The organism is Pseudomonas sp. PvP028 (assembly GCF_017832255.1).
Lineage (GTDB): Bacteria > Pseudomonadota > Gammaproteobacteria > Pseudomonadales > Pseudomonadaceae > Aquipseudomonas > Aquipseudomonas syringae.
This window is the reverse complement of the sequence record NZ_JAFIBL010000001.1, coordinates 630,001-685,925: the sequence shown is the minus strand read 5'-3', so window position 1 is coordinate 685,925 and position 55,925 is coordinate 630,001. Positions and strand designations below refer to the sequence as shown.

Below are 55,925 nucleotides of genomic sequence, written 5' to 3'. Positions count from 1 at the left end.
CCAGGTTGTAGCCATCCCAGCCGCCGCTGCTCAATACGCCGGGCCAGGCCAGAATCACCGGGCCCTGCAGCCAGGCTTCGCCGCTGTGCTCGCCATCCCACTCGTGTTCGACGCCGCTGGCATCGCGATGGCGCTGCGGGCTGACGAAGTCGTCGGGGTACAACACGATTTCATGAAAGCCCTGATACCAGTTCAGTTCGCCGAGGTTCAGCAGCGGCAGCTGCGCCTGGGCGGCGAGAAGCAGCCGCTGTTCGTCATCCAGATCAACGCCCGGCAGCGCACTGAGGTGCTTGTCATGCAGGAATAGCACGCAGGCGTCACGCAGTTGCACGCGCTGCCCGCTGCTCAGGCCATCGAGGATCGGCAGACGTGCGCAGACGTTCTGCCATAGTTCTTCAGCAACTGGGTGTCGGGCAAGCGTGCGCTGCCTGCGCCAGTTGCTGAATGACCACATGATTCAGCGCGCGTCGACCGGACGCGAGGTGCGGCTGCGCACTACGCCAATGACCATCGGAACCAGCGACAGCAGGATGATTGCCAGCACCAGAAAGGTCAGGTTGTGCTTGATGAATGGCACGTTGCCGAAGAAGAAGCCCAGTGTCACCAGGCTGCCGACCCACAGCACCGAGCCCAGCACGCTGAAGCCCACGAAGCGCGGATAGGACATCCTGCCGACGCCCGCGACGAAGGGCGCAAAGGTACGGATAATCGGCAGGAAGCGCGCCAGCGTGACGGTCTTGCCGCCGTGGCGTGCGTAGAAGTCCTGGGTGCGCAGCAGGTAGTCGCGGCGGAAGATTCGCGATGACGAGTTGCTGAACAGTTTTTCGCCAACCGTGCGGCCGATTACGTAGTTGGTGCTGTCGCCCAAGATCGCTGCGAGCATCAACAAACCGGCCAGCAGGACCGGGTCCATGCCGCCACCGGCAGCCACGGCGCCGGCGATGAACAGCAGCGAGTCACCCGGCAGGAAGGGCATGATCACCAGTCCGGTCTCGCAGAAAATCACCAGAAACAGGATCGCGTAGACCCATGTGCCGTAGTTGGTCACCAACAGGTCAAGGTAAACGTCGAGATGCAGAATAAGGTCGAGCGGGTTGAATTCCATTAAGGCACCTGAGGCGAGAACCCTGTCCGGGGTCGCATGCGGAAGAAACGACTGCGCGGCATTATAGAAGCAGAATGCGCAGAAGGGGCTTCGGAATAAGCGGCGGGGTTGAATGGGGTGTGAGCGGTACAGCCTTGAGGAGGGAAGAGCAGTCCGCAGTGTTCATCCGGGCTTATGCCGCAAGCCGGGATGATGACGCGAATCTGCCCGGCGCCTGTGAACGGCATAAGCCAGTGTGGAGCCTAGTGTGGCGCGGCAGGGCCGTCCAGCAGGAAGTTGCCGATGGGTTTGTCTGAATGATCGTCAGTGCCGTCTGATTCCAGTGTCTGCAGTTCGGCCTCGTCTTTCAGGTTGACCCCGGAAATCTGCCGTCTGCAGGCCTCGCGCATCAGGTACAGCAGCCGATGGGCGGCCATGCCGTAGCTCAAGCCTTCCAGGCGCACATTGGAAATACAGTTGCGGTGCGCATCGTTCAGCCCGACCTTTGGCGCGTAAGTGAAGTACAGGCCCAGGCTGTCCGGGGAGCTGAGACCGGGGCGCTCGCCGATCAGAATGACCACCATCTTCGCACCGAGCAGTTCGCCGACCTCATCGGCCACGGCGACGCGGCCCTGTTCGACCATGATCACTGGCGACAGCGACCAGCCCTCGGCGCTGGCCTGTTCTTCCAGGCGAATGAGGAAAGGCACCGCATGTCGATGCACCGCTAGGGCGGACAGGCCGTCAGCGACCACTACCGCCAGATCGAGACCGCCCGGATGAGCCTCGGCGTAGTCGCGCAACGTCTGCGCTGATTCATCATTAAGGCGACGGCCCAGGTCCGGGCGCTGCAGGTAGCTGTCCCGGTCGGCGGCGGCGCTGTGCAGCAGCAGGGTTTCACGACCCTTTTCCGTCAGTTGTGCGCTGATCGCGGCATGGTCGAAGGCCAGATGCACCGCGTCGCGTGCCTGCGCATGGGCGGCTTGAAAGTCCAACTGCGCAGAGGTCGGCAGGCTGGTCCCGGTACGCCCCAGCGCAATACGCGCAGGGGTCAGGCGACGCAGCTCCAGCCATGGATTGGCGGGGGCGGCGCTGTCTTGTAGTTCGTTCATCGGCTCGTCACTCATGCTAGATGCGCCAGCGCCTGACGGAAGGCAGGCGGCAGGCTGTCGCCGAAGCGCACACGGCCGTCGGCCTGGGTGAAGATGCCCATTTTTTCCAGCCAGGCTTCGTATTCCGGCGCAGGACGCAGGCCCAGGCTTTGCCTGGCGTACAGCGCGTCGTGGAACGAGGTGGTCTGGTAGTTGAGCATGATGTCGTCGGAGCCGGGGATGCCCATGATGAAGTTGATCCCCGCGACGCCCAGCAGGGTCAGCAGGGTGTCCATGTCGTCCTGATCGGCCTCTGCGTGGTTGGTGTAGCAGATGTCACAGCCCATCGGCACGCCCAGCAGCTTGCCGCAGAAGTGATCCTCCAGACCGGCACGGATGATCTGTTTGCCGTTGTACAGGTACTCGGGGCCGATGAAACCGACCACGGTGTTGACCAGAAACGGATTGAAATGCCGGGCGACGGCGTAGGCGCGGGTCTCGCAGGTCTGCTGGTCGACGCCATGATGCGCGTTGGCCGACAGCGCACTGCCTTGCCCGGTCTCGAAATACATCAGGTTTTGCCCGAGGGTGCCGCGGTTCAGGCTCAGACCCGCCTCATAGCCTTCCTGCAACAGCTTGAGGCTGATGCCGAAGCTGGCGTTGGCGGCTTCAGTGCCGGTGATCGACTGAAACACCAGATCGACCGGCACGCCACGGTTGATCACCTCAATGGACGTGGTGACATGGGTCAGCACGCAGGACTGCGTCGGGATTTCGTAGCGCTGGACAATGGCGTCGAGCATTTCCAACAGAGCGACGATGGACGAGGTGCTGTCGGTGGCCGGGTTGATGCCGATCATGGCATCGCCATTGCCGTACAGCAGACCGTCGAGCACGCTGGCGGCAATGCCGGACGGGTCGTCGGTGGGGTGATTGGGTTGCAGGCGTGTCGACAGCCGGCCGCGCAGGCCCATGGTGTTGCGAAAGCGCGTCACCACGCGGATTTTCTGCGCCACCAGCACCAGATCCTGCACGCGCATGATCTTTGAAACGGCAGCGGCCATTTCCGGGGTCAGGCCGGGTGCCAGCGCGCGCAGACTGGTTTCGTCGGCCTTGTCGCTGAGCAGCCAGTCGCGAAAGCCGCCTACTGTCAGATGACTGACCGGGGCAAACGCCAGTTTGTCGTGGGTGTCGATGATCAGCCGGGTGACTTCGTCCTGTTCGTAAGGGATCAGGGCCTCTTCAAGAAAGTGCTTGAGCGGAATGTTCGCCAGCGCCATCTGCGCAGCGACTCGCTCGCCGTCATTCTGCGCCGCGACTTCGGCCAGATAATCACCGGAGCGCGCAGGACTGGCCTTGGCCATGACTTCTTTGAGGCTGTCGAAGCGGTACGTCTGCGCTCCGACAGAGTGGGAAAAGCTCGCCATACAGATTCTCCATGACGTCGCGCTGCTTGCGTCGGACGTAGTCTTTCGCTGAGCCGGGTACGTCCCGGTTCAAACGACTGTGGGAAGCGATGCAAGCAATTAATACTCCATCCTGACCGGGAGTGCGAGTTTGCAGGCGTAAGCGGATTAGTCCAGGGCAGGATGCATCACGCCGCAGCGTTAAGCCGGGGCGTGATGCACAGGGTTGGTGCGTGATGTGTTTCTTGTTACCGCGCAATAGGGCTCGGTGCTATACACAAGTCCGCTTTTGATTCTGGCCGAAGGCCGTGGGAGCGAACGTGTTCGCGAAAGGGCCAGTAGATTCTCCGGGAAGGTATCATCTGAACTACCGTCTTCGCGGACAAGCGAAGCGTCGTCCGCTCCGCTCCCAGAGGGGGCGTGTTCCAACCTGACCAGGGGACCTAAATACCTAGAAGAAACCCAGCGGGTTGGTGTCGTAGCTCACCAGCAGGTTTTTGGTCTGCTGATAATGCTCAAGCGCGATTTTGTGGGTTTCGCGACCGACGCCGGATTTCTTGTAGCCACCGAACGCGGCGTGTGCCGGGTACAGGTGGTAGCAGTTGGTCCACACGCGTCCGGCCTTGATCGCCCGGCCCACGCGGTAGGCGCGGTTGATGTCGCGGGTCCACAGGCCTGCGCCCAGACCAAATTCGGTATCGTTGGCGATGGCCACGGCTTCGGCTTCGTCCTTGAAGGTCGTGACGCTGACCACCGGGCCGAAGATCTCTTCCTGGAAAACGCGCATTTTGTTGTTGCCTTTGAGCAGCGTCGGCTGGATGTAGTAGCCGGTGGACAGGCTGCCCTCGAGCTTCTCCACTTTGCCGCCGGTCAACAGTTCGGCGCCTTCGCCCTTGGCGATGTCCAGGTACGAAAGAATCTTGTCGAATTGTTGCTCGGATGCCTGGGCGCCGACCATGGTGTCGGTGTCCAGCGGGTCGCCGCGCTTGATCTTCTCGACCTTGCGCAGCACCGCTTCCATAAACTGCGGATAGATCGACTCCTGCACCAGCGCGCGGGACGGGCAGGTGCAGACTTCACCCTGATTGAAGAACGCCAGCACCAGCCCTTCAGCGGCCTTGTCGATGAACTCCGGCTCGGCGCTCATGATGTCTTCGAAGAAGATGTTCGGCGACTTGCCGCCCAGTTCCACGGTGGACGGGATGATGTTGTCCGCCGCCAGTTTCATGATATGCGAGCCGACCGGTGTCGAGCCGGTGAAGGCAATCTTGGCGATGCGTTTGCTGCTGGCCAGCGCTTCACCCGCTTCGCGGCCATAACCCTGCACGATGTTCAGCACGCCGGGAGGCAGCAGGTCGCCGATCAGTTCGATCAGCACGCTGATGCCCAGCGGCGTCTGCTCGGCAGGTTTGAGCACGATGCAATTACCGGCAGCCAGCGCAGGGGCGAGTTTCCAGGCCGCCATCAGGATCGGGAAGTTCCACGGGATGATCTGCCCGACTACGCCCAGCGGCTCATGAATGTGATAGGCCACGGTATTGCCGTCGATTTCGGCGGCGCTGCCTTCCTGCGCACGCAGCACGCCAGCAAAGTAGCGGAAATGGTCGGCGGCCAGCGGGATATCGGCGTTGAGGGTTTCGCGGATTGCCTTGCCGTTGTCCCAGGTTTCGGTGATGGCCAGGACTTCCAGATTGGCTTCGATGCGATCGGCAATCTTCAGCAGAACCAGCGAGCGGGCCTGCACCGAGGTCGAGCCCCAGGCTGCAGCGGCGGCGTGCGCAGCGTCGAGTGCCTTGTCGATGTCTTCGGCAGTGGAGCGCGGAAACTCTGCGATGGCCTTGCCGGTGACCGGCGAGGTGTTGGTGAAATACTGGCCTTTGACCGGCGCGACGAACTCGCCGCCTATGTAGTTACCGTAGCGTTCCTTGAAGTTGACGATGGCGCCTTCGGTACCGGGATGAGCGTAACGCATGGTATGTCTCCTGGTTCTTGTTGTGAGGGAGTCTGAGTCGATTCTGCTTTCGGGTATCTGGCAATGAGCGTTCAAGAATAGGCCATTTGCATTCGGCCGTGGCTAGGACTTTAGGCTTATCTGCCGGGCATTGAAATGGGGCGTGTGCGCAAGACGACGGACAAACTCAGGGTGCCATTTCACCGCCCCTACGTTAACCTGCGCAGATGTTCTGAGAGGTTGGTCATGCATATTCATATCCTTGGTATCTGCGGCACGTTCATGGGGTCTCTGGCGGTGCTTGCCAAAGAGTTGGGGCACCGGGTCACAGGCTCCGACGCCAATGTCTATCCACCGATGAGCACCCAGCTCCAGGCGCAGGGCATCGAGCTGACCCAAGGCTATGATCCCGTGCAACTGATCCCCGCGCCGGACCTGGTGGTAGTCGGCAACGCGCTGTCGCGTGGCAACCCGGCGGTTGAATATGTGCTCAACACAGGTTTGCCGTATGTGTCTGGCCCGCAGTGGCTGGCGGACCATGTGCTGCAAGGTCGCTGGGTACTGGCCGTGGCCGGCACACACGGCAAGACCACCACCAGCAGCATGCTGGCCTGGGTGCTGGAACACGCGGGCATGAGCCCCGGCTTCCTGATCGGAGGCATCCCCCAGAACTTCGCCGTGTCGGCGCGTCTGGGCGAGACCCCGTTCTTTGTGGTCGAGGCCGATGAGTACGACAGCGCCTTCTTCGACAAACGCTCCAAATTCGTCCACTACCGTCCGCGGACTGCGATTCTCAACAATCTTGAGTTTGATCATGCCGACATCTTCCCCGATCTGCCGGCCATCGAACGTCAGTTTCACCATCTGGTGCGAACTATCCCGAGCGAAGGCCTGGTAATCCACCCGACTACCGAGCCGGCGTTGTCGCGGGTCATCGAGATGGGCTGCTGGACGCCGGTACAGACCACGGGCCAGAACGGTCAGTGGCAGGCACGACTGTTGAGCGAAGACGGCTCGCGTTTTGAAGTGCTGTTCGAAGGCGAGCTTCAAGGCACTGTCGAGTGGGACATGACCGGTCAGCACAACGTGGCCAACGCCTTGGCGACGCTGGCGGCCGCTCGCCATGTGGGCGTCGTGCCGTTGCTGGGCGTGCAGGCGCTCAGTGCGTTCAAGAGCGTCAAACGGCGTATGGAAAAGGTCGCCGACGTGCGCGGCATCACTATTTATGATGACTTCGCTCACCACCCCACGGCGATCGCCACCACGCTGGACGGCCTGCGCAAAAAGGTCGGTGATGCATCGATCATTGCGGTCGTCGAGCCGCGCTCTAACTCGATGAAGCTTGGCGCGCATCGCGATGGCTTGCGGGAAAGCGTGAGTCAGGCGGATCGGGTGGTCTGGTACGCCCCGCCCAATCTGGGCTGGGACCTGGCGGCAACAGTCGCGGGAGGCACTGTGCCTGCGTTGGTCTGTGATTCCCTTGAGGCAATCATCGCCCAGGTCAAAAGCCAGGCGCAGCCCGGTACGCACATCGTGATCATGAGCAACGGCGGCTTTGGCGGCCTGCATGGCAAGCTGGCGGAGGCGCTTGAATGAGCGGCCCGGAGCGCGTTACGGTTGCCATGACTGGCGCTTCTGGCGCGCCATATGGACTGCGCCTGCTGGATTGTCTGGTGCGTGAGGACCGGGAAGTACATTTCCTGATCTCCAAGGCGGCGCAATTGGTGATGGCCACCGAGACCGACGTGCGTCTGCCGCCCAAGGCGATGATGATGCAGGCGTTTCTGACGGAGTACACCGGTGCGTCTGCCGGGCAGATTCGCGTCTATGGGCGCGATGACTGGATGTCGCCAGTGGCCTCCGGCTCGGGTGCGCCCAGCGCGATGGTGGTGGTGCCGTGTTCCACCGGTTCGCTGTCGGCGATCGCCACCGGGGCCTGCAACAATCTGATCGAGCGTGCCGCTGACGTGACGCTGAAGGAGCGGCGCCAATTGATTCTGGTGCCGCGCGAAGCGCCGTATTCCAGCATTCATCTGGAACACATGCTCAAGCTGTCGAACATGGGTGCAGTGATTTTGCCGGCGTCTCCTGGCTTTTATCACCAGCCGCAGACCATCGACGACCTGGTGGACTTTGTCGTCGCGCGGATCCTCAATCTGCTGAATATTCCTCAGGACATGCTGCCGCGCTGGGGCGAGCACCATATTGGCAGCGATGAATAAGCTGCTGCTGGTCGCGCTTGCGCTGGCGCTGACCGGCTGCGCAACGGCTCGCACGCTCAATGCGGCCAAACCGGGCGCGCCGGTGGTGTATGCCGGTACGCGGTTGAATATGTATGCGCTGCAGGGCGGCTGCTGTGCCGCCGACCGATTCGGCGCAGAAGCTCCCAGCTACCCGGGCCTTGACCTGCCGGGCAGTGCGCTGCTCGACACCCTGCTGCTGCCACTGTCATTGCTGACGGCAGCGGGGCTAGGGGTTCAGGCTACGGGCGGGCTTTAGGGTTGCCGGAGCGACACCTGAGCTGTCAGGTAAGGCTCCCTTGGTGACGCAGAGCGTCACGAACTGCATTCGCACGCGGAGCGTGGGGACGATCATCGCTGAACCTCGGCGAACCTACTTGCCCAGCTTGCGCAGCTCATCCGATTCGACGATCCGTTCGCCGTTTTGCTCTTCTAGCGCCAGCCGCCACAGGGCGCGGGCCAGGTGGCAGGCTTCGATGGCGCCGTATTTGCCGGGGATCAGTTTGGCGATGGGCGCCGCCAGTTGCTCGACCCAGCGGGTTTCAGGACGGCTGCCCACCAGCAGGGAAGGGCGGGCGATGGTCAGTTGCGGCCAGCCTTGCGCACGAAGCGCCAGTTCCATTTCGCCTTTGACACGGTTGTAGAAGGTGCTGGACGCCGGGTCTGCGCCGACTGCGCTGATCACCAGCAAGTGGCGAGCACCGAGTTCGCGGGCGCGGCTGGCGAACGCTGTGACCATGTCCAGATCAACCGCCTTGAAGGCGTCCTGCGAGCCCGCTTGTTTGATCGTGGTGCCCAGGCAGCAAAATGCGATGTCCACCCGGCCAGACAGCGTTGGCAGCAAGGTCGCCAGCTCGCCGACCGGGTTTTCCAGGTGCGAGTGTTCGGCCAGCGGCTTGCGGGTCGGTGCCAGCACGCGGGTGACGGTCGGCTCGCTGAGCAGCCTGTCCAGCAAATGCTCGCCTGTCAGGCCCGTGGCTCCTGCGAGCAGGATGTGTTGCGGCGTCAGGTACATATCGTTCTCCTTGATACGGCTAAGCCTAGCGGCTACTCGAAGTCTTCGCTTCCGTGCGGTTCAACGCCGTGCTCAACGCGCGTTCGGCCTGGCTCTTGCGCAACTGCAGCCAGCGCGCCAGGACTCCTTTGGGTGCCCATATCTGCGGTTCGGAGGCTTCGAAGTTGTCTTCGGTCTCACGTTGCGCAACATAGGCCTTCGCTTCGTTGAAAGCGTGTTGCAGGTCATCGGTTTCGACCAATGCCCTGGCAAATAGTGCATCGCCAAAATAAGTGAAGTCCGCTTCTTCCGAACAGCCGAACGAGACGCGGTCGGCGCGTGAGGCGGTCATGATCAGTGTGCGCTCATCTTTCAGGTCAGGAATGAATCCGCCGGAATAACAGGCTGAAATCACCACGACCTTGTCACGGTTCTTCAGTGGCGCGAGGGCCGCTGCCAACGCGTCGGCGGGCAGGTCTGCCAGCGACAGGCGCGGCTGGTCGAGCACCAGTTCGTGATCCTGAGTGCCATGGCTGGTCAGGTAGATGAACACCAGGTCTTCAGGCCCGGTGCGCTGGGCGAGTGTCTGCACCGCGCGGGTGATGGTCTCACGCGTCGCCATCGGCCGGTCATCCATGTGATCGCGATGATTGACCAGGCTGACTTGTCCGACGGCACCAAAACGCGACTTGAGCAGATTGCTCACGTAGTCCGCCTCGCGCATGAACACGCTCTGCTTGCCGTCGCCACCCACGACCAGCGTGTACAGCTCGGTTGCCGGTGTCGACGCTGGCACTGCCGCCAGTGCCTTGTCCAGCAGCGAACCCTGGACCAGCAGCCCGGCTTCAAGTGGGTCCGGCAGCAACTTGCCTTTGGCATCACGGATTCGCTCGCCGTTGGCCCAGATGCCGCGCTGCTCCTTGCCATCGGCGGAAATCAGCACGCCGTCGCCATGGTAGGTGTCATCGGCGAACTGGCCGATGTAGCGGCTGCCATCGGCCAGTAGCAACTGGCCCTGACCCATGAAGCGCCAGTTGTCGAAATCACCCTGATAGCGGCTGCCGTCAGAGCCGATCAACTCGCCTTTGCCGGTCAGCGCGCCTTCCTTGAACTCGCCGCTCCAGACGTCGCCGTCGCTGTTTTCGTAACGACCCTTGCCGTCCAGCTGGCTGTTGCGGAAATTGCCGACGTACTGATCGCCGTCGGTGCTGGTAAAGCTGCCGGTGCCCTGCAATTGACCGTCGATGAAATTGCCGCTGTATTGGTTGCCGCTGGCATCACTGCGCGAACCCTCACCATTGGCCTTGCCATTGGCGAACATGCCCTGATGCTGGCTGCCGTCTTCCAGTTCCAGGCGACCGGGGCCGTCGTACACGCCGGCCTTGAACTGGCCACGGTAAAGCACACCCTTGTCTTTCTGGGTGCCTTCGCCGTCACGCATGCCAAGCTTGAAGCTGCCGACATAGCTCGCGCCAGCGCGGGTGGTCAGTCGGCCCTGGCCATTGAACAGACCTTGCTCGAAACCGCCCTTGTAGACGTCGCCGTTGCTGGAGTGCCATTCGCCCTGGCCTTGCCGCAGGCCGTTTTCGAACTGACCTGCGTACCAACTGCCGTTGGGGTAATCGATGCGCCCCTGGCCCTGCAGGACGCCGTTGACCAGATCGCCCCGATAGCGTCCGCCGTCGGGCAGGCGACCGTCGGGTGGCAAAATTGATTCGCCATCACCGCAGCCTGCGATCAAGAGTGTCAAAGCCAATGGAGCGAGCGCGCGCATGTGAGATCCCGGAAGAATGATTCAGGGGCGAGCCCGGCTCCGCTTGAGCAGATGTTATGGGTCACGACCGCAGGGGAGTATGCCGCAGCGAGTCAACGGGATGAAACAGTCTGTTACGACTGTTTCATGTTTTAAACGCTTTACACGAAACACAACGTCAAAGGTTCGGCCACAAATGCGGGTTTTTCCTGACCTTCTATCTCTAGGGTGGCCGTTGCCTTGAGCAACCACTGTCCGGGTTTTTTCTCGCTCACGTCGGTCAGCTGGACCTTGAGGCGCACCCGTGAGTTGACCGTCACCGGTTGAACGAAGCGCACACTGTCTATCCCGTAATTGACCGCCATTTTCAAGCCTTCGGGCAGTACCATGATGCCCTCCATGAGTTGGGGGATCAGCGACAACGACAGAAAGCCGTGTGCAATGGTCGCGCCGAACGGCGTCTGCGCCGCTTTGACAGGGTCGACATGGATGAATTGGAAGTCCCCTGTGGCGTCGGCGAACAGGTTGATACGCTGCTGGTCGATGGTCAGCCAGTCTGAATAGCCTGCGTCCTTGCCGATGTGTTGCTTGAGTTCTGCGACGGGTACAAAAGGCATGCTGCTCTCCTTGTCTGATGAGGGGCTATTGAGCTGCCTGCCCGCATCGGCTCATGCCTGCAGGCGAATGATCAGATCAGCAGAGGGCGGCTGGCCGGTCAAGCAACTGCGGCAATGCGAATACCCACTCATGACCTCTGGCGCAGCGTGTTTATAATGACGCCGATCGTTCGCCGGGTTCGTTTATCTGCTGGAGTCTTCATGCTGTTAAGGGGTTTGACATGGCTGGTGCTGTTCCAATTGCTGGGGACCGCACTCAACCACCTGTTTCTGGCGATTTTGCCGGGGCCGATCATCGGCCTTGTGCTGTTGATGGCCTATCTGATGTGGCGCGGTGAAGTCAGCGAGCCGATCAGCATGGCGGCCAGCAGTCTGCTGCGCTATCTGCCGTTGCTGCTGGTGCCGCCTGCGGTCGGGGTGATGGTGTACGCGTCGGCCATCGCCGAGGACTTCTGGGCGATCTTCGGCACGCTGACCCTGTCGCTGATGATTTCCGTGGTCTTTGTCGGCTGGCTGATGCAGACACTGATCAGGCGTCAGGCCCAGCGCCGGGAGTCGCCATGAATCTTGACTGGCACGGTGCATGGTTGTCGGTGATTCACCACCCGCTTTTCGGCATCGCGATAACCCTGGGCGCCTATCAACTGGCGATGGCGGCCTACGAAAGAACCCGCTGGCTGTTTCTGCAGCCTGTGCTGGTCTCGATGGTGGTGGTGATCGGGGTCGTGCTGTTCTGCGACCTGGAATATACCGAGTACCGCAAAAGCACCGAGATTCTGGTCACGCTGCTGGGGCCTGCAACCGTCGCGCTGGCGGTCCCGCTCTACTTGAATATGCGCCGGATCCGCCAGTTGTTCTGGCCGGTCTTGACTACGCTGGTAGTCGGCGGGGTGTTTGCCACCGGCTTGTGCGTGGGGTTCGGGGTGCTGTTCGGTGCCGACCACATGATTCTGATGACCATGGCACCCAAATCAGTGACATCGCCCATCGCCATGCTGGTCGCCGAGCAGATCGGCGGGGTTGCCGCACTGGCGGCGGTTTTTGTGTTGATTACTGGCGTATTCGGTGCAATTTTCGGCCCCGGTCTGTTGTCACTGATCGGGGTGGATAATCCTGCTGCCCGAGGCATGGCGCTGGGGCTTACCGCGCATGCGGTAGGCACATCCGTGGCATTGCAGGAGGGGGAAGAATCGGGGGCTTTTGCTGCGTTGGCAATGAGTCTGATGGGCGTTGCAACGGCATTGTTCCTGCCGCTGGCAATGTCGCTGGCCATTTAAAAGGAGGCTTTTCTATGACGCTGCCATTGTTTCCGCTGAATGCTGTGCTGTTTCCGGGGTGCGTGCTTGATCTGCAACTGTTTGAAGCCCGCTACCTGGACATGATCGGCCGCTGCATGAAGCAGGGGGAAGGGTTCGGTGTGGTGTGTATCACCGAGGGAAGTGAAGTCGGCTCAGTGCCGGGCGGCTACTCGATGATCGGCTGCGAAGCGCTGGTCACGGATTTTCAGCAGCAGGAAAACGGCTTGCTGGGCATTCGTGTCGTCGGCGGACGTCGCTTCCGGGTTGTCGCTGCTGAGGTTCAGCGCGATCAACTGCTGGTGGCCGAGGTCGAGTGGCTGGAAGAGCCCGTGGAGCGCCCGCTGCAGGAGGAAGACGCCGACCTCGTGGCCCTGCTCGAAGCGCTGGCCGAGCACCCGATGGTGGCTTCCTTGAACATGGGCGTGTCTGCCGGTGGGCAATACGCATTGTCCAACCAGCTTGCCTATCTGCTGCCGTTTACCGAAAAAGACAAAGTGGAGCTGCTGGAAATCGACGATCCCGAAGAGCGCCTCGACGCGATTCAGGAATTGCTCGATGAAATGCAGGGCGATCTGCAGGCCTGAGCCTCGCTCGACCTTTTCATTGCGCAACACGTCAGGCGAGCTTAGCGCGGTGGATACTGCTCCAGGATTTTCGCCACTGTGGTGCGCATGGCCTGATCGCGTTCGGACGGGCTGCCGGCGTTGTCGTTGAGGATGCGCTCGGTGCTGCCACGCCAGACCAGTTTGCCGTCCTTGCCGTCGAACATATCGATCTGCACGGTGCCGACCTTGTAATCGACGCTGCGGGTTTCGGTGTTCATCGGCCCGTTCCAGTAGCCATAACCACCCCAGGGGCTCCAGCCGCCGCCATAGTTGGTGCTGACCGTCTGCTGACGGTTTTCGACAATCAGCCAGGCCTGCACTTTCAAATCCGGCCTGGCACCGGCTGTTGCCATGCGCAATCCACGCTGATCCAGCTGCTCGCCGATCGACTGGCGAAGGCGTTGCTCGGTCAGGTCGCTCTTGAGCCTTGGATCATTGTCGGGCTGATACTGAACGGCGGGCTCTTTCCAGCTCCAGCTGCGATAGCCGCCGAAATCCCGCTGGGCATCGAAGTCGCGATTGATCGAGTTGCTCTGACAGGCCGTCAGCAACAAGGCACAGGTCAGCAGAACGATACGGCGAAACATGGCAGTTCTCCGAAAGGGTTACGAAGGCGGGTAGGCCGCCAGAGCCTGTTGCACGGCCTGACGCAACGCACTGCTGCGGTCGGCCAGATTATTGCTGGCGCGCGCATCGGCGCTGGCGCTCCATACCGGCTGGCCGCTGCGCGCGTCGATCAGGTTGATCTGCACCACCATGACCTTTTCCTGATAGGTGCGCACCACCGGCACACTGGCGTAGCCGCCATAACCGGGCCGGTATCCATCGTAGCGCCCATAGCCCATGCCGCCCCCATAGTAGGGATCGTAATCTTCACGCACCTGACGCAGTCGGGTTTCCTGCCGGGTCGTGGTCGTGACGTACAGGTCTGCCGGCTGATTGCCGCGAGCCGGTCGCAAGCCACGCTGGTCCAGGCCGTTGCTCACGGCTTCGACCACCTGCGCCGAATCCACCCACGCCGTTCCGGGCGGCAGCTGGCCGTTGAGCCAGCCCCAGGATCGATAACGTCCATAGTCACGCGGCGGCGCAGGATAGGCGCTCATGTCCAGCGTCTTTGCCGCCTGCGCAGGAGCGGGAGGCATGGGCAGAGAGCTGGCGACATACGGGTTGTCGCTCTGGCAGGCGCTGATCCCGAGCAGAGCGGTTCCAAGCAGCACGGCAAACAAGGCAGAACGGTGTTTCATGGTGGGCTCCGCAGTGATATCAGACCGGACGGCACATCCAGTGAAGGTATCGACCCAGCCCGGCAAAGGCTGGATGACGCCGGTGCGCCAGTTCCATTTCCAGCAGATCCGTCAGCTCGGCCCGAGCCTGGAATTCAACCGGCATGTAATCGTGAAATACCCGCACCCCGCTACGGGTTTCGACTTGCCACAGTCCTTCAAGTTGCGTCGCCAGCTCCCGAGGGTCGAGCGGTTGCTGAGGCGTCAGGCTCTGTTTTTCCCCGGCCATGTCATTTTTGCGCATCTTGCGGAAGTGGCCCTTCAGCAGGTTGCGATAGATCAAGGCATCGCGGTTGTAAAACGCCAGCGACAACCAGCCATCGTCCTTGGTCAACTGGCGCAGCACCGGGAGGATGCTGTGCGGCTCGGCCAGCCACTCCAGCACCGCGTGGCACAGCACCAGATCATAAGTGTCGCTCAGTAAATCGGGCAGTGCCTGCCACGGAGCCTGAATGAAGGTTGCCGTCTGTCCGGCATCGGCGAAGCGCTGACGTGCGCCTTCGAGCATCGGCTCGGCGGGTTCGGCCAGGGTCACCTGATGACCCTGTTCGGCCAGCCACAGTGACATGTGGCCCAGCCCGGCGCCGATATCCAGTACACGAAGCGGTCGCGCCGGCAGGGTCTCGGTCAGGTCGGCCTGCAGCACCGCCAGACGAATGGCTCCCTTGGCACCGCCATAGATCTTTTCCGCAAAGCGGGTCGCCAGCTGGTCGAAATGCCGATCACTCACTTGGCAAATCTCCGCTCGCTGTCAGCCAGCTTGTTACGCACCACTGTGTCCATGTCCAGGCCCAGTTCGCTGCACAGCAACAACAGGTAGAGGACGATGTCGCCGACTTCCTGGCCGGCGTGCTCCAATTGGTCGGCAGGCAGCTCGCGGGACTGGTCTTCGCGCAGCCACTGGAATATTTCCACCAGCTCGGCCATCTCCACGCTGGCAGCCATGGCCAGGTTTTTCGGGCTGTGAAATGGCTTCCAGTCATTCTGGTCGCGGATTCGGTGCAGGCGTTGGGTCAACTCGTCGAGGTTCATCGTGCTCTCCTGAAGACGCATAGCTTCAGGGGGAACGGGTCGCCAGGCAAGTGGGCGTTGAGGTTTGTTCAGCCGTCGATGGGAGCAGGGCTCCCGTCAGAGGTGTTCATCAGCCTGTACGTCACTCGCTGAGAGGCTGCCAGCTACCGACCATATGCACGATGCCCTCCTGGCCTTCGACACGGAACTGGCCGTGCGAGCCAGCAGCACTGGCCGACAGCGTCACGTCTGCAGGCAGGCGTACAGGCTTCTGGAACTGCACGCTGATCTCGACATTCGAGGCCGGCAAATGCTCGCCCAGCGCCGCGAGCGTACGGGCCTTGAGCCACATGCCGTGGGCGATGGCGCGAGGGAAACCGAACAGCCTGGCGCTGGGGGCGCTGAGGTGAATCGGGTTGTAGTCGCCCGACACCTTGGCGTACTCGCGGCCTATCTGCGCCGTCGCCCGCCAGCCTTGCAGCTCGCTGAGTGGTAGCGGCGCGGCTTCGGGATAGCTCACTGGGCTGTCTTCCAGATGCACGGCGGTGCACAGCAGGGTGCTTTCTTCTTCCCACAACAGCCCCATGCCGTCTTCGGCCTGAGTGACCAGCGTGAACGTTGCACCCTTGGCGTGCGGGCGCAGATCAGTGGCCTGAACACTGATGTACAACTGGCTCACCCCGCCCAGTGGACGATGCGTACGGGTGCGATTGGCGAGGTGAATCAACCCCAGCAGCGGAAACGGAAACTCCTCGGAGGTCATCAATTGCATTTGCAACGGAAACGCCAGCACGTGCGGATAGGTCGGAGGCAGCAGGCTGCTCTCTTCGAATCCGCAGACCTTGCGGTACGCTTCAAGCTTGTCGGTATCGACCGCAATCCAGCTGCGCAAGCCCAGATCGGGTAGCTGCATCCCGGTGACCTTGCGCCTGAGCGCTGCCTGGATGAACAGGTTGGACAGGGGCTGCAGGGAATTGAGGTAGCGCCAGTGAGCCGTCATCATCCATCTCCTTGAATTCGATGCGGGTGCTTAAGCCCCGATCACGTTTTGACCACATACACGTAGAACCTGACCGCTCACCGCGCCGCTGCCCGGCTGGCTGAACCACGCCACTGCTTCGGCAACGTCCTGGGGCGAACCGCCCTGACCCAGCGAACTCATGCGCCGCCCGGCTTCACGCAGGGTGAACGGCATGTGCGCGGTCATTTTGGTTTCGATGAAGCCCGGCGCGACGGCGTTGATGCTGATGCCGCGTGACTTGAGCCCGGGGGCCATGGCCCGTGCAAAACCGATCAGGCCGGCCTTACTGGTGGTGTAGTTGGTTTGCCCGCGATTACCGGCGATACCGCTGATCGAGGCCATGAGCACGATTCGCGCGTTATCCTTCAAGGCTCCCGCATCGAGCAGCACCTGAGTCAGCACTTGCGGCGCATTGAGGTTGACCGCCAGTACCGAGTCCCAGAAATCTTCCGGCATGTTGACCAGTGTCTTGTCGCGCGTGATGCCGGCGTTGTGCACCAATATGTCGACGCCGTCCGGCAGGTGTTCGAGCAATTGTGCAGGGGCATCTGCCGCACAGATATCCAGTGCCAGAGCCTGACCGCCAAGCCGCGAGGCCAGTGCTTCCAGCTCGTTTTTGGTCTGCGGTACATCCAGCAGGATGACCTGCGCGCCATCACGGGTCAGCGTTTCGGCTATAGACGCGCCAATGCCGCGCGCCGCGCCCGTCACCACTGCCTTGCGTCCGGCCAACGGGCGGGTCCAGTCCTGCACCTTGCTCGGGCAGGCACTCAGGTGGACGAACTGGCCGGAGATGAACGCAGCCTTGGGCGTGAGGAAGAAGCGCAGGGCGCCCTCCAGTTGATCCTGCGCGTCGTCATCCACCTGCAGCAACTTGACCGTTGCGCCATTGCGCACTTCCTTGGCCAGTGAGCGGCTGAAGCCTTCGATGGCCTGTTGAGTGCTGGCGGCCAGCGGATCAGCGAGTGTCTCGGGGGATTTGCCGAGGATGACCACATGCGCGCAGTGATCGAGGTTGCGTAGCAGCGGCTGAAAGAAGTCCCGCAACTGCCTGAGCTGATCGGTGCGCAGGATCTGGCTGGCGTCGAAAACCACTGCTTTCAGGCGCGGTCCCTGGTTGGACACCCACGTGGTGGCGCCGGGCATGTCGCTGCCGAAGCTGTACAGCGAGTCGGTCAGACGGCTGGCGAACTGGCGAACCTGATCCCCCAGCGGTCCTGCGCTGATCAGCAAGGTCCCTTCGACGGGGCGCAGACGTCCGGCCTGCCAGCGCTCCAGGTGAGTGGGGGCGGGCAGACCGACGGCCTTCACCAGGCGCCGACCCATGTCGGAGTTGGCGAAATCAATATAGCGATCTGACGGCATGGAACACTCTCCTGAAGTCGGGGTTCAAAGGAATGGACCACGGTGGCATGACGTTTGTTCTTGCGATCGACACGGCTCATTCATTCGCTTGAAGAAAGGGAGTTTTCCATGACGCATCCTCGTCGGGTCGCCATCGTCGGCGGTAACCGCATTCCGTTCGCACGCTCCAATGGCCCTTATGCCACGGCCAGTAATCAGGACATGCTCACGGCTGCTCTGGAAGGGCTGATCGAGCGCTTCAATCTGCACGGGCTGCGCATGGGCGAGGTGGTGACGGGCGCGGTGCTCAAACACTCCAGAGACTTCAACCTGACCCGCGAATGCGTGCTCGGCTCGCGGCTCTCGGCACAGACCCCGGCCTACGACATTCAACAAGCGTGCGGTACGGGGCTTGAAGCGGCTTTGCTGGTGGCCAACAAGATCGCTCTGGGGCAGATCGAGTGCGGCATTGCCGGCGGCGTGGACACCACGTCCGATGCACCGATCGGCGTCAACGAGGGGCTGCGCAAGATCCTGCTGCAGGTAAACCGCAGCAAGACGCCCGGTGACAAACTCAAGGCCCTGATGCAGTTGCGTCCACACCACCTCAAGCCGGAGCTGCCCCGTAACGGCGAGCCACGCACGCGCTTGTCGATGGGCCAGCATTGCGAGCTGATGGCGCAGACCTGGGGCATAGAGCGTGGGCCGCAGGATCAGTTGGCGCTCGAGAGTCACCTGAAAATGGCGGCAGCCTACGCCGAGGGCTGGCAGGATGATTTGATGACGCCGTATCTGGGGCTGATCCGTGACAACAACCTGCGTCCGGACCTGACGCTTGAAAAGCTGGCCAGCCTCAAGCCCGCGTTCGAGCGCAGCGCCAAGGGCACCTTGTCGGCGGGCAATTCGACACCGCTGACCGATGGCGCGTCGGTGGTGTTGCTGGCCAGCGAGGAATGGGCTCGCGAGCGGGGCCTGCCGGTGCTGGCCTACTGGCGCGATGGCGAGGCCGCAGCGGTGGATTTCGTCAACGGTGCAGAAGGGCTGCTGATGGCGCCGGTCTACGCCGTTCCGCGCCTGCTGGCCCGCAATGGCCTGACCCTTCAGGACTTCGATTACTACGAAATCCACGAAGCCTTCGCCGCGCAGGTGCTGTGCACCCTCAAGGCCTGGGAAGATGCCGACTACTGCAAGACCCGTCTGGGCCTGGACGCGCCGCTGGGGTCGATTGATCGCAGCAAACTGAACGTCAAGGGCAGCTCACTGGCTGCCGGCCACCCGTTCGCTGCGACCGGAGGCCGCATCGTCGCCAACCTGGCCAAGCTGCTGGACGCGGCAGGCAGCGGACGCGGATTGATTTCGATCTGTGCCGCAGGCGGCCAGGGCGTGACGGCGATTCTGGAGCGTTAGGCAAATGGCTGGGGTCATGGGCATAATCCACAACTGAACTACGCAGAGCATGGGCACGATCACGGTCTACCTGTCGACTATCGTTTCTCACGCTCCAGTGGAATGCATGTCGTGACGCTCCGCGTCACACCCGTGCGCGGAATGATCGATCAGCATTATTGGCCTGTAACGTCGAGGTAAGGCATGGGGTTCATCATTGGGGTATCGGTACTGCTGATTCTGATCGGCACCGTGCTCTATCTGTTCGACAAAGGCGCGCAGACTCGCTGGCTGAGGCCGTATATCGGGCTGATGCTGATCGGTCTGCTGATCGGCGGGATGGGCTTGCTGGTGGGGTTGGTCTCCGATGAAATAGAGGTTTATTTCCTGCTGGTGGCCAAATGGGTCATCGCGGTGACCGGTATCATGTTCTGCCTGCGACTGATCGTACTGATCGCCAAGCGCTTCATCGCCAGAAATTGAGCATGCAATCCGCCCATGTGTGACAGGACAACGTGGAAAATCACTTCAAGTTTCTGACCCTGCCCAAGACCTCGGGCGAGGTCGCCAACGTCTTCATTCACGGCTATTCGTCAGGGCATGATCTGGATGACCGACGCCTGTTGGCCAACAGCATCCCCGGCGCTTTGCGCCAGAGTGTGAACATTCTGGCGTTCTGGCCATCCAGCCATTTCACCCAAATGGACAACCGTTCCCGTGGCTTGCTGATGGCTGCTGTCCGTTTGCACCCGCTCGCGGGCGCGGCGGCGCTGGCGGGGGACCGGGTCGTTCACTTTGCGCGTATCCGCAACCGTGCCCGCGACATGGGCAAGGTGCTGTTGGCGCAGCTGGATCGCTACCTGTTCGAGCATCATCCCGACGTCAAGCAAGTCAACTTGATCGGCCATTCACTGGGCGGCCGGCTGCTGGTCAGCGCACTCAAGGACCTGCAGCAGACACCCGAGCACGGGTTGGTGGTGGGCGATGTATTGCTGATGGCCGCTGCAGTGCGTATCGATGCCGCCGAGGCCGAACTGCTCAAGCAGAGAATCAGCGGACGGCTGATCAATGCGTATTCCACGGAAGATCATGTGCTCTTGCTGAATCTGGGCGAGAAGAGCCTGGGGCGCACGCCGGTCGAGCACTTCGAGAATGTGCGCATGCAGGGTTATCGCCATCACCATTACTGGCAGCGCTTGCAGGAAGTATTGATTGCCACTCGCTTCAGTGGCTGTGAAGGGCTGGAAACCGGCATTACGGTGCTACCGACAATGACCCGCGACCCGGTCCTGCAGGACGTCTGGCTGCACAGCGTTCTGGCCCGTTCGCCGGACTACGTGCTGGAGGCGGCCATCAAGCACCTGCGCAGCAGTCGCTGGACGCGCCTCAAGGCCACTGAAGCGGACCGCACCTACGCCTTTGTGCGCGAATTCCAATTGGTCGCCGGGCATTTTCTGATCAACGCCGCCCGGCGTCGGGGCGTGCCTTATACGCGAGTGCTGGGCATGCTGGCGCGGCAATACGGTCTGGGCGACGCGCTGCACCAGTGCGCGACGGTGGTTGAAGTGGAAGAGCTGCTGCTCAGAACGTTCTTTCGCCATGCGTTCAACAGCGCGCACCCGCTGGTGCAGATGCCGCGTGCCAGTGTCCGCGCGATGAGCTGGGATATCTATGCCGCGCATGTCGATGCCCTGGCCGAGCGCCTGACCGTGGCGGCATTTTTCAAGACCGCCCAGCCCGACGAGGCGCCCGGCGCGGTCAAGGGCTTGCTGGGTGCAATTCGCCAGGCCCCGGTGCAACGCTTGCTGACGCACTTCGGCACTGCGCTGCGGCCGGGTTATTCCGCACTGATCCCAACGGTGGCAATCGTCTTCTACGCGCGCGTCACGCTGGATGATGACGCGCTGATGTAAGCCGTATTCACGCGGCTTGAGCTTCTTCCAGCGCGGCGGCCGAAAGCTGCTGGCGATGGCGACTGGCGTAGCTCTCGGCGATGATCGAGCACACGATCAACTGCATCGGGTGGTAGATCATGATCGGCAACAGAATCAGGCCAAGCCCCGGATTGCTGCCGAAAATCAGTGCGGCCATCGGCGCGCCCGCAGCGAGGGACTTCTTGGTAGCGCAGAACACCGCCGCGACCTTGTCGGCATGATCGAACTTGAGCACCCGCGCCGTGCGGGTCGTCATCAACAGGATCACCGCCAGCAGCAGCGCGGTGCCGACGAACGCCGTCAGGATCACGCTGTTGCCCTGGCTTTGCCACATGCCGGAGATCATCGAGTTGCAGAACGCCGCATACACCAGCAGCAGAATCACCAGCTTGTCGATCAGGTTGGTGTATTTCTTGTGACGGGCGAAGAACTTGCCCAGCAACGGCCGCATTAACTGGCCAAGCACCAGTGGCAGCAGGAGCATGGCGCACAGGTCGAGCAGCGTATCGCCCAGATCGATCCCGCCAGCGCCGGTGCCGACCACCAGGCTGACCAGCCACGGGGTGATAAAAATCCCGATGACGCTGGACATGCTGGCGTTGAGAATCGCTGCCGGGACATTGCCGCCTGCGCTGCCGGTCAGCGCCACCGAGGAGGAAATGGTCGAGGGCAGGGCGCACAGGTAAAGGAAGCCCAGCATCAGCAGCGCCGGCACCTGCGAGCCCAGCAGCTTGTTGCACGCCAGCCAGATCAGCGGGAACACCACGAACGTGAAGACCTGGATCATCACGTGCAGACGCCAGTTGGTCAGGCCTTTCTTGATCTGCTCGCTGGACAGGTTCACGCCATGCAGAAAGAACACCACGAACACGCCAACCTTGATGACGTATTCAGCGTGCATGTTGCCGCCGGTAGCGCCGAAACGCGGAAAGAAGTAGGCCAGCACCGTCGCCAGGACCATGCCCCAGAGGAACCAGTCGGTGGCGACGCGTTTGAAGTGTTTGAGTGATTGCATGCGGGGTCCGGAGAATTTTTGTAAACAGAGATGCGTGCAGGCTACTCTGTTGCTCCATAGCCGTCTTGCGACATAAGGCCATAAGATGCCGAGTAACGGACAGATCAATCAGCGGCAGCCCGCGGGCGAACGGCAGATACCGGCGTTGTCCGGCCTGCCGCGCCCGCTGTATGCCCGTGCCGAAAGCCTCAGCGCCGGTTCGTGGACGCCGCCCCATCGCCACGACTGGGTGCAGTTTTCCTACGCGATCAGCGGGGTTCTGGGGGTGCATACCGCCGAGGGCAGTTTCTTTGCGCCGCCGCAGTGGGGCGTCTGGGTGCCTGCCGGGCTTGAGCATGAGGTGGTGACCTCCATGCGCGCCGAAATGCGCAGCCTGTACATTCGCACGGCTGATTCGGGGTGGGCACCGCAGCGCTGCCGGGTACTGGAAGTCACGCCGCTGGCCCGCGAGCTGATCAAGAGCTTCTGCCTGTTGCCCGTGGATTATCCTGAGCAGGACAGTCATGAGGCGCGACTGGTGCAGGTCCTGCTGGATCAGCTGGCGCAATTGCCCGAAGTCGGCTTCTCACTGCCGTTGCCACGTCATCCGCGTTTGCTGGGGCTGTGCAACGAGTTGATCGAGGAGCCGGGGCGGTTGATCACCCTGCATGACTGGGCTGCCCGTCTCGGGACCTCCGAGAAAACCCTGATGCGAATGTTTCAGCGCGAAACCGGATTGAGCTTTCGCGGCTGGCGGCAGCGGGCACGGCTGCTGTCTTCGCTGTCTGCACTGGAAGAGGGCGCCAGTGTGACGCATACCGCGCTGGCCTGCGGTTATGACTCGACGTCAGCGTTCATCGCCGCGTTCAAGGGTTTGTTCGGCCATACCCCCGGTGACTTGTTCAAGTAAGGCCTGGATGCCTTGTGCACTAACGAGTGCAGCCAACGCTGTTTTTTCTGTTCTTACATGTTTTGTCCCGGAATATCTTTCACATGCTGTACGGCACGAAAGGTGCTTTAAACCGGGGGATTGCGTGGTTTTTTCTTAAAAAACCTTTCAATCCACAGGGGGTTACCCCTACTCGCTGGCGGAGGATTGCCGTATAACGGCAACAATCGCGTATCTGGCAACAAAGGACCCACAATAAAAGCTGATGAAAACTCCTAAACGCATTGAACCCCTGATCGAAGACGGTCTGGTCGACGAGGTGCTGCGCCCGCTCATGAGTGGTAAAGAGGCAGCTGTTTATGTGGTGCGTTGCGGCAATGAGCTGCGGTGTGCCAAGGTTTACAAGGAGGCTAACAAACGCAGTTTCCGTCAGGCGGCCGAGTATCAGGAAGGTCGCAAGGTACGCAACAGCCGTCAGGCCCGAGCCATGGCCAAGGGCTCGAAGTTCGGGCGCAAGGAAACCGAAGACGCATGGCAGAATGCCGAAGTGGCTGCGCTGTTTCGTCTGGCTGGCGCAGGTGTCCGGGTGCCCAAGCCGTACGACTTCCTGGAAGGCGTGCTGCTCATGGAACTGGTGGCTGACGAGTATGGCGATGCAGCGCCGCGTCTGAACGACGTTGTGCTGGAGCCGGATCAGGCGCGCGAGTATCACGCATTCCTGATCGAGCAGATCGTGCTGATGCTGTGTGCCGGTCTGGTGCACGGTGACCTGTCCGAGTTCAACGTGCTGCTGGCGCCTTCCGGTCCGGTCATCATCGACTTGCCGCAAGCGGTCGATGCCGCAGGCAACAACCACGCGTTCAGCATGCTGGAGCGCGACGTCGGCAACATGGCGCTGTACTTCGGCCGTTTCGCGCCGGAGCTCAGAAAAACCAAGTACGCCAAGGAAATGTGGTCGTACTACGAGGCAGGCACTTTGTCGCCTGCCACAGTGCTGACTGGTGAATTCGATGAGCCGGAGGACGAAGCCGATGTGGGCGGCGTACTGCGCGAAATCGAAGCCGCCCGCCTCGACGAAGCCCGCCGCCAGGCAGCGCGTGCGGCAGACGATGCTCCACCGAGCAAATCCACCGAAGAACCCCCACCGCCGTGGATGCAGTAACGCCCTTTCGCGAGCAAGCTCGCTCCCACAGGGAGTGCGTGTGGCAGGCGCTCCGTCGAGTGATGCAGTAAGTAAGACCACTGTGGGAGCGAGCTCGCTCGCGAAGGCGATGGATCAGACGCGCTGTTTTCTGAGCATTTACGGACCCTTTCGCGAGCAAGCTCGCTCCGGCAGGGAGTGCGTGTGGCAGGTGCTCCGCCGATTGAATGCAGTAAGGCCCTTGTGGGAGCGAGCTCGCTCGCGAAGGCGATGGATCAGACGCGCTGTTTTCGGAGTCTGTACGGGCCCTTTCGCGAGCAAGCTCGCTCCCACAGGGAGTGCGTGTGGCAGGCGCTCCGTCGAGTGATGCAGTAAGTAAGACCACTGTGGGAGCGAGCTCGCTCGCGAATGCGATGGATCAGGTGCGCTGTTTTCTGAGCATTTACGGGCCCTTTCGCGAGCAAGCTCGCTCCCACAGGGAGTGCGTGTGGCAGGCGCTCCGCCGATTGAATGCAGTAAGACCCTTGTGGGAGCGAGCTTGCTCGCGAAGGCGATTGATCAGGCGCGCTGTTTTCGGAGCCCTGTACCGGCCCTTTCGTGAGCAAGCTCGCTCCCACAGTGAGTGCGTGTGGCAGGCGCTCCGCCGATTGAATGCAGTAAGGCCCTCGTGGGAGCGAGCTTGCTCGCGAAGGCGATGGATCAGACGCACTGTTTTCGGAGCCTGTACGGGCCCTTTCGCGAGCAAGCTCGCTCCCACAGGGAGTGCGTGTGGCAGGCGCTCCGCCGATTGAATGCAGTAAGGCCCTTGTGGGAGCGAGCTCGCTCGCGAAGGCGATTGATCAGGCGCGCTGTTTTCGGAGCCTGTACCGGCCCTTTCGCGAGCAAGCTCGCTCCCACAGGGAGTGCGTGTGGCAGGCGCTCCGCCGATTGAATGCAGTAAGACCCTTGTGGGAGCGAGCTTGCTCGCGAAGGCGATGGATCAGACGCACTGTTTTCGGAGCCTGTACGGGCCCTTTCGCGAGCAAGCGCGCTCCCGCAGGGAGTGCGTGTGGCAGGCGCTCCGCCGATTGAATGCAGTAAGACCCTTGTGAGAGCGAGCTCGCTCGCGAAGGCGATTGATCAGGCGCGCTGTTTTCGGAGCCTGTACCGGCCCTTTCGCGAGCAAGCTCGCTCCCACAGGGAGTGCGTGTGGCAGGCGCTCCGCCGATTGAATGCAGTAAGACCCTTGTGGGAGCGAGCTTGCTCGCGAATGCGATGGATCAGACCCACTGTTTTCGGAGCCTGTACCGGCCCTTTCGCGAGCAAGCTCGCTCCCACAGGGAGTGCGTGTGGCAGGCGCTCCGCCGATTGAATGCAGTAAGACCACTGTGGGAGCGAGCTCGCTCGCGAAGGCGATGGATCAGGCGCGCTGTTTTCGGAGCCTGTACGGGCCCTTTCGCGAGCAAGCTCGCTCCCACAGGGAGTGCGTGTGGCAGGCGCTCCGCCGATTGAATGCAGTAAGGCCCTTGTGGGAGCGAGCTCGCTCGCGAAGGCGATTGATCAGGCGCGCTGTTTTCTGAGCATTTACGGGCCCTTTCGCGAGCAAGCTCGCTCCGGCAGGGAGTGCGTGTGGCAGGCGCTCCGTCGAGTGATGCAGTAAGTAAGACCACTGTGGGAGCGAGCTCGCTCGCGAAGGCGATGGATCAGGCGCACTGTTTTCGGAGCCTGTACGGGCCCTTTCGCGAGCAAGCTCGCTCCCACAGGGAGTGCGTGTGGCAGGCGCTCCGCCGATTGAATGCAGTAAGGCCCTTGCTCGCGAATGCGATGGATCAGACGCACTGTTTTCGGAGCCTGTACGGGCCCTTTCGCGAGCAAGCTCTCTCCCACGGAGCGCGTGCAGGCGCTCCATCGAGTGGATGCGGTGAGACCCTTGTGGAAGTGGCTAGCAACACCCGCCTGATGCCAGGTCCTTGAGGATCGGGCAGTCGGGGCGGTCGTCGCCTTGGCAGTGTTCCACCAGTTCCTGAAGCGTGTCGCGCAGGCTCGCCAGTTCGTCGATTTTGCGGTTCAGCTCGGCGATATGCTGACGGGCCAATGCCTTGACGTCGGCGCTGGCCCGCTGGCGGTCCTGCCAGAGGGTCAGCAGTTTGCCGACCTCTTCCAGAGAAAACCCCAGATCCCTTGAGCGCTTGATGAACGCCAGTGTGTGCAGATCGTCCGCGCTGTACAGGCGATAGCCGCTGTCGCTGCGATGCGCTGCCTGCAACAGGCCGATGGACTCGTAATAGCGGATCATTTTCGCGCTCAAGCCACTGGTTTTCGCCGCCTGACCGATATTCATGGTGCGTCCTCCAGGTCGCGGGGTTTCCAGGTTTTCAGCAGCAGCGCATTGCTCACCACGCTGACACTCGACAGCGCCATGGCCGCGCCCGCCAATACCGGATTGAGATAGCCCAGCGCCGCGAGCGGAATGCCGATCAAGTTGTAGACGAACGCCCAGAACAGGTTCTGGCGGATTTTCGCGTAGGTCCTTCGGCTGATGTCCAGCGCCGCCGGAACCAGTCGCGGGTCGCCGCGCATCAGGGTGATACCCGCTGCATGCATGGCGACATCGGTCCCGCCGCCCATCGCGATACCGACATCCGCTGCCGCCAGCGCCGGGGCATCGTTGATGCCGTCACCGACCATCGCCACCACATGGTGGCTTTTCAGTTGAGTGACAGTGGCCGCCTTGTCGGCAGGCAGTACTTCGGCATGCACGTCGTTTATCCCCAGTGCCCTGGCAACCACCTGAGCACTGCCACGGTTATCGCCGGTCAACAGATGGCTGCTGATGCCCCGCGCATTCAGCGCTTTGATCGCCTGATCGGTTCCGGGCTTGAGCGTGTCACCAAAGGCAAACATACCGATCACCTTTGGCTCCGGAGCCTGCTCGATGAGCCAGGACAGCGTGCGCCCCTCGGCTTCCCAGATGCGCGCGGACTCGGCCAGATCGCCCATTGGCAGGCCGCTTTCCTCCAGCAAACGTCGATTGCCCAACGCCAGCTCAAGGCCCTCAACGGTGCCAGCGATGCCCCGGCCGCTCAGGACGCGGCTGTTTTGCGCGGCATCAGGCGTGAGTTGCCATTCATGACAGACATCCAGCACCGCTCTGGCCAAGGGGTGTTCACTGCCGCGTTGCAGCGCGCCCGCCAGTTGCAGGAGGTGTTCTTCATTGCCCAGCACCGCGCTCATGTTGGTGATACGCGGCGTGCCCGAAGTCAGCGTGCCGGTCTTGTCGAACACCACTGCATCGACCTCGTGAGCACGTTCCAGTGCCTCGGCGTCCTTGATCAGAATGCCGTAACGCGCTGCCACGCCGGTCCCGGCCATGATCGCTGTCGGAGTCGCAAGGCCCAGAGAGCAAGGGCAGGCGATCACCAGTACGGCGACGGCATTGATCAGCGCGACTTCAAGCGAAGCACCGACCAGCAGCCAGCCGGCCAGTGTGAATAAGGCAATCACCAACACGGTGGGCACGAACACCTGGCTGACTTTATCCACCAGTTTCTGGATTGGAGCCTTGCCTGCCTGTGCGTCTTCGACCAGACGAATGATGCGCGCCAGCACCGTTTCCGCGCCCAGCGCCGTGGTCCTGATCAGCAACTGGCCTTCGCCATTAATTGCCCCGCCGGTGACCTTGTCGCCCGGTTGCTTGACCACCGGCAGGCTTTCACCGGTGATCAGCGCTTCGTCGGCATGGCTGCGGCCTTCGACCACTTCGCCGTCCACCGGAAAACGTTCGCCGGATTTGACCAGCACCCGATCATCGAGCTGCAGCGCGCTGATCGCCACGTCCTGTTCAAGGCCGTCGACCACCCGCAGGGCGCGCTCCGGGCGCAGTGCTTCAAGGGCGCGGATGGCACTGGCGGTCTGGCGCTTGGCGCGGCTTTCCAGGTATTTGCCCAACAGCACCAGCGCGATCACCACCGCCGATGCTTCGAAGTACAAGTGCGGTGTCGTTCCGGGCGCAGCGTGCAGCCATTGATAGACGCTCAGGCCGTAGCCGGCGCTGGTACCGATGGCAACCAGCAGGTCCATATTGCCGGCACCTGCGCGCACGGCTTTCCAGGCGGCCACGTAAAAGCGTGCGCCAAGTATGAACTGCACCGGCGTCGCCAGCGCAAATTGCAACCATGCAGGCAGCATCCCGTGCACGCCCAGCGGTGATAGCAACATCGGCAGGACCAACGGCAGCGCCAGCAGGATGGCCAGCAGCAAGGCCCAGCGTTCGTGGTGCAGGTGACGGGCTTTCTGGTCGGCTTCAGCGTGACGATCCTGGCTCAGGGTGGCGCCATAACCGGCACGGCTGACGGCGTCGATCAGGGTTTGCGGATCGGTGTGCGCTGCGGTGTCTACATGGGCGCGTTCATTGGCCAGGTTGACCGTCACGCTGTTGACTCCCGGCACTTTGGCCAGGGCACGCTCGACCCGACCTGCGCAACTGGCGCAGGTCATGCCGCTGATCGGCAGGTCGAAGGTGGTGGTGTCTGGCATGTGAATCACTCCCTGAGGCTGGCTACCTGCAAGGATCAACCTTGCCATACGGGCAAGGTCAAGCGCGAATCAATAGTTGAGGTCGGCTTTCTTGAGGTACATCCCGTTCAGGTCGGCTGCGATGCGGTACTTGAGGATGTCCCCCGCGCGCAGCTGGATCTTGGTGCTGCGCGGCGCTTCCATGCCGGGCTCACAGCCCACGACGTTGCCGCGCAGGGTGCTCAGCCGCACGGAGACTTCACCGGCAGGCAGGTTGAAGGACACCGAGTCTTCCTGAAACAGCCTGCCGGCCAGACGGTCCTGCACGTAGATGCCGATCTCGCAGGAAGTCGCGACTTCCAGGCGCTCTCGGGAAATGATCAGGATGCCGTAGTCCTGAGCCGCCTGAGTGGCAGGTGTGATAGCCAGGAAACCGAGAATGCTGAAGAGGCTGACTGCTGACCAGCGCATCGCTGATACTCCTGATGTAAATGTGGCTGACGATAGAGGTGTCGATAACCCAGCTTGGCTCACGATTACGCCGAATGCCAGCCCGGCAGCAATGGCAGAAACTTGACCTTGCCATCATGACAAGGTTGAAGATGCTCGCTGTTCATCACTGAAGGAGTGACATCATGCAGTTATTCAACGTTCAAGGCATGACCTGCGGCCATTGTGTTCGTGCGGTGACCGAGGCAATCAAACATGAAGATCCGAGCGCCGAAGTTCAGGTCGAACTGGCCAGCAAGCAGGTCAAGGTGCAAAGCAGCCTGTCGCCCGAGCGTATTGTCAGTTTGATCAGCGAAGAGGGTTATCAGGCGCAGCCGGCATGACCCAGAGCCGGGAGATCGACGCGGTCTCCCGGTCTGTAAACATTGAAAATTTTTGAATTAATTCCCCCGTTCGTCGTTCTCTGCAAGGTAAGCCGGGTAAACTAGCCCGTTGCTCTGCATCTGTGAATGGACACCCGATGAATCTACGAACGATCCTTATCCTTGGCTCATTGAGCGCCTTCGGCCCTCTGGCCATCGACTTCTATCTTCCTGGCTTTCCAGCCATGGCCTCGTATTTCGGGACCGATGAAAAACACGTACAACTGACCCTGGCAGCCTACTTTCTGGGGCTTTCCCTGGGGCAACTGGCCTATGGCCCGGTGGCTGACCGGTTCGGTCGGCGCATTCCGCTGCTGGTCGGTGTGACCCTGTTCATGCTCGCCTCGGTCGCCTGTGCCTTTGCGCCGAGTCTTGAATGGCTGATTGCCGCGCGCTTCGTGCAGGCGCTGGGTGGCTGTGCCGGGATGGTCTTGTCACGCGCCATCGTCAGCGACAAGTGCAACGCCGTCGAGTCGGCCAAGGTCTTCTCGCAACTGATGCTGGTCATGGGGCTGGCACCGATACTGGCTCCGATGCTGGGCGGTGTGCTGGTCAGCACCTTTGGCTGGCAATCGATCTTCGTCAGCCTCTCCCTGTTCAGCGGCGCCTGCCTGGTGGCGGTTGCACTGGGGTTACCGGAAAGCATGCCGGCCACCACACCGCGCCAGCCATTGAGCGGCGCGCTGGGGCAGTACCTCAATCTGTTCAAGGACAGTGTGTTCATCGGTCATGCGCTGACCGGTGGCATCGCCATGGCCGGGATGTTCGCCTACGTCGCAGGCTCGCCGTTCGTGTTCATCAAATTGTATGGCGTGCCGGCCGAGCACTACGGCTGGTTGTTCGGGATGAATGCGGCGGGCTTCATTCTGGCGGCGCAGATCAACGCGCGTATTCTGCGCAAGACCGGTCCGGCGTTTTTGCTGTCGCGCATGGTCTGGGTCTATCTCGCTGCGGGGCTGGTGTTGCTGGCGATCAGCTTGCTGCGCACCGAGGCGCTTTGGCCGCTGCTGGTCCCGCTGTTCATCTGTGTGGCAAGCCTGGGCTGCATCATCCCCAATGCGTCGGCCTGCGCCATGAATGGCCAGTGGGCACGCGCGGGCAGTGCCTCGGCGTTGCTGGGTTGTCTGCAGTTCAGCGTCGCCGCCGTCGCCGCCAGTCTGGTGGGCTTGCTGCACGACGGCACGGCTACACCGATGGCGCTGGTCATCAGCCTGTGCGGCGTGCTGACCGTGGGCCTCTCGGTGCTGACGCGACGTGCACAGGCCCGGCGCGACGCATCGCTTCAGACCGTCTGATCGCCAAAGCGATGATGTCAGTCGCGCCGGGCGTGACTGACATCATCGACTTCATCTGGCGCAGGCCTCTGCGGCTCAGAAACCTTCCAGTACGATCTTGCCCTTGGCCTTGCCGCTTTCCAGCAGGGCATGAGCGCGGCGCAGGTTTTCGGCATTGATGGTGCCGAAGTGCTCACCGAAGGTGGTTTTCAACGTTCCGGCGTCGATCAGCTCGGCAACCCGGTTGAGCAGATTGTGCTGCTCGATCATGTCCTCGGTTTCGAACATCGACCGCGTGTACATGAACTCCCAATGCAGCGACAGGCTCTTGCGCTTGAGTTTCGACACATCCAGCGACTTGGGATCGTCGATCAGCGCCAGCTTGCCTTGAGGCTTGAGCGCCTCGACGAGCTGATCCAGATGCTGCTCGGTCTGGGTCAGGCTGGCCACATGAGTCACGTGCTTGAGGCCGACGCGTTTGAGCTCTTCGCTCAGCGGCTTGCTGTGATCCAGCACATGGTGCGCCCCCAGTTCATTGACCCAGCTTTCGGTCTCGGGCCGCGAGGCGGTGCCGATGACTTTCAGCGATGTCAGTTTGCGCGCCAGTTGGGTGAGGATCGAACCCACGCCACCGGCGGCGCCGACGATCAGCAGGCTGTGTGCGCCTTCACCTTTTTGCTGCGGGATCTGCAGTCGCTCGAACAGCAGTTCCCAGGCGGTGATGGCTGTCAGCGGCAGCGCCGCCGCATGGGCGAAGCTCAGGGTCTTGGGCATGTGGCCAACGATGCGTTCATCCACCACGTGCAGCTCGCTGTTGGCACCCGGCCGGGTCAGGGAACCTGCGTAGAATACCTTGTCGCCCGGCTTGAATAGCGTGACCTGGCTGCCGACGGCCTTCACCACACCCGCCACGTCCCAGCCGAGCACCTTGCCTGCACCGTCCTCAGGCTGGACGTTCTGGCGGATCTTGGTGTCCACCGGGTTTACAGAGATGGCCTTGACCTCGACCAACAGATCGCGATCGCCAGCAGTCGGCTCGGGCAGTTCGATATCCTGCAATGATTTTACGTCGCTGATGGGCAGGGACTGGTAGTACGCAATGGCTTTCATATCAGGGCCTCTCCGAAGAAAAAAGTGATGAAGAGATCATTGGCTATTTCCAGTAAAGATAAAACCCGCTAAAACGGCAGGCTCTTTCAATTTTATTTTGATAATACGAGGGCATGATGCTGCGTTTTGATGACTTGCAGTTGTTCGTACGTGCGGCGGATCTGGGCAGCCTTTCTGCCGCAGCGCGGGTCATGGACATGTCTGCGGCGGTTGCCAGCGCGGCGCTCAAGCGTATCGAACGGCAGCTTGGGACGCGCTTGCTGGCCCGTTCGACGCGCAGCCTGCGCCTGACTGCCGAAGGCGAGGGGTTTCTGGAATACGCGCGTGCTGCACTGGGCAGCCTCGAGGAGGGGCGGCGCTTGCTGGCCAGCAGCCAGGACCGTTGCGAGGGCGTGCTGCAACTTTCGGCGCCGTCGGACCTGGGGCGCAACGTGCTGTTGCCGTGGCTCGACGAATTTCAGCAGCAGCACCCGCAACTGACTGTGCGTCTGCTGCTGGGTGATCGTATTGCCGATCTGTTCCGCCAGCCTGTCGACGTGGCGCTGCGCTACGGCGAGCCGGAAGATTCCAGCCTGGTCGCCCTGCCGGTGTTGCCTGACAACCGCCGGGTATTGTGTGCGGCGCCGAGTTACCTGCAGCGTCATGGCGAGCCGCATCAGGTCGAGCAACTGGCGCAGCATAACTGCCTGCTGTTCATGCTCGGTGATCGTGTTCATGACCGTTGGACGCTGAACGACGGCAAGCGCGAAATCAGTCTGACAGTCAGCGGCAACCGGTTCAGCGACGATGCCGACGTCGTGCGCCGTTGGGCGGTTGCGGGCGAAGGTGTGGCGTACAAATCCTGGCTGGACGTGGCTGCAGATGTACGGGCCGGGCACCTGAAAGTGTTGATGCCTGACCTGATCGGGGAGCGGGCGCCATTGAACCTGTTGTGCGCGCATCGGGCGCAACTCAGCAAGCCTGTCATTCTGTTACTGGAAATGCTCAGGTCACGGTGTAAGCAACATGCTGTAAGTCTGTCGTCCGCGAGCGTGTTTTAATCGCCGCGCCCCAGTAGGAAATGGCCTTCGGAAGTGTCGGAAAATATAATTTTCGAAGGCCGTTCAATAACGCGAAGTTTCGCTGCCGGAATAAAGTTGAAACTGACTGTTGTTGAGTGGATTTGGCATTTTTGTCATAGCCATTACGCTTGTCTTTTTAATCCTCTTTTGAAGTGTCGCTGCAAACCCCTTGTATAGAGGGGTTGCGGCGTAGCCGCGGTAACAACTTGGTGTTCAAGGCGCGCTCTACAGTCAGGCGTTTTTTTGCGTCGTGGTGTGCCCACCGTTTGTAAGAGGCGTTTTTCACCCACCGGGGGCGCAGGGCATAGAGTTTATACTTGTCATGACATATAAGAGCCACGTTCAACTCTATCGAGGCGTGATTGCTTTCACCCAGTCATCACCATAGATGAATGTTTCAACAGGGAGTGAACACATGGAATACGGACCTTGCATCAGCCAGATCGCAACCTTGCTGGCCGACCCCAAGCGCAGCGCAATGATCTGGGCACTGATGGATGGTACTGCTCGCCCTGCCGATGAATTGGCAATCCTGGCGGGACTCTCGACTTCTTCTGCTGGCGCCCATCTGGCGCGGCTGACCAGTGGCGGTCTGTTGAAACAGGAGGTCCGCGGCCGCAAGCGCTTCTTTCGCCTCGCTGCGCCGGAAGTGGGGGCGGCGGTCGAGGCCTTGGCCTGTGCTTCGCTGGCCAGTGCTGAACAGATCAATCGTCGCTTTGCCCAGCCCACGCCGCCCTTACCGCTACGCCGCGCAAGAATCTGCTCCGATCATCTGGGTGGCGAAATGGCTGCCGAGCTTTATCAGCGCCTGTTGGAAGCCGGCTGGATAGAACAGCAGGAGAAGCGCGTCGAGGTCACCAGCAAGGGGGTGGCCAGATTTGCCGAACGCGGCATCTATATACCCGCGCTGGCGCAACGCAAGCGTGAAACGGTCTGTGTCTGTCCGAAATGGAACGATCGCAACCCGCATCTGGGCGGCGCGCTGGGGGCGGGGTTGTTGCAGCTGTTCATTCAGATGGGCTGGCTGCGCACCACTGAAGAGTCCAGCACCTTGCAGGTCTCATCCAGTGGGCAGCGGGAAATCAGCAAGATCGCAGCGGCGGCCTGACGGAGCGACAGGTGTGGCGCGCTCCTCCCCTATCGTGCCAATGCTCCGCGTTGGCATGCAGTTCCGGACGCTCCGCGTCCTCTTGCGACGCAGAGCGTGGCGAAAGGCATTTCCACGCGGAGCGTGAGGAACGATGAATGTAACCCGCTCAATTCCTCTTTAGGGCTTGACCAGTCGTGCATCGAGGCTGTTTTGCGCCAGGCGTTTGGCCTGATCTTCGGTCATGCCCAGGTGGGTGTACAGCGCGTGGAAGTTCTCGGTCACGTAGCCACCGAAGTAGGCCGGGTCGTCCGAGTTGACGGTGACCTTCACGCCGCGCTCGAGCATGTCGAGGATGTTGTGCTGGGCCATGTCGTCGAACACGCAAAGCTTGGTGTTGGACAGCGGGCAGACGGTCAGCGGGATCTGTTCGTCGATGATGCGCTGCATCAGCCGCTCGTCTTCGATGGCGCGCACACCGTGGTCGATGCGCTGGATCTTCAGCAGGTCCAGTGCTTCCCAGATGTATTCCGGCGGACCTTCTTCCCCGGCGTGGGCCACGGTCAGGAAGCCCTCGTTGCGCGCGCGATCGAACACACGCTGAAACTTGCTCGGCGGGTGGCCCATCTCCGAGCTGTCGAGGCCCACGGCGACGAAAGCATCACGGAACGGCAGCGCCTGATCGAGGGTTTTTTCGGCTTCTTCCTGGGACAGGTGACGCAGGAAACTCAGGATCAGGCCGCTGTCGACGCCCAGCTTCGACTTGCCGTCTTTCAGCGCACCGGTAATCCCGGCCAGTACCACTTCGAACGGGATGCCACGGTCGGTGTGGGTTTGCGGATCGAAGAACGGTTCGGTGTGGATAACGTTTTGTGCCTTGCAGCGCAGCAGGTAGGCCCAGGTCAGGTCGTAGAAGTCCTGCTCGGTGCGCAATACGTCTGCGCCCCGGTAATACAGATCGAGGAATTCCTGCAGGTTGTTGAAGGCATACGCCTTGCGCAGGGTTTCGACGTCATCCCACGGCAGGGCAATCCTGTTGCGCTCGGCCAGGACGAACAGCAACTCGGGTTCCAGCGAGCCTTCGAGGTGCAAGTGCAGTTCTGCCTTGGGCAGGGCGTTCAACCAGTCGTACATATTCTTTTCTCATCAGGTGCAGATCCCGGGCATTCTACAGATGCACGTCGCTGCGCAGGGTAAAACCTGACCGAACGTTCAACTTGCCTCCTGTTCGCGGCGATAAGCGTAGGTATCCGCGAAGCGCGACAGCAGAAATTCGGCGCAGGTGGTCACCGGATAGCGGGCCGGATGATCATCGCTCTGGCAACCGGGTAGGCATTCGATGCGCGTGTCGGGGTGCGGTTCGGCGAAGAACGGCATGGAGTAGCGATCAACCCCGAGCGGGCTGATAACCCGGTGCGGCGTGGACAGATAACGGTCATTGCTCCAGCGCGCCATCATGTCGCCCAGATTGACCACGAAGGTGCCGTCGAGCGGTGGCGCGTCGATCCATTCGCCACGCACATCACGCACCTGCAAGCCGCCCGCTGCGTCCTGATACAGCAGAGTGATACAGCCATAATCGGTATGCGCGCCTGCGCCTTGTTGCTCGGCCGAGGTCGCCGTACCACGCGGCGGGTAATGAATCATGCGCAGCACGCTGACCGGGTCCTTGAAGCGCTGATCGAAGAAATCGCGCTCGATGCCCAGCGCCAGGGTCATGGCGCGCAGCAGGGTTTGCGCCAGCGCCTGCATGTCCAGATAGTGTTGCTCCATCAGCGCTTCCCAGCCGGGAATGTCCGGATGCCGGTTTGGCCCACGCAGCGGTTTACCCGCCAGCACGTCGGGATGACGGGCATCCAGGTGCAGGCCCATGTCGAAGGTTTCCTTGAGGTCGCTCGGCAGGCTGGGGTCCAGTTGTTCGGTGGCGATGGCGCCGTAGCCGCGATGGTGCGTGCTTTGGGTGATATCGATCAGGAGCTTTTCAGCAGCCGGCCGGGCGAAAAAGTCCTTCGCCGCCGATTGCACCTGTTCGATGCGTTGCGCGCTGATCGGGTGGCCCTTGATGTAAAAGAAACCCCACGCCCGACAGGCACTGTCGATTTGCCGGGCGACATCCTGCCAGGCCTGAGTGTCCGTGCCGTAGAGCGGGGCGATGTCGATGACGGGAAGCTGGTCCATTAACCGGTCCTGAAAGGGAAGTATCGGGTGTCGATGATCCTGCCTGGCGCAGCAGGCACGATGGTCAGGCAGTCGGCGGCCGGATTACTTCGGCAGCTCGGCCTTGATGCCTTCGACGTAGTAGTTCATCGACGCCAGCTCGGCGTTGGTCGCGACCACGCCGTCAGCAATTTTCACAGTGCCGTTCTGGTCCTTGATCGGGCCGGTGAACGGGTGGAATTCGCCGCTTTCGATGCTGGCGATGATCTTCTGCGCCTCGGCCTTCACGTCAGCAGGCACCACGTCGCTGATCGGCAATTCGACCGTTCCTTCCTTCAGGCCGCCCCAGTAATCCTGTGGTTTCCAGGTGCCCGCGATGGCGCCTTCGGCGGCCTGAATGTAATGCGGGCCCCAGTTGTTGACGATGGAGGTCAGCACTGCTTTCGGTCCGAAGTGAGCCATGTCCGAGGCATAGCCGACGGCATACACGCCACGACGCTCGGCGGTCTGGATCGGAGCAGGACTATCGGTGTGCTGGAATACCACGTCCACGCCCTGATCGATCAACGCGTTGCCCGCATCGGCTTCCTTGCCCGGATCGAACCAGGAGTTGACCCACACCACCTTGATCTCGGTGCCCGGGTTGTACTTGTTCAGCGCCAGCTGGATGGCGTCGATGTCGCGCAGCACTTCAGGAATCGGGAACGAGGCGACATAACCGATCTTCTTGGTCTTGGTCATCTTCGCCGCGATGTAGCCGCTCACGTAGCGACCTTCATAGGTACGGGCCAGATAAGTGCCCATGTTCTTGTCCTGCTTGTAGCCGGTCGCGTGCTCGAACTTCACCTTGGGGAACTGCTTGGCGACTTTCAGGGTGGGGTTCATGTAACCGAACGAGGTACTGAAGATCAGGTCGTAACCGCCCTTGGCCATGTTACGGATAACCCGCTCGGCGTCTGCACCTTCCGGCACGTTTTCCACGTAGCTGCTGGTGACCTTGTCACCCAGCGCCTTGACCATCGCCTGACGGCCCTGTTCATGCTGATAGGTCCAGCCGTGGTCGCCGATAGGGCCGATGTAGACGAAGCCGACTTTCAGCGGATCGGCTGCCGAGGCGAGCAGGCTGGAGCCGATGCCGACAACGGCGGCGACGGCGCACAGCAGTTTTTTCAGGGGACGACGTGGGTTGGTCAGGTGCATCGGGTCTAGCTCCTTGCGGTCTTGTTGGAATGCCTACCCGAGCAATGCAATTAACTGACCAACAGGACAACTTACGATGCGGGCTTGCTCCCTGCGCAGCGCTCCTACGGCCTTCGGCCAGAATCAAAAGCAGTTTTGTGTATAGCCAGAGTGCGGCGGGAAGGTGCAGGCGCGGTGGGCTGCGCCGCTAACTGGTGCAGCGCGTGCTGCGCTCGACGATGCACATCGGCGTGCCTGCCACGGGTTCGCGCATGATCTGCACTTGCACATCGAACACCTGGCAGACCAGCTCGGCCGTCAGCACATCGCCCGGCGCGCCGCAGGTCACCATGCGTCCGCCCTGCATGACCGCAAGGTGGTCGGCGTAGCGGCAGGCCTGATTGATGTCGTGCAGCACGGTAATCACCGTCTTGCCTTCGGCACTCAGTTCGCGCATCAGGTCCAGCAGTTCGACCTGGTGGCTGATGTCCAGATAGGTGGTCGGCTCGTCGAGCAGGACGATGGCCGCGTCCTGCGCAAGGATCATCGCCAGCCAGGCGCGTTGTCGTTGCCCGCCGGACAGATCGGACAGCGGGCGCTCGGCCAGTGTGTCCAGCTCCATGCGCTGCAAGGCCTGGTCGACACTGTGCTGATCGACGCCACTCAGACGTCCCCACAGGCTGTTGTGCGGACTGCGGCCGTACGCCACCAGCTGGCGTACGCTGACGCCTTCCGGAATCGGCAGCACTTGCGGCAGAAAAGCCACCTTGCGCGCCAGCTCGTTGGCCGACAGCTTGCCGTAGGCTGTGCCGTCCAGACTGAGACTGCCCGATTGCGGGGTGAGAATCCGTGCGAAGGCCTTGAGCAGGGTGGATTTCCCGCAACCATTGGGGCCGATCAGCGCAGTGACCTGCGCAGGCGGCGGGCTGAACGACAGGTCTTGCACGATGCGCGTCGCGCCGTAGCCGATGTCGAGGTGCTGCGCCTTCAGAATAGTCATGGGATCAACCTTTGAATCGGGCCAGCAGCCAGAGGAAATACGGAGCGCCGATCACTGCCGTGAGAATCCCGGCCGGAATTTCGCTGGGTGCGATCAGCGTGCGGCCTAGCGTATCGGCCAGCATCAGTAATAACGCACCGAGCACCATCGAGGCGGGGAGCAGGTACTGATGATGACCGCCGACCAGACGGCGGGCCATGTGTGGTGCGACCAGGCCGACGAAGCTCACCGGGCCGATAATGCCCACCCCCAGGCTGGTCAACAGCACGGCACTGCCCATCGCCAGCCAGCGCGTACGCGTGAGGCCGGTGCCCAGGCTCTGCGCGGCCTCATCGCCAAGGCCGATCAGGTTCAGCGGTTTGGCCAGCAGCAGGCTGAGCGGGATCAGCAGCAGAAGCGGCGTGGCCAGCAAGACGTGGTGCCAGTTGCGGCTCCACAGGCTGCCGGTCAGCGCCAGCAGGGCGGTGTTGATATCCAGCGGGTTGGACAGGATCAGGAACTCGGTGATGCTCGACAACGTCACTGCAATCGCGACCCCGGACAACGCGAAACGCACGCCGGAAAACTGCACGCCGGTGTTGTACAACGCCAGCAGCAGCGCACCCGCCGCCCCGCCCAGACACGCCACAAACGGCAGCGCCGACACCGGTAACTGCGGCAGGCCGATAATCGCGATGGTCAGCGCCAGCCCGGCGCCCTGAGTGACGCCGAGGATTTCCGGCGAGGCCAGCGGGTTGCGAATCACGCCTTGCACGATGGCGCCAGCCAGGCCGAACGCGCAGCCGGTCATGATTGCGATCAGACCGCGTGGCAGGCGGTGATTCCAGACCTCGAAGTCCTTGCTGTCGTGGGCGATCAGATGATCGAGTACGGCGCCTGGTGTCAGCCACACGGTGCCAGCGCTGAGGCTCAGCAGCAGGGCGAGTGCCAGCAGGGTCATCAGCAGCAACAGCCTTGCGCGCGGGTGGTTCATAGCGCACGCCTCGCCAGAAACAGAAAGAACGGCGCGCCGATCAATGCCGTCACCACCCCGGCCGGTGTTTCCACCGGGAAGGCCACGGCGCGGCTGATCAGGTCCGAGGCCAGCACGATGGCCGCGCCCAGGCCGGCGCTGATCGGGATCAGCCAGCGGTAGTCATTGCCCAGCCATTGGCGAGCGATGTTCGGCGCGATCAGGCCGACAAAGCCGATCGGCCCGACCGCACAGACACTGGCGCCGACCAGCAGCAGGCTGACCACGAATACCAGCAGGCGCAACGCGCCGATACGCACGCCCAGCGAACGCGCGGCGTCTTCGCCGAGGTTGATCAGGTTCAGGCGTGGCGCACAGGCCACCGCCAGCACCACGCCGATCAGCGTGCAGGGCCAGAGCAGTTGCAATTGCGCGGCGCCGACATTGGCCAGCGACCCTGCCAGCCAGTTGAGGACGCTTTGCGCCTGCGCCTCGACGAGAATCACTGTGAGGCGGGTCAATGCGGCGCACAGTGCTGCGACGGCAACGCCTGCCAGCACCAGTCGGCCCTGAGCTGTGGCGGGTGACCAGGCACCGCCAAGACTGAACACGGTGATCCACGCCAGCGCACCGCCAAGGCAAGTCATCAGCAGGGCACCACCGGGGAAGGGCAGAGCGACCAGACCGGTGGAAAACAGCGCCAGCCCCAATGCGGCGCCTGCGGTAACGCCAAACAATGAAGGAGACGCCAGACGGTTGCGGGTGATGCCCTGCATCAGCGCGCCGGCCACGCCCAGGCAGGCACCGACCAATGCCGCGCACAAGGCACGTGGCACGCGCAGTTGCGCGACGATGTAAGCGATATTGCCGCCCTCGCGGCCCTGCGTGATCAGTCCGTTCCAGGCATCTACCTGCCGAATGCTGAACGACGACAGGGCGAACAGCGACACCCAGAACAGTCCCAGGCAGGCCGCTATGATCACGCCCGCCATCAGCCAGCGGCGCATTTACGGGTTCAGCACGGCCTTGCCGCCCTTGAGCACGGCAAGCGCATCGTCGGCGATCTGCTCGGAGGCCATGATCCCGCGATTGCGCGCCCAGCTGTCGCCATCCACTTCAGCCACCTGCTTGTTACGCACCGCGCCCAGCACCTGCCACAGCGGCTGCTTGCTCCAGCTGTCGACGATGCTCGGACGGCGATAATGGCCGACCAGCAACCAGCCCGGGTCCAGGGCCAGCAGTTGCTCCAGGCTGACGAATTCGGTGGGCGCGGCGTTTTTGCGTACTTCCGGGACTTTCAGACCGATCGCCTGCAACACGCTGCCTGCGTAAGAATGCGGGCCATGCACAGAGAAGCTGTCTTCGCGGGCGACGCCGAACAGCACGTTGGTGTTGGCCGGAATCTGCTCGGCGATAGTCTTCAGGTGCTGTCGGTTTTCCTCGATGCGCGCTTGCATCTGCGGCCCCTTGCCCAGCGCGACGCCGATCAGTTCGGCAGACTTCAGGCTACCCTGATAATCCTCACCGCGTGACGGCAGCATCAGGGTCGGCGCCAGGCTGGCCAGATCGTTGTACAGCGCCTGATGGCGACCGAGGTCGGCAATGATCAGGTCCGGCTTGAGCCGCGCGATCACTTCTATATTGGGTTGCGAACGCAGGCCCACCGACTGCCATTCACCGACGGCCTTGCGCACCTTGGGCAGCACGCGGTTGGCATCGCCATCGTCCGCCGCGCCGACGGGTGTCACGCCGACCGATGCCAGTCCGTCGAGAAACGAAAATTCCAGCACCACCACGCGCTTGGGGGTGTCAGGCAGGTGGACTTTGTGTTGGCCGTCATCGATGTCGATAGGCGCGGCCTGGGCGAGGCTCGCGATCAGGGTCAGCAGGCCGCAAGCCAGCAGATGCGGAAGTCGAAAAGCACGCATGGCAAAGGTCCTTTCTAACAAAGCGGAATCATGAAAAACAGGCGCGCCCTGAAGGCCGCGAAGAAAACGGCGGGCGCTATTGATGAAAACGGCGGGCACTATTTCACATCGCGGCGACGGGATCAAAAGTCATTTACGCGTGAGTGCCGTTCTCATTCGGGCTATTTTATGAAACCTTTTGTCACACACGCTACTCTGACAGCCTTCACTGTTGGCCACCTTCATGTACATCCGCGGCGATGTCGCAAGGTTTGGGGAATAAAAATGGGCGCATTGCTCAAGCAAGAAAAGTTTCTGTTGCTGGCAATCATTGCCATGTTCGTCGCTTATCCATTGGAGCATGTGCTGGTAGGCAATGGTCAGGTGGTTGCGCTGGTGTCGGGGCTGGCGCTGGTTGCGTTCATTATCTGCGCCTCGATGCGCGTTGCGCATCACGCCGAGATGCTGGCGGAAAAGGTCGGCGATCCTTACGGCACGATGATCCTCACGCTGTCGGCGGTAACGGTCGAAGTGGTGATCCTGGCGATCATGATGAGCAACGAGCCGTCGCCGACGCTGGTGCGCGATACGATTTATTCGGCGGTGATGCTCGACATCAACGGCATCCTCGGGCTTGCGGCGCTGATGGGCGGTATCAAGCATGGCGAGCAGTCGTACAACGACGATTCGGCGCGCACCTACAGCGTGATGATCCTCACCGCGATGGGCGTGTCGATGGTCGTACCCGAGTTCATTCCCGAGGGGGACTGGAAGCTCTATTCGGCGTTTACCATCGGCGCGATGATCCTGCTCTACACCCTGTTCCTGCGCATGCAGGTCGGGCCGCACAGTTATTTTTTCAGCTACAGCTACCCGGAAAAGAAGAAGCGTCAGAGCCAGGGCTCTAATCCGGCTGAAGAGCACGCAGAGCCGGTCAATCTGACCCGCTCAATTGCCACACTGGTTGTCGGCGTGGTGGTGATCGGTGCGCTGGCTGAAGTGATGTCGAAGACGGTTGACCTGGGCCTGGAAGGTACTGGTGCACCGCCGGTGATGACCGCCATCCTGGTAGCCGCCATCTCTGCCGCGCCCGAGATCCTCACGGCCCTGCGTGCCGCGTTGGCCAACCGCATGCAGTCGGTGGTCAACATCGCTCTGGGTGCGTCGCTGTCGACCGTGATCCTCACCGTTCCGGTCATGGAAGCCATGGCACTTTACAGCGGCCAGCCCTTCCAGATGGCCATGACTCCGGTGCAGACCGTGATGATCCTCATCACCCTGCTGGTGTCCGCCATCAACCTCAACGACGGCGAAACCAACGCCATCGAAGGCATGACCCACTTCGTACTGTTCGCGACGTTCATCATGCTGTCGTGTCTGGGGCTTTAGGGCCTATCGCTCCCACGCTCTGCGTCGCAAGAGGACGCAGAGCGTCGCACGATAGTCGAGAGTATCGTTGCGCACGTTCAGCCGTGAATCAATTCCCGCGCGGCCTGGCTGTGATCGGCAATCAGTTGCTTGATGTCCAGCCCTTCGACCTGGCCGTCGATCACTCGCCATTGCCCTGCGATCATCACCCGGTCGGCACGATCCGCGCCGCACAGCAGCAGGGCTGACAGCGGATCATGGCTGCCGGAAAAGCGCAGTTCGTCCAGCTTGAACAACGCCAGATCAGCCTGTTTACCCACCGCCAGTTCACCGAGGTCAGTGCGTCCGAGCAATTGCGCCGACCCCTTGGTGGCCCAGCCCAGCACGAGCTGTGGGGTGATTTTTTCGGCGCCGTAGCGCAGGCGTTGCAGGTAAAGCGCCTGGCGGGTTTCCAGAATCATGTTCGATGCGTCGTTGGACGCCGAGCCATCGACCCCAAGCCCCAACGGCGCGCCAGCAGCGAGCAGGTCCAGGGTTGGACAAATGCCGGAGGCCAGGCGCATGTTCGAGCTCGGGCAGTGGCAGACCCCCGTACCTGCTGCGCCAAGACGAGCGATTTCGTCGGGGTTGAAGTGGATACCATGGGCCAGCCAGGTACGCGGTCCCAGCCAGCCGACACTGTCCAGATAATCCACGGTGCGCAGGCCGAAGCGTTGCAGGCAGAAGTCTTCTTCGTCGAGGGTTTCGGCCAGATGGGTGTGCAGGCGCACGTCGAGTTTTTCGGCCATGGCTGCACTCTCGGCCATGATCTGCGGCGTGACCGAAAACGGTGAGCAGGGCGCCAGGGCGATCTGAATCTGTGCGCCGTCGCCACGCTGATGGTAGGTCTCGATCAAGCGCTGGCTGTCGGCCAGAATCACCTCGCCCTGCTGCACGGTTTGCTGGGGCGGCAAGCCTCCATCCGCTTCGCCCAGGCTCATCGAACCGCGTGTCAGCATCGCGCGCATGCCCAGCTCCCGAACGCTCTGCACCTGAACATCGATAGCGTGTTCCAGCCCGTCGGGAAACAGATAATGATGGTCGGCAGCGGTCGTACACCCGGACAGCAACAACTCGGCCAGCGCCACCTTACTGGCGACCGCGAGCTTGTCCGTTGTCAGGCGCGCCCATACCGGGTACAGGGTCTTCAGCCAGGGGAACAACGGCTGATTGACCACTGGTGCCCAGGCCCGCGTGAGGGTTTGATAGAAGTGATGGTGCGTGTTGATCAACCCCGGCAGCAGCACATGCTCACGGGCATCGAACGTTTGATTGCAGTGCTTTGACGGGAGCTGCCCGGCGGCCAGCACTTCAGTGATGACGCCGCCTTCGATCACCAGACCGCCACGGGCGTCCAGGTCATTGGCAGTAAACACGGCAAGGGGATTTTTCAACCAGATACGGATCGCGGGCATGGGCCGGCTCCTCTGAAAGACAGGTTCAGGTTAGCCAGCTCAGTGTTGCCCTGTCTGCTGATCCAGGGTCGCCGGGGTCAGGTGCGCCCCGGCGAAGGACGGCGATTCTAGTCGAGCGGCCGGTTACCAGGCAATCGTCTTGCCCTGGTAGTCGATGAAGTGATGGCCGCCTTTGCCGGCGTAGGCATTGAGCTGTTCGACCAGCCCGGTGGTGCTGGTCATGACGTCGATGGCGGCATTTTCGCCGCCCATGTCGGTCTTCACCCAACCCGGATGCATCGACAGCACGGTAGGACGGTTCTCGCCCAGCTCTGTAACGAAGGTATTGGTCATCGAATTGAGCGCGGCTTTGCTGGCCTTGTACAGCGCAAGGTTGGCGCCATCCGGGCAAGTGACGCTACCCAGCCACGAACTCATGAACGCCAGAACGCCCGTGCCGGGACGAATTTGATCGACGAAGCGCTCGGCCAGACGAATCGGTGCCACAGCGTTGGTCAGGAACAATTGCCCGAGCTCGGCAGCGGTCGACTTCGCAGCGCTCTGGTGTGCCGCGCCGCTGATGCCGGCATTGACGAACAGCACGTCGAACACCTCACCGCGCAGCTTCTGGACCAGCACTTCAAGCGAGGCGGTTTCGTCCAGATCCACCGCTTCGATGCGCACGCCCTCGACTGCTTTCAGGTTTTCGGCATTTTGCGGATCACGTACGGTAGCGGTGACTTGCCAGCCCTGTTCGGTCAAGCGCTGCACCAGCCCTAGCCCCAGGCCACGCGAAGCACCGATGATCAGAGCGGTTTTCTTGGTAGTGGTCATGAATGATTCCTTGGCAGATTGAGAGACAGACTCCATGGCAGTGCCAGCAAGGTCTCTCGAAAGTTTCGACCTTGCAGCGTACTCCTGCCCATGACCTGTTGGAATCTTCGCGAGCCGAAAACGTTCAAGGTAGATGCCTGACGCGGAGCATTGGCACGATAGTCGGGATTATCGTTCTGCACGCTCCAGCGTGGGAATGCCGTTCGTGACGCTCTGCGTCAACCCTCTGCGCCGCTAGCTCCTTAATGCCCCGCCCGCCAGGGCTGGCCCAGCGATACCGGCGCATACAGCCGGGTGCGCAGGGCGTCGCGGGAGAGCAGGACGAGGACGATGATGGTGGCCACATACGGCAGCATCGCCAGCAGGTTGGATGGGATGGCCAGGCCGATGCCCTGCGCGACCAGGTGCAGAATGCTGGCCAGACCGAACAGGTAGGCGCCCAGCAGCAGGCGCCACACGCGCCAGCTGGCGAAAACCACCAGTGCCAGGGCAATCCAGCCACGCCCGGCGCTCATGTTTTCTGCCCACATCGGCGTGTAGGCCAGTGACAGATAAGCCCCGGCCAGCCCGGCCATCGCGCCGCCGAACAGCACCGCGAGGGTGCGCACGCGCAACACCGGCAAGCCCATGGCGCTGGCGGCATCGGGGTTTTCGCCGACGGCCTGGATGATCAGCCCGACGCGGCTTTTCAGCAGTGCCCAGGCGACCAGCGCGAACAAGGCGAAGGACAGGTAGACCAGCAGGTCCTGAGCAAACAGCATGCGGCCGATCAGCGGAATGTCGCTGAGCAGCGGGATGGCGACCGGCTCGAAACCGCTCAACGGTTTGCCGACCCAGGCGGCCCCGACGAAGCTGGAAAGGCCGACGCCGAAGATGGTCAACGCCAGCCCGGTCGCGACCTGATTGGCGTTGAACACCAGTGCCACCAAGGCAAACAGTGCCGAGAGCAGCATGCCTGCAAGCATCGCCAGCAGCACACCCATCCAGAGGTTGCCGGTGTTCAGGGCGACGATGAAGCCGATCACTGCGCCAAACAGCATCATGCCTTCCTGACCGAGGTTGATGACGCCGCTTTTTTCACAGATCAGCTCGCCCAGCGCCACCAGCAGCAGGGGTGTTCCGCAACGGACCATGGCGTAGAAAATGTTGCTCAGCAGGTCGATATCCATCATGCGGCTCCTGTGACGGGTGTCATCTGGCGCTTGGCCCAGTGCAGTTTCAGACGTGGGCGGTAGAGAATCAGCACATCACAGGCCAGCAGGAAAAACAGCATCATCCCCTGAAACAACTGCGTGATTGCCAACGGCAGGTTCAAGGTCATTTGCGCGCTTTCCCCGCCCAGATACAGCAGGGCGATCAACAGGCTGGAGAACAGAATACCGATGGGGTTGAGGCGGCCGAGAAAGGCCACAGTGATCGCGGCATAGCCATAACCTGGCGAGACCTGCGGCACCAATTGGCCAATGGGGCCGGTCACTTCCGATACGCCTGCCAGCCCGGCCAGCGCGCCGCTGATCAACAGGGCCAGCCAGACCAGGCGTTTTTCACGGAAGCCGACAAACCCGGCAGCACGCTTGTCCAGGCCCAGCACCTTGATCTGAAAACCGACGAAACTGCGTTGCAGCAACACCCACACCGCGACCAGCGCGAACAGGGCGAAGTACACCCCAATGTGCGCGCGGCCATCCTCCATCAGCAGTGGCAGACGGCTGGCGTCGCCAAAGGTCGCTGACTCCGGGAAGTTCATGCCGGCAGGGTCCTTGAGCGGCCCGTGGACGAAGTACAGCAGCAAGTTGAGGGCGATGTAGTTGAGCATGATGCTGGTGAGGATTTCATTGGCGTTGAAATGCGTGCGCAGCCAGGCGGTCACGCCCGCCCAGGCAGCGCCGGCGAGGGTGCCGGCCAGCAACACCATGACCAGCGCCCAACGACTCTCCATCTCGATGATATTTACCGCCACGGCACTGCCCGCCAATGCGCCGAGCAGCAACTGGCCTTCCGCACCGATGTTCCAGATGCGCGCCTGATAGGCGACCGCCAGACCCAGCGCGCAGAGCAGAATCGGCAGGGTCTTGACCATCAATTCCGACAGGCCGTACCAGTCGCTGACCGGCGCGATCAGCAAGGTGTGCAGTGTCACCACAGGGTTCAGGCCCAGGCCGATGAACAGCAGCGAACCGCAGACCAGGGTCAGCACCGCAGCCAGTAAAGGGGAGCACCACAACATCGCGCGCGATTGCTGGCCGCGCGGTTCCAGAGAAAGCAGCATGTTTTGCTCCGTTAACCAGGCACGTGGGCTTGGGTTTGAGAATGATCGAACTGTCCCGCCATCCAGCCGCCGATTTGCACGGTGCTGGTCTGTTCAGTAGGGATAAGGTCGGAAAGCTGACCGCCGCTCAGGGCGGCGAGTCGGTCGCTGATCTGGAACAATTCGTCCAGGTCTTCGGAGATCACCAGAATCGCGGCCCCGGCGTCGCGCAAGGCAATCAGCGCCCGATGGATCGCCGCCGCAGCGCCGACATCCACGCCCCAGGTGGGATGCGCGGCAATCAACAGTTTCGGCTTTTGCAGAATTTCCCGACCGAGGATGAATTTCTGCAGGTTGCCGCCCGACAGACTGCGCGCCGGGGCCAGTGCATCCGGCGTCTTGACTGCAAAGCGCCGAATGATTTCGTCAGCCAGTGCGCGCACCTTGCTGCGCTGGATCAGGCCATTGCTCACCAGCCCTTGCTGGAAGGCGGTAAGCAGCGCGTTGTCGGCAAGACTCAGTTCCGGCACTGCGCCATGTCCCAGGCGCTCGGCCGGGACGAATGCCAAGCCACGCTTGCGCCGCGCATCGGGGCGCAGGTTGCCGACCGGGGCATCCTCGAAACGCAGGGTCACCGCCTGGGCGTGCGGCAAGGTCTGTTCGCCGCTGAGCAGCGCCAGCAACTCATCCTGACCATTACCGGCCACGCCTGCGATACCGACGATTTCGCCGCTGCGCACTTCCAGGCTGAGGTCTTTGAGTGAGCAGCCGAACGGGTCCGGGTTGTGCCAGGACAGTTTGTCGATGCGCAAAAAGGCTTTGCCGCCGCTGACTTTCTCATACTGCGCGGTCAGCCCTTCGGCATCACCGACCATCAAGCGCGCCAGTTCCAGATCGGAACATTCAGCGGGAATGCAGTGCCCGGAGACCTTGCCGTTGCGCAGCACGGTTGCGCTGTGACACAGCGCGCGCACCTCGCCCAGCTTGTGACTGATAAACAGAATGCTGCAGCCTTCTCGAGCCAGATGGCGCAGGGTCACGAACAGCTCCTCGGCTTCCTGGGGAGTCAATACCGACGTGGGTTCGTCGAGGATCAACAGGCGAATGTCCTGCATCAGGCAGCGAATGATCTCGACTTTCTGCCGCTCGCCAATCGACAAGCTGTGGACCAGCCGCTGGGGTTCAACCTCCATGCCGTAGCGTTGAGAGACTTCGCGGATGCGCGGCTCCAGTTGTTTGGGCGTGCCTGCCGCTGCGCCCATGGCCAGCGCGATGTTTTGCGCGACGCTGAGGGTTTCGAACAGCGAAAAATGCTGGAACACCATGCCGATGCCCAGGCTTCTGGCCTGTGCCGGATTGCGCATGGTCTGCGCCAGGCCTTGCCAGATGATCGTCCCGACGTCGGGCTGCGTCACGCCGTAGATGATCTTCATCAGCGTGCTTTTGCCCGCACCGTTTTCACCCAGCAGGGCGTGAATCTCTCCGGGCTGAATCGTCAGGTCGACAGCGTCGTTGGCCAGGCAGCCGGGATACCGTTTGGTGATGTGGCGCAGTTGCAGGCGCGCAGGTATCGCGTGGTTTGACATGAAAGGCTCTGAGGCAGAAGTGGGTCGCGTGTGGATAAAGCAAAATCCTGGCCAAGGAGTCAGGATTCGCGTCCGGCACGCGGAATCAAGGCCAGGCACGGAGTTTTCGGCCCTGTCACCGGCCTTCGCCCATCGAGCGCGCTCGTTTCAGCACCAGTTCGGGGCGTGCATGTTGAACGCGGGCCAATGTGGCTCTTTGATTTGAACAAAAAATGTACAGCGGACGTGGAGGGCGGTGCGCTGAACCAATGCGCGACCCTTGCACCTGTTATCCACAGGTTCTTCCACAGATACTGTGCGCAAGCGCGTTGAGTGAGAATAATGCGGCGGCGGTTAACATCCAAAGGCACTAAGAAGCGCTAACAGGCTGTTTTTGCACTCTTTATGGATCCACGCACGGCAATTGCTCAAAAAACGATCATTCGCCTGAAACGCAAGCCCGGCAAGGCTCGCGGTGGAGTGTGCTCAGCTTATCCACAGCCGGATGCACAGTAGATGTGGGCAATTGTGACATGTGGCGCAGAGGCTGAGCCTATTGCTCCGGCGCTGCGTGCAGAAGGATTCTGCCGCGACTCAGATCGGCCAGTTGGCGCTGCAGGGTGTCGGTGTGCTCGGGGCCGATGGCGATGGACATCTGCACACCGTTGGCCATGAAATTTTCGCTTTCCACCAGACCGTTCAATTCGCCGAGACGCAGCTTGACCAGCGCCAGCTCACTGAAGCTGCATTCAAGATGGAACGACGCGCGCTGGATCAGCGGCAGACGCTCGGCCTGCTGCAGACATTTGTTGGCACCGCCGCCATAGGCGCGCGCCAGGCCGCCGGTCCCCAGTTGAATGCCGCCGTACCAGCGGATCACCAGCACCACGACCTGATCGAACGCCTGCGCTTCGATGGCGGCCAGAATCGGCCTGCCTGCAGTGCCACCCGGTTCGCCGTCATCGTTGCTGCGATACTGCCCGCCGAGCTTCCATGCCCAGCAATTATGAGTGGCGTTCAAGTCACTGTGCTGCTCGATGAACGCCTGTGCGTCGGCCGGGCTGGCGATGGGGGCGGCGAGGGTGATGAAGCGGCTCTTGCGGATTTCTTCACGAAACTCGCAAGGGCCGACCAGGGTAAAAGGCATGCGTGTGTCCAGCTGACGTCAAGGCGACGATTCTACAAGGCTGGCGGCGTGAGCCCACAACCTTTGAGGATGATTCGAATGAGATTGTTGCTGGCCTGATCCATGTCCTGGCGCGTCAGTCGGGAGCGACCGGTGACGCGACAGATCTGCGAGGCGAAGTCGGCATAGTGCTGGGTGCTGCCCCATAGCAGGAAGATCAGGTGCACCGGGTCGACGGGGTCCATCTTGTCGGCGTCGATCCAGGCTTGAAAGACCGCGGCCCGGCCCTGGAACCACAGGCGGTAATCCTGGCTGAAGTACTCGCTCATGCATTCGCCACCGCTGATGATTTCCATGGCGAAGATCCGCGAGGCCTGTGGCTGGCGGCGCGAGAACTCCATCTTGGCGCGAATATAGCGGGCCAGCGCCTCTGCCGGGTCGTCTTCGACGCTGAGGTGGTTGAAGGTGCTGTCCCACAAATCGATGATGTTGCTGAGCACCGCGACATACAGGCCGAGTTTGTTGGTGAAGTAGTAATGCAGATTGGCTTTTGGCAGCCCGGCCTTGATCGCGATGGTGTTCATGCTGGTGCCCTTGAAACCGTGGCGGGCAAATTCATCTTCGGCCGCCTGAATGATCGCTTCTTCGTTCTTCTGACGAATACGGCTTGCAGGCTTGGTGACGTGAGCGCTGTGTGCGGGGACTTCAAGGGTCATGGGCAATTCCGGACAGGTCGTAGGGCGCGACGGATGAACAGATAGCGCACCGGCGAGCATCTCGCAAGCGTCGGTGCGGGCGCGGCATGCAAAGTTATCGTGGTTGCTCCACAGGTTCGGGTTCCGGCACGTCGTCGGTCGTAGCGGCGGCGACTTTGCTTTCCGGAATCAGCAGGCACATGACAATGGCCGTGATACCGCCGCTGGTGATGGCCGAATCGAACAGGTTCTGCACCAGTTTCGGCAATTGATGCAGCAGCGCAGGCTGCGACGCAATGCCCAGACCGACACCCAATGACGTCGCAATGATCAGCATGCTGCGTCGGTCGAGCGGCGACTGGGCCAGAATGCGCACACCGGCCGCCGCGACGCTGCCGAACATGACCAGCGTTGCGCCGCCGAGCACCGGCTTAGGGATCTGCTGAACGATGGCACCAATGTGTGGAAAAAGCCCGAGCACGAACAGCACCGCGCCGATGTACAGCCCGACATAGCGACTGGCAACGCCGGTCAACTGGATCACACCGTTGTTTTGCGCAAAGGTGGTATTGGGAAATGCGCTGAAGGTCGCGGCGATCATGCAGCTGACGCCATCGCCCAGTACGCCGCCCTTGAGGCGTGCCAGGTAGCTCGGGCCGCTGATGGGCTGGCGCGCGAGCATGCAATTGGCGGTCAGGTCGCCGACCGTCTCGATGCTGCTGATCAGATAAATCAGCGCGACAGGCAGGAAAGCGCTCCAGTCGAAATTGAAACCGAAGCGGAAGGGCATCGGTACGCTGATTAGCGGCAGGTCGTGAAGGGGTTGCGGCACCAGTTTGCCGCTGAACCACGCGGCCAGACTGCCGACCGCCAGGCCGATGATGATGGCTGACAAACGTACCCAGGGCGTAGTCGAGCGATTGAGCACAATGATCACGGCCAGCACGAACGCGCCCAGCGCCAGGTTCACCGGGGCGCCGAAGTCCGGCGCGTTGAAGCCGCCGCCCAGGTCTGTCACGCCCACCTTGATCAGGCTCACACCAATCAGCGTGATGACAATGCCGGTCACCAGCGGCGTGATGACCCTTCGCAACTGGCTAATGCAGCGACTCAGTGCGATCTGCACCAGCGCACCGAAAAAGCACACGCCGAAGATCATCGCCATGATGTCCTCCGGGCTGCCGCCGCGCTGCTTGACCAGAAAGCCTGCGGACAACACTGCGCCCAGGAACGCGAAGCTGGTGCCTTGCAGGCAGATCATGCCCGCGCCGATACCGAACGGGCGGCGCGCCTGGATGAACGTACCGGTGCCCGAGACCATCAAGGCCATGCTGATCAGGTACGGCATGTATTGGGTCAGGCCGAGGGTCGAGCCGATGATCAGGGGCGGAGTGATGATCCCCACGAAGCTGGCGAGAACGTGCTGGAACGCAGCCAATAGGGCAGTCCAGGGTTTGGGGCGATCGTTCAGGCCGTAGATCAGATCATCATTGTCGAGTGTTTCAGGCTGCATGGCGAGGTCTCGGACGGGGAAATGCCATGTGCTGGCGTGTCGTTGTTCGGGACTACTGCAAAAAACTGTCCAGTTGCTCAGGTTATTTTTATTTGAGTCCGGTTATTTCAATAAATATCAGCTTGATAGCGCTTTCAACCCGCGCTGCAGCGTCGTCGAAGCGGCCAGTTACCGGGCAGAAATGTGTCATCGGGTAGCGGCAAGTGTTTCCAAAAAGCTCTCCAGCACCAAATGAGGGCGCCGGCCTTTGCGGGTGACGGTCACCAGGTTGAGGTCGTAGAACTTCGAATCCGGTTTCAATGCGCGCAGCCTGCCTTCCTGCACCCAGGCATTGGCGTAATGATCGGGCAGGTAGCCTATGTAGCGACCGGTCAGAATCAGGAAGGCGATACCTTCCCGGTCAGACGCGCTGGCCGTGCAGGTCAGTGCCTGATAGTGGTCCTGAACATCGTTGGGCAGGCGAAAGGTCGGAGCGATGGCTTCCTGTTGTGCGAGGCGTGCGTCATCCAGCGCGGCATTGTCGGCGTAAAACAGGGGATGCCCGACCGCGCAGTAGAGCAGCGAGCGCTCGCTGTATAAAGAATGATACTCAAGCCCCGGCAAAGCACTGGCCTGCGGCACGACACCGACATGCAGGCCGCCGTCGAGTACACCGCGCTCGACTTCGGCGGGGGCAATCATGCGGATGTTGATGTGCACGCCCGGCCCGCGCTCTTTCAGCCGGGCCAGGGCATGGGTGATGCGCATGTGGGGGAGGGTGACCAGATTGTCGGTCAGGCCGATGTTCAGTTCGCCGCGCAGGTTCTGGTGCAGGCCATTGACCTCTGTCCTGAAGCTTTCCAACGCGCTGAGCAGTTGCAAAGACGACTGATAGACCTCGCGCCCCTCGTCGGTCAGTGAAAAACCGGCGCGGCCTCGCTGGCACAGGCGCAGGCCGAGGCGTTGTTCCAGATCACTCATCTGCTGGCTGATCGCGGATCGGCCAATGCCGAGCACGCTTTCAGCCGCAGAAAAGCCACCCGCTTCGACAACGCTTTTGAATAGGCGCAGCAAGCGGATATCAAAATCACTGACCTGCGACATCGGATCGGAACGACGGATATTCATTGTTTAGTAATTACCAAACCAAAGATCGTAAAAGTCGGGTTTTATGAACTTTATCCGCGTGGCACCTTAGCTGCAATGACTGATCGTTCAGCGCCTGCGAGGCTTGCTCCCATGAATATGTTCGAAGTGTCCGATGTGCCTGTCACCCGTCAGTTGAAGCTCGATGCTCACTGGATGCCTTACACCGCGAATCGAAATTTCCAGCGCGACCCGCGCATGGTCGTGGCCGCGCATGGCAGCTATCTGACAGACGACAAGGGACGCAAGATCTACGATGCACTCTCGGGCCTATGGACATGTGGCGCCGGGCACACTCGCAAGGAAATTCAGGAAGCCGTGTCCCGGCAACTGGGTGTGCTGGATTACTCGCCGGGCTTTCAGTTCGGGCATCCCCTGTCGTTCCAGCTGGCAGAACAGATTACCGACCTGACGCCGGGCAATCTCAACCACGTTTTCTATACCAACTCGGGTTCCGAGTGCGCGGATACGGCGGTGAAGATGGTGCGTGCCTACTGGCGGCTGAAAGGCCAGGCGACCAAGACCAAGATGATCGGTCGGGCACGCGGCTATCACGGCGTGAATGTGGCGGGTACCAGCTTGGGCGGAGTGAATGGCAACCGCAAGATGTTCGGCCAGTTGATGGACGTCGACCACTTGCCGCACACCCTGCTGGCCAGCAATGCGTACTCGAAGGGCATGCCCGAGGCGGGCGGTATCGCGCTGGCTGACGAGATGCTCAAGCTGATCGAGTTGCATGATGCGTCGAACATCGCTGCAGTGATCGTCGAACCCATGTCGGGCTCGGCCGGTGTGATCGTTCCACCGCAAGGCTATCTCAAGCGGCTGCGTGAGATTTGTGATCAGCACAATATCCTGCTGATCTTCGATGAAGTCATCACCGGCTTCGGTCGTACGGGCTCGATGTTTGGCGCGGACAGTTTCGGTGTCACGCCTGACCTGATGTGCATCGCCAAGCAGATCACCAATGGCGCCATCCCCATGGGCGCGGTAGTCGCCAGTAGCGAGATCTATCAAACGTTCATGAATCAGCCGACGCCGGAGTACGCCGTCGAATTCCCTCACGGCTACACCTATTCCGCTCACCCTGTGGCGTGTGCGGCCGGCCTGGCGGCGCTTGAACTGCTGCAACGGGAGAATCTGGTGCAGCAGGCCGCCGCAGTCGCGCCGCATTTTGAACGTGCGCTGCACGGTATCAAGGGCGCGAAAAACGTGGTCGATATCCGCAATTACGGTCTGGCGGGTGCCATCCAGCTCGCACCGCGTGACGGCGATGCCATCGTGCGGCCCTTCGAGGCGGGTATGAAGCTGTGGAAAGCAGGTTTCTATGTGCGCTTTGGCGGTGACACCCTGCAATTCGGACCGACCTTCAACAGCCAGGCGCAGGATCTTGATCGATTGTTCGATGCCGTCGGCGAAACACTGAATCTGATCGACTGATCGACTGATCGACTGACCGCGCTGGCAGCGCTCTCTTCTTATATGTGTGCCTTTATCGCATCGGGTGTGAGCTGACTCACGCCCGCTGCCTTTATCCGGAGTTTTCCATGAGCAGCATTCAACACCTGATCCACGGCGAGTTCGTTTCTGCTGAAGGTCGTAGCGCCAATGTGTTCAACCCGTCGACCGGGCAGGTTATCCACACCGTAGCGCTGGCCGATCGCGAAACAGTCCAGAAGGCAATCGACTCGGCCAAGGCTGCCTTTCCAGCGTGGCGCAATACGCCGCCGGCCAAGCGTGCTCAGGTGATGTTCCGTTTCAAACAGCTGCTCGAGCAGAACGAGGCACGCATTGCCCAATTGATCAGTGAAGAACACGGCAAGACCCTGGAAGATGCGGCGGGCGAGCTGAAGCGCGGCATTGAAAACGTGGAGTACGCCTGCGCCGCGCCTGAAGTGCTCAAGGGTGAATACAGCCGCAACGTCGGGCCGAACATCGATGCGTGGTCTGACTTTCAGCCGCTGGGTATCGTTGCCGGTATTACCCCGTTCAACTTCCCGGCGATGGTGCCGCTGTGGATGTACCCGCTGGCCATTGCGTGCGGTAACTGCTTCATCCTCAAGCCTTCGGAGCGCGATCCCAGTTCAACGCTGTTGATTGCCGAACTGCTGCATGAGGCGGGGCTGCCGAAGGGTGTGCTCAATGTGGTTCACGGTGACAAGGTCGCGGTCGATGCGCTGATCGAAGCGCCGGAGGTCAAGGCGCTCAGCTTCGTCGGTTCTACGCCTATTGCCGAGTACATCTATAAGGAAGGCGCAGCGCGGGGCAAGCGCGTTCAGGCCCTCGGTGGCGCCAAGAATCATGCGGTATTGATGCCGGATGCCGATCTGGACAATGCCGTGAGTGCCTTGATGGGCGCAGCTTACGGATCCTGCGGCGAGCGTTGCATGGCGATCTCGGTCGCGGTGTGCGTTGGCGATCAGATCGCTGATGCATTGGTGGCCAAGCTGGTTCCGCAAATCCAGAGCCTGAAGATCGGTGCGGGCACGACCTGTGGCCTGGACATGGGGCCACTGGTCACCGGGCAGCATCGCGACAAGGTCGGCGGCTATATAGAAGACGGTGTGCAAGCGGGCGCAACCTTGGTGGTCGATGGGCGCAATCTTCAGGTTGCCGGGCACGAACAGGGCTTCTTCATGGGTGGCTGCCTGTTCGATCGCGTGACGCCAGAGATGCGTATCTATAAAGAAGAGATTTTCGGGCCGGTGCTGTGCATCGTGCGTGTGGACAGCCTTGAGCAGGCCATGCAACTGATCAACGATCACGAATACGGCAACGGCACCTGCATCTTTACCCGCGATGGCGAAGCGGCGCGTCTGTTCTGCGACGAAATTGAAGTGGGGATGGTCGGGGTCAACGTTCCGCTGCCAGTACCGGTGGCTT

At 61.6% G+C, this 55,925-nt stretch carries 53 protein-coding genes (2 of these 53 only partly in view); 18 read left to right on the top strand and 35 right to left on the bottom strand.

All coding sequences use genetic code 11. The annotated features are described in order from the left end of the window. The 5 genes from JOE34_RS03160 to JOE34_RS03140 form a co-directional block, all read right to left on the bottom strand. Positions 1–454 carry the 5' portion of a M90 family metallopeptidase gene (locus JOE34_RS03160; protein WP_209995104.1) on the bottom strand. The gene continues 356 nt to the left of window position 1, outside the view, so only the first 454 of its 810 coding nucleotides appear in the window; its start codon is at positions 452–454; its stop codon lies beyond the left edge, outside the window. A gap of 3 nt (positions 455–457) precedes the next feature. Further along, positions 458–1,105: a DedA family protein gene (locus JOE34_RS03155; RefSeq protein WP_004414903.1), complete on the bottom strand. Its 648-nt coding sequence runs from the start codon at positions 1,103–1,105 to the stop codon at positions 458–460. A gap of 242 nt (positions 1,106–1,347) precedes the next feature. Beyond that, positions 1,348–2,196 carry an ethanolamine ammonia-lyase subunit EutC gene (gene eutC / locus JOE34_RS03150; RefSeq protein ID WP_209995103.1) on the bottom strand — a complete coding sequence of 283 codons (849 nt, stop codon included), beginning with the start codon at positions 2,194–2,196 and terminating at the stop codon, positions 1,348–1,350. Positions 2,197–2,207: 11 nt separating this feature from the next. Next, positions 2,208–3,602 (bottom strand): ethanolamine ammonia-lyase subunit EutB, encoded by a 1,395-nt coding sequence (locus tag JOE34_RS03145; protein ID WP_004407936.1) that lies wholly within the window; start codon positions 3,600–3,602, stop codon positions 2,208–2,210. A gap of 430 nt (positions 3,603–4,032) precedes the next feature. Further along, entirely contained in the window at positions 4,033–5,553 is a 1,521-nt protein-coding gene (locus JOE34_RS03140; RefSeq protein WP_003422285.1) for an aldehyde dehydrogenase family protein, read from the bottom strand. Positions 5,554–5,778: 225 nt separating this feature from the next. Between JOE34_RS03140 and mpl the strand changes: the two genes are divergently transcribed. Genes mpl through JOE34_RS03125 form a run of 3 tightly spaced genes read left to right on the top strand, consistent with a single transcriptional unit; the run spans position 5,779 to position 8,031 of the window. Then, positions 5,779–7,128 carry a UDP-N-acetylmuramate:L-alanyl-gamma-D-glutamyl-meso-diaminopimelate ligase gene (gene mpl / locus JOE34_RS03135; RefSeq protein ID WP_209995102.1) on the top strand — a complete coding sequence of 450 codons (1,350 nt, stop codon included), beginning with the start codon at positions 5,779–5,781 and terminating at the stop codon, positions 7,126–7,128. After that, positions 7,125–7,754, top strand: a complete 630-nt coding sequence (gene ubiX, locus JOE34_RS03130) for a flavin prenyltransferase UbiX (protein WP_003393457.1) — start codon at positions 7,125–7,127, stop codon at positions 7,752–7,754. Before mpl ends, ubiX begins: the two co-directional genes overlap by 4 nt. Next, a complete protein-coding gene (locus JOE34_RS03125) occupies positions 7,747–8,031 on the top strand; it encodes a YceK/YidQ family lipoprotein (RefSeq protein ID WP_003393455.1) in 285 nt (94 codons plus the stop codon). Before ubiX ends, JOE34_RS03125 begins: the two co-directional genes overlap by 8 nt. Positions 8,032–8,145: 114 nt before the next feature. Here the strand turns inward: JOE34_RS03125 and JOE34_RS03120 are convergent, their stop codons facing one another. From JOE34_RS03120 to JOE34_RS03110, 3 genes are all read right to left on the bottom strand, one after another. After that, positions 8,146–8,787, bottom strand: a complete 642-nt coding sequence (locus tag JOE34_RS03120; RefSeq protein ID WP_003393453.1) for an NAD(P)H-binding protein — start codon at positions 8,785–8,787, stop codon at positions 8,146–8,148. Between the two features lie 25 nt (positions 8,788–8,812). Then, complete coding sequence (locus JOE34_RS03115) at positions 8,813–10,540, bottom strand: C13 family peptidase (protein WP_198702207.1); 1,728 nt, start codon at positions 10,538–10,540, stop codon at positions 8,813–8,815. 140 nt (positions 10,541–10,680) lie between these two features. Further along, positions 10,681–11,136, bottom strand: coding sequence for a MaoC family dehydratase (locus tag JOE34_RS03110; protein WP_010407873.1), 456 nt, complete (start codon positions 11,134–11,136; stop codon positions 10,681–10,683). Positions 11,137–11,337: 201 nt separating this feature from the next. Between JOE34_RS03110 and JOE34_RS03105 the strand changes: the two genes are divergently transcribed. Genes JOE34_RS03105 through JOE34_RS03095 form a run of 3 tightly spaced genes read left to right on the top strand, consistent with a single transcriptional unit; the run spans position 11,338 to position 13,018 of the window. After that, positions 11,338–11,700: a CidA/LrgA family protein gene (locus JOE34_RS03105; RefSeq protein ID WP_161421798.1), complete on the top strand. Its 363-nt coding sequence runs from the start codon at positions 11,338–11,340 to the stop codon at positions 11,698–11,700. Continuing rightward, entirely contained in the window at positions 11,697–12,413 is a 717-nt protein-coding gene (locus JOE34_RS03100; RefSeq protein WP_003422277.1) for an LrgB family protein, read from the top strand. The genes JOE34_RS03105 and JOE34_RS03100 overlap by 4 nt, the downstream gene beginning before the upstream one ends. Positions 12,414–12,427: 14 nt before the next feature. Next, positions 12,428–13,018: an LON peptidase substrate-binding domain-containing protein gene (locus tag JOE34_RS03095; protein ID WP_003318666.1), complete on the top strand. Its 591-nt coding sequence runs from the start codon at positions 12,428–12,430 to the stop codon at positions 13,016–13,018. Positions 13,019–13,059: 41 nt separating this feature from the next. On the opposite strand, the gene JOE34_RS03090 is transcribed toward JOE34_RS03095, so the two are convergent. The 6 genes from JOE34_RS03090 to JOE34_RS03065 form a co-directional block, all read right to left on the bottom strand. Then, positions 13,060–13,626, bottom strand: a complete 567-nt coding sequence (locus JOE34_RS03090; RefSeq protein WP_024648581.1) for a DUF4136 domain-containing protein — start codon at positions 13,624–13,626, stop codon at positions 13,060–13,062. Positions 13,627–13,644: 18 nt separating this feature from the next. Then, positions 13,645–14,283, bottom strand: a complete 639-nt coding sequence (locus tag JOE34_RS03085; protein WP_003393446.1) for a DUF4136 domain-containing protein — start codon at positions 14,281–14,283, stop codon at positions 13,645–13,647. A 19-nt stretch (positions 14,284–14,302) separates the two neighbouring features. Further along, entirely contained in the window at positions 14,303–15,052 is a 750-nt protein-coding gene (locus tag JOE34_RS03080) for a methyltransferase domain-containing protein (RefSeq protein ID WP_003318664.1), read from the bottom strand. Beyond that, the gene (locus JOE34_RS03075) at positions 15,049–15,354 is read right to left on the bottom strand and encodes a MazG-like family protein (RefSeq protein WP_010407916.1); all 306 of its coding nucleotides are present in this window, start codon (positions 15,352–15,354) and stop codon (positions 15,049–15,051) included. Before JOE34_RS03075 ends, JOE34_RS03080 begins: the two co-directional genes overlap by 4 nt. A 121-nt stretch (positions 15,355–15,475) precedes the next feature. After that, positions 15,476–16,333 carry a MaoC/PaaZ C-terminal domain-containing protein gene (locus tag JOE34_RS03070; RefSeq protein ID WP_010407919.1) on the bottom strand — a complete coding sequence of 286 codons (858 nt, stop codon included), beginning with the start codon at positions 16,331–16,333 and terminating at the stop codon, positions 15,476–15,478. Positions 16,334–16,363: 30 nt separating this feature from the next. Beyond that, a complete protein-coding gene (locus JOE34_RS03065; RefSeq protein WP_003422269.1) occupies positions 16,364–17,719 on the bottom strand; it encodes a 3-oxoacyl-ACP reductase in 1,356 nt (451 codons plus the stop codon). 108 nt (positions 17,720–17,827) lie between these two features. Here JOE34_RS03065 and JOE34_RS03060 point away from each other — a divergent pair, with 108 nt between their 5' ends. The 3 genes from JOE34_RS03060 to JOE34_RS03050 all read left to right on the top strand — a co-directional run bounded on the left by JOE34_RS03060 (position 17,828) and on the right by JOE34_RS03050 (position 20,997). Continuing rightward, positions 17,828–19,105 carry an acetyl-CoA C-acetyltransferase gene (locus tag JOE34_RS03060; protein WP_003393440.1) on the top strand — a complete coding sequence of 426 codons (1,278 nt, stop codon included), beginning with the start codon at positions 17,828–17,830 and terminating at the stop codon, positions 19,103–19,105. A 183-nt stretch (positions 19,106–19,288) separates the two neighbouring features. Continuing rightward, on the top strand, positions 19,289–19,567 hold the full coding sequence (locus tag JOE34_RS03055; RefSeq protein WP_003307124.1) for a hypothetical protein: 279 nt from the start codon (positions 19,289–19,291) through the stop codon (positions 19,565–19,567). Between the two features lie 32 nt (positions 19,568–19,599). Next, positions 19,600–20,997, top strand: a complete 1,398-nt coding sequence (locus tag JOE34_RS03050) for a DUF726 domain-containing protein (RefSeq protein ID WP_046266366.1) — start codon at positions 19,600–19,602, stop codon at positions 20,995–20,997. 7 nt (positions 20,998–21,004) lie between these two features. Here the strand turns inward: JOE34_RS03050 and JOE34_RS03045 are convergent, their stop codons facing one another. Then, a complete protein-coding gene (locus tag JOE34_RS03045; RefSeq protein WP_003318658.1) occupies positions 21,005–22,033 on the bottom strand; it encodes a bile acid:sodium symporter family protein in 1,029 nt (342 codons plus the stop codon). A gap of 85 nt (positions 22,034–22,118) precedes the next feature. Between JOE34_RS03045 and JOE34_RS03040 the strand changes: the two genes are divergently transcribed. Both JOE34_RS03040 and JOE34_RS03035 read left to right on the top strand, forming a co-directional pair. After that, positions 22,119–22,922: a helix-turn-helix transcriptional regulator gene (locus JOE34_RS03040; protein WP_024661432.1), complete on the top strand. Its 804-nt coding sequence runs from the start codon at positions 22,119–22,121 to the stop codon at positions 22,920–22,922. 244 nt (positions 22,923–23,166) lie between these two features. Further along, positions 23,167–24,063 (top strand): PA4780 family RIO1-like protein kinase, encoded by an 897-nt coding sequence (locus tag JOE34_RS03035; protein ID WP_003318655.1) that lies wholly within the window; start codon positions 23,167–23,169, stop codon positions 24,061–24,063. Between the two features lie 1,900 nt (positions 24,064–25,963). Here JOE34_RS03035 and cueR read toward each other — a convergent pair. From cueR to JOE34_RS03020, 3 genes are all read right to left on the bottom strand, one after another. Further along, positions 25,964–26,362: a Cu(I)-responsive transcriptional regulator gene (cueR, locus tag JOE34_RS03030; RefSeq protein ID WP_003393431.1), complete on the bottom strand. Its 399-nt coding sequence runs from the start codon at positions 26,360–26,362 to the stop codon at positions 25,964–25,966. Then, positions 26,359–28,557: a heavy metal translocating P-type ATPase gene (locus tag JOE34_RS03025; protein WP_046267037.1), complete on the bottom strand. Its 2,199-nt coding sequence runs from the start codon at positions 28,555–28,557 to the stop codon at positions 26,359–26,361. The genes cueR and JOE34_RS03025 overlap by 4 nt, the downstream gene beginning before the upstream one ends. A gap of 69 nt (positions 28,558–28,626) precedes the next feature. Next, positions 28,627–29,007 carry a hypothetical protein gene (locus tag JOE34_RS03020; RefSeq protein ID WP_003347985.1) on the bottom strand — a complete coding sequence of 127 codons (381 nt, stop codon included), beginning with the start codon at positions 29,005–29,007 and terminating at the stop codon, positions 28,627–28,629. Between the two features lie 164 nt (positions 29,008–29,171). On the opposite strand from JOE34_RS03020, the gene JOE34_RS03015 reads away from it, so the two are divergent. Beyond that, positions 29,172–29,369 (top strand): heavy-metal-associated domain-containing protein, encoded by a 198-nt coding sequence (locus tag JOE34_RS03015; protein WP_003393427.1) that lies wholly within the window; start codon positions 29,172–29,174, stop codon positions 29,367–29,369. 137 nt (positions 29,370–29,506) lie between these two features. Beyond that, the gene (locus JOE34_RS03010; RefSeq protein ID WP_032663137.1) at positions 29,507–30,703 is read left to right on the top strand and encodes a multidrug effflux MFS transporter; all 1,197 of its coding nucleotides are present in this window, start codon (positions 29,507–29,509) and stop codon (positions 30,701–30,703) included. 75 nt (positions 30,704–30,778) lie between these two features. On the opposite strand, the gene JOE34_RS03005 is transcribed toward JOE34_RS03010, so the two are convergent. After that, a complete protein-coding gene (locus JOE34_RS03005; protein WP_003393426.1) occupies positions 30,779–31,792 on the bottom strand; it encodes a zinc-binding alcohol dehydrogenase family protein in 1,014 nt (337 codons plus the stop codon). Positions 31,793–31,908: 116 nt separating this feature from the next. On the opposite strand from JOE34_RS03005, the gene JOE34_RS03000 reads away from it, so the two are divergent. Continuing rightward, positions 31,909–32,832: a LysR family transcriptional regulator gene (locus JOE34_RS03000; protein ID WP_004414936.1), complete on the top strand. Its 924-nt coding sequence runs from the start codon at positions 31,909–31,911 to the stop codon at positions 32,830–32,832. 436 nt (positions 32,833–33,268) lie between these two features. After that, positions 33,269–33,961, top strand: coding sequence for a helix-turn-helix transcriptional regulator (locus JOE34_RS02995; protein WP_003393423.1), 693 nt, complete (start codon positions 33,269–33,271; stop codon positions 33,959–33,961). A 159-nt stretch (positions 33,962–34,120) separates the two neighbouring features. Here JOE34_RS02995 and JOE34_RS02990 read toward each other — a convergent pair whose 3' ends face one another. The 7 genes from JOE34_RS02990 to JOE34_RS02960 all read right to left on the bottom strand — a co-directional run bounded on the left by JOE34_RS02990 (position 34,121) and on the right by JOE34_RS02960 (position 41,156). Continuing rightward, positions 34,121–35,074: an adenosine deaminase gene (locus JOE34_RS02990; protein WP_032663139.1), complete on the bottom strand. Its 954-nt coding sequence runs from the start codon at positions 35,072–35,074 to the stop codon at positions 34,121–34,123. A gap of 78 nt (positions 35,075–35,152) precedes the next feature. Beyond that, entirely contained in the window at positions 35,153–36,118 is a 966-nt protein-coding gene (locus JOE34_RS02985) for a 2-oxoglutarate and iron-dependent oxygenase domain-containing protein (RefSeq protein WP_046269304.1), read from the bottom strand. A gap of 84 nt (positions 36,119–36,202) precedes the next feature. After that, positions 36,203–37,297, bottom strand: a complete 1,095-nt coding sequence (locus tag JOE34_RS02980) for a BMP family ABC transporter substrate-binding protein (RefSeq protein WP_209995101.1) — start codon at positions 37,295–37,297, stop codon at positions 36,203–36,205. Positions 37,298–37,484: 187 nt separating this feature from the next. Then, a complete protein-coding gene (gene fecE, locus JOE34_RS02975) occupies positions 37,485–38,276 on the bottom strand; it encodes a Fe(3+) dicitrate ABC transporter ATP-binding protein FecE (RefSeq protein WP_096114261.1) in 792 nt (263 codons plus the stop codon). 4 nt (positions 38,277–38,280) lie between these two features. Continuing rightward, a complete protein-coding gene (locus JOE34_RS02970) occupies positions 38,281–39,249 on the bottom strand; it encodes an iron chelate uptake ABC transporter family permease subunit (RefSeq protein ID WP_096114260.1) in 969 nt (322 codons plus the stop codon). After that, complete coding sequence (fecC, locus tag JOE34_RS02965) at positions 39,246–40,235, bottom strand: iron-dicitrate ABC transporter permease FecC (RefSeq protein ID WP_003393413.1); 990 nt, start codon at positions 40,233–40,235, stop codon at positions 39,246–39,248. Before fecC ends, JOE34_RS02970 begins: the two co-directional genes overlap by 4 nt. Then, positions 40,236–41,156, bottom strand: coding sequence for a Fe(3+) dicitrate ABC transporter substrate-binding protein FecB (locus JOE34_RS02960; RefSeq protein WP_044313647.1), 921 nt, complete (start codon positions 41,154–41,156; stop codon positions 40,236–40,238). Between the two features lie 264 nt (positions 41,157–41,420). On the opposite strand from JOE34_RS02960, the gene JOE34_RS02955 reads away from it, so the two are divergent. Further along, complete coding sequence (locus JOE34_RS02955; RefSeq protein WP_032663145.1) at positions 41,421–42,524, top strand: calcium:proton antiporter; 1,104 nt, start codon at positions 41,421–41,423, stop codon at positions 42,522–42,524. A gap of 77 nt (positions 42,525–42,601) precedes the next feature. On the opposite strand, the gene JOE34_RS02950 is transcribed toward JOE34_RS02955, so the two are convergent. The 9 genes from JOE34_RS02950 to JOE34_RS02910 form a co-directional block, all read right to left on the bottom strand. Further along, positions 42,602–43,957, bottom strand: a complete 1,356-nt coding sequence (locus JOE34_RS02950) for an 8-oxoguanine deaminase (protein ID WP_096114259.1) — start codon at positions 43,955–43,957, stop codon at positions 42,602–42,604. A 123-nt stretch (positions 43,958–44,080) separates the two neighbouring features. Further along, a complete protein-coding gene (locus JOE34_RS02945; RefSeq protein WP_003318635.1) occupies positions 44,081–44,770 on the bottom strand; it encodes an SDR family oxidoreductase in 690 nt (229 codons plus the stop codon). Between the two features lie 242 nt (positions 44,771–45,012). Further along, on the bottom strand, positions 45,013–45,939 hold the full coding sequence (locus JOE34_RS02940) for an ABC transporter permease (protein WP_003318634.1): 927 nt from the start codon (positions 45,937–45,939) through the stop codon (positions 45,013–45,015). Further along, entirely contained in the window at positions 45,939–47,039 is a 1,101-nt protein-coding gene (locus tag JOE34_RS02935; protein ID WP_004414954.1) for an ABC transporter permease, read from the bottom strand. The genes JOE34_RS02940 and JOE34_RS02935 overlap by 1 nt, the downstream gene beginning before the upstream one ends. An 11-nt stretch (positions 47,040–47,050) precedes the next feature. Then, positions 47,051–48,604 (bottom strand): ABC transporter ATP-binding protein, encoded by a 1,554-nt coding sequence (locus JOE34_RS02930; protein WP_209995100.1) that lies wholly within the window; start codon positions 48,602–48,604, stop codon positions 47,051–47,053. A 532-nt stretch (positions 48,605–49,136) separates the two neighbouring features. Further along, the gene (locus tag JOE34_RS02925) at positions 49,137–49,730 is read right to left on the bottom strand and encodes a YigZ family protein (RefSeq protein ID WP_003422231.1); all 594 of its coding nucleotides are present in this window, start codon (positions 49,728–49,730) and stop codon (positions 49,137–49,139) included. 32 nt (positions 49,731–49,762) lie between these two features. After that, positions 49,763–50,425, bottom strand: a complete 663-nt coding sequence (locus JOE34_RS02920) for a TetR/AcrR family transcriptional regulator (RefSeq protein WP_209995099.1) — start codon at positions 50,423–50,425, stop codon at positions 49,763–49,765. Between the two features lie 94 nt (positions 50,426–50,519). Further along, positions 50,520–51,917, bottom strand: coding sequence for a nucleobase:cation symporter-2 family protein (locus JOE34_RS02915; RefSeq protein WP_024682997.1), 1,398 nt, complete (start codon positions 51,915–51,917; stop codon positions 50,520–50,522). A 186-nt stretch (positions 51,918–52,103) separates the two neighbouring features. Next, a complete protein-coding gene (locus JOE34_RS02910; RefSeq protein WP_003318626.1) occupies positions 52,104–53,024 on the bottom strand; it encodes a LysR family transcriptional regulator in 921 nt (306 codons plus the stop codon). Positions 53,025–53,135: 111 nt separating this feature from the next. On the opposite strand from JOE34_RS02910, the gene JOE34_RS02905 reads away from it, so the two are divergent. Both JOE34_RS02905 and JOE34_RS02900 read left to right on the top strand, forming a co-directional pair. After that, positions 53,136–54,482, top strand: a complete 1,347-nt coding sequence (locus tag JOE34_RS02905; RefSeq protein WP_003422229.1) for an aspartate aminotransferase family protein — start codon at positions 53,136–53,138, stop codon at positions 54,480–54,482. A 107-nt stretch (positions 54,483–54,589) separates the two neighbouring features. Next, positions 54,590–55,925, top strand: partial view of a CoA-acylating methylmalonate-semialdehyde dehydrogenase gene (locus JOE34_RS02900; RefSeq protein WP_003422228.1) — the 5' portion only. Its footprint extends 158 nt past the window's final position; only the first 1,336 of its 1,494 coding nucleotides appear in the window; it begins with the start codon at positions 54,590–54,592; its stop codon lies off the right edge, out of view.

What these genes read in the sequence shown, in the direction of transcription:
- JOE34_RS03155 (WP_004414903.1), bottom strand. Translation starts at nt 1,105, where the DNA reads ATGGAATTCAACCCGCTCGACCTTATTCTGCATCTCGACGTTTACCTT.
- eutC (WP_209995103.1), bottom strand. Translation starts at nt 2,196, where the DNA reads ATGAACGAACTACAAGACAGCGCCGCCCCCGCCAATCCATGGCTGGAG.
- JOE34_RS03145 (WP_004407936.1), bottom strand. Translation starts at nt 3,602, where the DNA reads ATGGCGAGCTTTTCCCACTCTGTCGGAGCGCAGACGTACCGCTTCGAC.
- JOE34_RS03140 (WP_003422285.1), bottom strand. Translation starts at nt 5,553, where the DNA reads ATGCGTTACGCTCATCCCGGTACCGAAGGCGCCATCGTCAACTTCAAG.
- mpl (WP_209995102.1), top strand. Translation starts at nt 5,779, where the DNA reads ATGCATATTCATATCCTTGGTATCTGCGGCACGTTCATGGGGTCTCTG.
- ubiX (WP_003393457.1), top strand. Translation starts at nt 7,125, where the DNA reads ATGAGCGGCCCGGAGCGCGTTACGGTTGCCATGACTGGCGCTTCTGGC.
- JOE34_RS03125 (WP_003393455.1), top strand. Translation starts at nt 7,747, where the DNA reads ATGAATAAGCTGCTGCTGGTCGCGCTTGCGCTGGCGCTGACCGGCTGC.
- JOE34_RS03120 (WP_003393453.1), bottom strand. Translation starts at nt 8,787, where the DNA reads ATGTACCTGACGCCGCAACACATCCTGCTCGCAGGAGCCACGGGCCTG.
- JOE34_RS03115 (WP_198702207.1), bottom strand. Translation starts at nt 10,540, where the DNA reads ATGCGCGCGCTCGCTCCATTGGCTTTGACACTCTTGATCGCAGGCTGC.
- JOE34_RS03110 (WP_010407873.1), bottom strand. Translation starts at nt 11,136, where the DNA reads ATGCCTTTTGTACCCGTCGCAGAACTCAAGCAACACATCGGCAAGGAC.
- JOE34_RS03105 (WP_161421798.1), top strand. Translation starts at nt 11,338, where the DNA reads ATGCTGTTAAGGGGTTTGACATGGCTGGTGCTGTTCCAATTGCTGGGG.
- JOE34_RS03100 (WP_003422277.1), top strand. Translation starts at nt 11,697, where the DNA reads ATGAATCTTGACTGGCACGGTGCATGGTTGTCGGTGATTCACCACCCG.
- JOE34_RS03095 (WP_003318666.1), top strand. Translation starts at nt 12,428, where the DNA reads ATGACGCTGCCATTGTTTCCGCTGAATGCTGTGCTGTTTCCGGGGTGC.
- JOE34_RS03090 (WP_024648581.1), bottom strand. Translation starts at nt 13,626, where the DNA reads ATGTTTCGCCGTATCGTTCTGCTGACCTGTGCCTTGTTGCTGACGGCC.
- JOE34_RS03085 (WP_003393446.1), bottom strand. Translation starts at nt 14,283, where the DNA reads ATGAAACACCGTTCTGCCTTGTTTGCCGTGCTGCTTGGAACCGCTCTG.
- JOE34_RS03075 (WP_010407916.1), bottom strand. Translation starts at nt 15,354, where the DNA reads ATGAACCTCGACGAGTTGACCCAACGCCTGCACCGAATCCGCGACCAG.
- JOE34_RS03070 (WP_010407919.1), bottom strand. Translation starts at nt 16,333, where the DNA reads ATGACGGCTCACTGGCGCTACCTCAATTCCCTGCAGCCCCTGTCCAAC.
- JOE34_RS03065 (WP_003422269.1), bottom strand. Translation starts at nt 17,719, where the DNA reads ATGCCGTCAGATCGCTATATTGATTTCGCCAACTCCGACATGGGTCGG.
- JOE34_RS03060 (WP_003393440.1), top strand. Translation starts at nt 17,828, where the DNA reads ATGACGCATCCTCGTCGGGTCGCCATCGTCGGCGGTAACCGCATTCCG.
- JOE34_RS03055 (WP_003307124.1), top strand. Translation starts at nt 19,289, where the DNA reads ATGGGGTTCATCATTGGGGTATCGGTACTGCTGATTCTGATCGGCACC.
- JOE34_RS03045 (WP_003318658.1), bottom strand. Translation starts at nt 22,033, where the DNA reads ATGCAATCACTCAAACACTTCAAACGCGTCGCCACCGACTGGTTCCTC.
- JOE34_RS03040 (WP_024661432.1), top strand. Translation starts at nt 22,119, where the DNA reads ATGCCGAGTAACGGACAGATCAATCAGCGGCAGCCCGCGGGCGAACGG.
- JOE34_RS03035 (WP_003318655.1), top strand. Translation starts at nt 23,167, where the DNA reads ATGAAAACTCCTAAACGCATTGAACCCCTGATCGAAGACGGTCTGGTC.
- cueR (WP_003393431.1), bottom strand. Translation starts at nt 26,362, where the DNA reads ATGAATATCGGTCAGGCGGCGAAAACCAGTGGCTTGAGCGCGAAAATG.
- JOE34_RS03025 (WP_046267037.1), bottom strand. Translation starts at nt 28,557, where the DNA reads ATGCCAGACACCACCACCTTCGACCTGCCGATCAGCGGCATGACCTGC.
- JOE34_RS03020 (WP_003347985.1), bottom strand. Translation starts at nt 29,007, where the DNA reads ATGCGCTGGTCAGCAGTCAGCCTCTTCAGCATTCTCGGTTTCCTGGCT.
- JOE34_RS03015 (WP_003393427.1), top strand. Translation starts at nt 29,172, where the DNA reads ATGCAGTTATTCAACGTTCAAGGCATGACCTGCGGCCATTGTGTTCGT.
- JOE34_RS03010 (WP_032663137.1), top strand. Translation starts at nt 29,507, where the DNA reads ATGAATCTACGAACGATCCTTATCCTTGGCTCATTGAGCGCCTTCGGC.
- JOE34_RS03005 (WP_003393426.1), bottom strand. Translation starts at nt 31,792, where the DNA reads ATGAAAGCCATTGCGTACTACCAGTCCCTGCCCATCAGCGACGTAAAA.
- JOE34_RS03000 (WP_004414936.1), top strand. Translation starts at nt 31,909, where the DNA reads ATGCTGCGTTTTGATGACTTGCAGTTGTTCGTACGTGCGGCGGATCTG.
- JOE34_RS02995 (WP_003393423.1), top strand. Translation starts at nt 33,269, where the DNA reads ATGGAATACGGACCTTGCATCAGCCAGATCGCAACCTTGCTGGCCGAC.
- JOE34_RS02990 (WP_032663139.1), bottom strand. Translation starts at nt 35,074, where the DNA reads ATGTACGACTGGTTGAACGCCCTGCCCAAGGCAGAACTGCACTTGCAC.
- JOE34_RS02985 (WP_046269304.1), bottom strand. Translation starts at nt 36,118, where the DNA reads ATGGACCAGCTTCCCGTCATCGACATCGCCCCGCTCTACGGCACGGAC.
- JOE34_RS02980 (WP_209995101.1), bottom strand. Translation starts at nt 37,297, where the DNA reads ATGCACCTGACCAACCCACGTCGTCCCCTGAAAAAACTGCTGTGCGCC.
- fecE (WP_096114261.1), bottom strand. Translation starts at nt 38,276, where the DNA reads ATGACTATTCTGAAGGCGCAGCACCTCGACATCGGCTACGGCGCGACG.
- JOE34_RS02970 (WP_096114260.1), bottom strand. Translation starts at nt 39,249, where the DNA reads ATGAACCACCCGCGCGCAAGGCTGTTGCTGCTGATGACCCTGCTGGCA.
- fecC (WP_003393413.1), bottom strand. Translation starts at nt 40,235, where the DNA reads ATGCGCCGCTGGCTGATGGCGGGCGTGATCATAGCGGCCTGCCTGGGA.
- JOE34_RS02960 (WP_044313647.1), bottom strand. Translation starts at nt 41,156, where the DNA reads ATGCGTGCTTTTCGACTTCCGCATCTGCTGGCTTGCGGCCTGCTGACC.
- JOE34_RS02955 (WP_032663145.1), top strand. Translation starts at nt 41,421, where the DNA reads ATGGGCGCATTGCTCAAGCAAGAAAAGTTTCTGTTGCTGGCAATCATT.
- JOE34_RS02950 (WP_096114259.1), bottom strand. Translation starts at nt 43,957, where the DNA reads ATGCCCGCGATCCGTATCTGGTTGAAAAATCCCCTTGCCGTGTTTACT.
- JOE34_RS02945 (WP_003318635.1), bottom strand. Translation starts at nt 44,770, where the DNA reads ATGACCACTACCAAGAAAACCGCTCTGATCATCGGTGCTTCGCGTGGC.
- JOE34_RS02940 (WP_003318634.1), bottom strand. Translation starts at nt 45,939, where the DNA reads ATGGATATCGACCTGCTGAGCAACATTTTCTACGCCATGGTCCGTTGC.
- JOE34_RS02935 (WP_004414954.1), bottom strand. Translation starts at nt 47,039, where the DNA reads ATGCTGCTTTCTCTGGAACCGCGCGGCCAGCAATCGCGCGCGATGTTG.
- JOE34_RS02930 (WP_209995100.1), bottom strand. Translation starts at nt 48,604, where the DNA reads ATGTCAAACCACGCGATACCTGCGCGCCTGCAACTGCGCCACATCACC.
- JOE34_RS02925 (WP_003422231.1), bottom strand. Translation starts at nt 49,730, where the DNA reads ATGCCTTTTACCCTGGTCGGCCCTTGCGAGTTTCGTGAAGAAATCCGC.
- JOE34_RS02920 (WP_209995099.1), bottom strand. Translation starts at nt 50,425, where the DNA reads ATGACCCTTGAAGTCCCCGCACACAGCGCTCACGTCACCAAGCCTGCA.
- JOE34_RS02915 (WP_024682997.1), bottom strand. Translation starts at nt 51,917, where the DNA reads ATGCAGCCTGAAACACTCGACAATGATGATCTGATCTACGGCCTGAAC.
- JOE34_RS02910 (WP_003318626.1), bottom strand. Translation starts at nt 53,024, where the DNA reads ATGAATATCCGTCGTTCCGATCCGATGTCGCAGGTCAGTGATTTTGAT.
- JOE34_RS02905 (WP_003422229.1), top strand. Translation starts at nt 53,136, where the DNA reads ATGAATATGTTCGAAGTGTCCGATGTGCCTGTCACCCGTCAGTTGAAG.